Origin of the sequence: Pseudoalteromonas sp. SG45-5 (assembly GCF_014164085.1) — a bacterium.
GTDB classification, from domain to species: domain Bacteria; phylum Pseudomonadota; class Gammaproteobacteria; order Enterobacterales; family Alteromonadaceae; genus Pseudoalteromonas; species Pseudoalteromonas aliena.
In genome coordinates this window covers 57,672-100,956 of the sequence record NZ_JACJEM010000008.1, presented here as the reverse complement: position 1 = coordinate 100,956, position 43,285 = coordinate 57,672, and the positions used below count along the sequence as shown (strand labels likewise).

Annotated in this window: 42 protein-coding genes and 1 pseudogene (1 of these 43 running past the window's edge); 15 read left to right on the top strand and 28 right to left on the bottom strand. The window is 39.9% G+C overall.

The features are described 5' to 3' along the window. Nucleotides 1-229 precede the first annotated feature (229 nt). The 5 genes from H5119_RS04030 to H5119_RS04010 form a co-directional block, all read right to left on the bottom strand. Nucleotides 230-616 carry a hypothetical protein gene (locus H5119_RS04030; RefSeq protein WP_182701302.1) on the bottom strand — a complete coding sequence of 129 codons (387 nt, stop codon included), beginning with the start codon at nt 614-616 and terminating at the stop codon, nt 230-232. A 277-nt stretch (nt 617-893) separates the two neighbouring features. Continuing rightward, nucleotides 894-1,754 carry an alpha/beta hydrolase gene (locus tag H5119_RS04025; protein ID WP_182701301.1) on the bottom strand — a complete coding sequence of 287 codons (861 nt, stop codon included), beginning with the start codon at nt 1,752-1,754 and terminating at the stop codon, nt 894-896. Between the two features lie 81 nt (nt 1,755-1,835). Then, complete coding sequence (locus H5119_RS04020; RefSeq protein WP_182701300.1) at nt 1,836-2,126, bottom strand: type II toxin-antitoxin system RelE/ParE family toxin; 291 nt, start codon at nt 2,124-2,126, stop codon at nt 1,836-1,838. Further along, entirely contained in the window at nt 2,116-2,367 is a 252-nt protein-coding gene (locus tag H5119_RS04015; protein ID WP_182701299.1) for a type II toxin-antitoxin system Phd/YefM family antitoxin, read from the bottom strand. The genes H5119_RS04020 and H5119_RS04015 overlap by 11 nt, the downstream gene beginning before the upstream one ends. A 105-nt stretch (nt 2,368-2,472) precedes the next feature. Continuing rightward, complete coding sequence (locus H5119_RS04010; RefSeq protein WP_182701298.1) at nt 2,473-3,549, bottom strand: RDD family protein; 1,077 nt, start codon at nt 3,547-3,549, stop codon at nt 2,473-2,475. A 382-nt stretch (nt 3,550-3,931) separates the two neighbouring features. Between H5119_RS04010 and H5119_RS04005 the strand changes: the two genes are divergently transcribed. Then, nucleotides 3,932-4,456 (top strand): CIA30 family protein, encoded by a 525-nt coding sequence (locus tag H5119_RS04005; protein WP_182701297.1) that lies wholly within the window; start codon nt 3,932-3,934, stop codon nt 4,454-4,456. Nucleotides 4,457-4,476: 20 nt separating this feature from the next. Here the strand turns inward: H5119_RS04005 and H5119_RS04000 are convergent, their stop codons facing one another. The 4 genes from H5119_RS04000 to H5119_RS03985 all read right to left on the bottom strand — a co-directional run bounded on the left by H5119_RS04000 (nt 4,477) and on the right by H5119_RS03985 (nt 8,591). Then, a complete protein-coding gene (locus H5119_RS04000) occupies nt 4,477-5,001 on the bottom strand; it encodes a hypothetical protein (RefSeq protein WP_182701296.1) in 525 nt (174 codons plus the stop codon). 143 nt (nt 5,002-5,144) lie between these two features. Continuing rightward, nucleotides 5,145-5,621 carry an FKBP-type peptidyl-prolyl cis-trans isomerase gene (locus H5119_RS03995; RefSeq protein ID WP_182701304.1) on the bottom strand — a complete coding sequence of 159 codons (477 nt, stop codon included), beginning with the start codon at nt 5,619-5,621 and terminating at the stop codon, nt 5,145-5,147. 2 nt (nt 5,622-5,623) lie between these two features. Further along, entirely contained in the window at nt 5,624-8,056 is a 2,433-nt protein-coding gene (locus H5119_RS03990) for a Lon protease family protein (RefSeq protein WP_237070457.1), read from the bottom strand. A 76-nt stretch (nt 8,057-8,132) separates the two neighbouring features. Next, on the bottom strand, nt 8,133-8,591 hold the full coding sequence (locus H5119_RS03985) for a zinc ribbon-containing protein (protein ID WP_138584836.1): 459 nt from the start codon (nt 8,589-8,591) through the stop codon (nt 8,133-8,135). Nucleotides 8,592-8,787: 196 nt separating this feature from the next. Between H5119_RS03985 and leuS the strand changes: the two genes are divergently transcribed. The 14 genes from leuS (at nt 8,788) to H5119_RS03915 (ending at nt 22,110) form a co-directional block, all read left to right on the top strand. Beyond that, entirely contained in the window at nt 8,788-11,376 is a 2,589-nt protein-coding gene (leuS, locus tag H5119_RS03980) for a leucine--tRNA ligase (RefSeq protein WP_182701295.1), read from the top strand. Nucleotide 11,377: 1 nt separating this feature from the next. Next, nucleotides 11,378-11,869, top strand: coding sequence for an LPS assembly lipoprotein LptE (gene lptE / locus H5119_RS03975; protein WP_182701294.1), 492 nt, complete (start codon nt 11,378-11,380; stop codon nt 11,867-11,869). Further along, nucleotides 11,869-12,906: a DNA polymerase III subunit delta gene (gene holA, locus H5119_RS03970; protein ID WP_077538432.1), complete on the top strand. Its 1,038-nt coding sequence runs from the start codon at nt 11,869-11,871 to the stop codon at nt 12,904-12,906. Before lptE ends, holA begins: the two co-directional genes overlap by 1 nt. A 14-nt stretch (nt 12,907-12,920) precedes the next feature. Beyond that, entirely contained in the window at nt 12,921-13,556 is a 636-nt protein-coding gene (gene nadD, locus H5119_RS03965) for a nicotinate-nucleotide adenylyltransferase (protein ID WP_182701293.1), read from the top strand. A gap of 55 nt (nt 13,557-13,611) precedes the next feature. Beyond that, nucleotides 13,612-13,929, top strand: a complete 318-nt coding sequence (gene rsfS, locus H5119_RS03960) for a ribosome silencing factor (protein ID WP_024610964.1) — start codon at nt 13,612-13,614, stop codon at nt 13,927-13,929. 37 nt (nt 13,930-13,966) lie between these two features. Further along, complete coding sequence (rlmH, locus tag H5119_RS03955; protein WP_002958522.1) at nt 13,967-14,437, top strand: 23S rRNA (pseudouridine(1915)-N(3))-methyltransferase RlmH; 471 nt, start codon at nt 13,967-13,969, stop codon at nt 14,435-14,437. A 9-nt stretch (nt 14,438-14,446) separates the two neighbouring features. Continuing rightward, complete coding sequence (mrdA, locus tag H5119_RS03950; protein WP_182701292.1) at nt 14,447-16,315, top strand: penicillin-binding protein 2; 1,869 nt, start codon at nt 14,447-14,449, stop codon at nt 16,313-16,315. Further along, nucleotides 16,312-17,418 carry a rod shape-determining protein RodA gene (gene rodA, locus H5119_RS03945; protein WP_077538438.1) on the top strand — a complete coding sequence of 369 codons (1,107 nt, stop codon included), beginning with the start codon at nt 16,312-16,314 and terminating at the stop codon, nt 17,416-17,418. Before mrdA ends, rodA begins: the two co-directional genes overlap by 4 nt. Beyond that, nucleotides 17,418-18,182, top strand: a complete 765-nt coding sequence (locus H5119_RS03940) for a septal ring lytic transglycosylase RlpA family protein (protein WP_182701291.1) — start codon at nt 17,418-17,420, stop codon at nt 18,180-18,182. The genes rodA and H5119_RS03940 overlap by 1 nt, the downstream gene beginning before the upstream one ends. A 53-nt stretch (nt 18,183-18,235) precedes the next feature. After that, on the top strand, nt 18,236-19,396 hold the full coding sequence (locus H5119_RS03935; RefSeq protein ID WP_077539074.1) for a serine hydrolase: 1,161 nt from the start codon (nt 18,236-18,238) through the stop codon (nt 19,394-19,396). 389 nt (nt 19,397-19,785) lie between these two features. Then, entirely contained in the window at nt 19,786-20,064 is a 279-nt protein-coding gene (ybeD, locus tag H5119_RS03930) for a DUF493 family protein YbeD (RefSeq protein WP_002958517.1), read from the top strand. Between the two features lie 19 nt (nt 20,065-20,083). Then, nucleotides 20,084-20,737: a lipoyl(octanoyl) transferase LipB gene (gene lipB / locus H5119_RS03925; RefSeq protein ID WP_077538442.1), complete on the top strand. Its 654-nt coding sequence runs from the start codon at nt 20,084-20,086 to the stop codon at nt 20,735-20,737. Further along, the gene (gene lipA / locus H5119_RS03920) at nt 20,734-21,699 is read left to right on the top strand and encodes a lipoyl synthase (RefSeq protein ID WP_077538444.1); all 966 of its coding nucleotides are present in this window, start codon (nt 20,734-20,736) and stop codon (nt 21,697-21,699) included. The genes lipB and lipA overlap by 4 nt, the downstream gene beginning before the upstream one ends. A gap of 171 nt (nt 21,700-21,870) precedes the next feature. Then, entirely contained in the window at nt 21,871-22,110 is a 240-nt protein-coding gene (locus H5119_RS03915; RefSeq protein WP_077538446.1) for an RNA recognition motif containing protein, read from the top strand. 496 nt (nt 22,111-22,606) lie between these two features. On the opposite strand, the gene H5119_RS03910 is transcribed toward H5119_RS03915, so the two are convergent. The 19 genes and pseudogenes from H5119_RS03910 to nusA all read right to left on the bottom strand — a co-directional run. Then, entirely contained in the window at nt 22,607-22,822 is a 216-nt protein-coding gene (locus tag H5119_RS03910) for a TIGR02450 family Trp-rich protein (protein ID WP_077538448.1), read from the bottom strand. 75 nt (nt 22,823-22,897) lie between these two features. Then, nucleotides 22,898-23,327: pseudogene (locus H5119_RS03905) on the bottom strand (cupredoxin domain-containing protein). A gap of 21 nt (nt 23,328-23,348) precedes the next feature. After that, nucleotides 23,349-25,595 carry a heavy metal translocating P-type ATPase gene (locus H5119_RS03900; RefSeq protein ID WP_182701290.1) on the bottom strand — a complete coding sequence of 749 codons (2,247 nt, stop codon included), beginning with the start codon at nt 25,593-25,595 and terminating at the stop codon, nt 23,349-23,351. Next, entirely contained in the window at nt 25,585-26,028 is a 444-nt protein-coding gene (locus tag H5119_RS03895) for a MerR family transcriptional regulator (RefSeq protein WP_182701289.1), read from the bottom strand. The genes H5119_RS03900 and H5119_RS03895 overlap by 11 nt, the downstream gene beginning before the upstream one ends. A 141-nt stretch (nt 26,029-26,169) precedes the next feature. Continuing rightward, a complete protein-coding gene (locus H5119_RS03890; protein ID WP_182701288.1) occupies nt 26,170-26,667 on the bottom strand; it encodes a DUF2059 domain-containing protein in 498 nt (165 codons plus the stop codon). Nucleotides 26,668-26,795: 128 nt separating this feature from the next. Continuing rightward, nucleotides 26,796-27,128: a Na+/H+ antiporter subunit G gene (locus H5119_RS03885; protein ID WP_077538456.1), complete on the bottom strand. Its 333-nt coding sequence runs from the start codon at nt 27,126-27,128 to the stop codon at nt 26,796-26,798. A gap of 9 nt (nt 27,129-27,137) precedes the next feature. Continuing rightward, the gene (locus H5119_RS03880) at nt 27,138-27,407 is read right to left on the bottom strand and encodes a K+/H+ antiporter subunit F (protein WP_077538458.1); all 270 of its coding nucleotides are present in this window, start codon (nt 27,405-27,407) and stop codon (nt 27,138-27,140) included. Continuing rightward, complete coding sequence (locus H5119_RS03875) at nt 27,401-27,937, bottom strand: Na+/H+ antiporter subunit E (protein WP_077538460.1); 537 nt, start codon at nt 27,935-27,937, stop codon at nt 27,401-27,403. Before H5119_RS03875 ends, H5119_RS03880 begins: the two co-directional genes overlap by 7 nt. Further along, the gene (locus H5119_RS03870; protein WP_182701287.1) at nt 27,937-29,454 is read right to left on the bottom strand and encodes a monovalent cation/H+ antiporter subunit D; all 1,518 of its coding nucleotides are present in this window, start codon (nt 29,452-29,454) and stop codon (nt 27,937-27,939) included. Before H5119_RS03870 ends, H5119_RS03875 begins: the two co-directional genes overlap by 1 nt. Next, the gene (locus H5119_RS03865) at nt 29,451-29,804 is read right to left on the bottom strand and encodes a Na+/H+ antiporter subunit C (RefSeq protein ID WP_182701286.1); all 354 of its coding nucleotides are present in this window, start codon (nt 29,802-29,804) and stop codon (nt 29,451-29,453) included. The genes H5119_RS03870 and H5119_RS03865 overlap by 4 nt, the downstream gene beginning before the upstream one ends. After that, complete coding sequence (locus H5119_RS03860) at nt 29,804-32,596, bottom strand: monovalent cation/H+ antiporter subunit A (RefSeq protein WP_077538466.1); 2,793 nt, start codon at nt 32,594-32,596, stop codon at nt 29,804-29,806. Before H5119_RS03860 ends, H5119_RS03865 begins: the two co-directional genes overlap by 1 nt. Before the next feature lie 216 nt (nt 32,597-32,812). Further along, nucleotides 32,813-33,991 (bottom strand): hypothetical protein, encoded by a 1,179-nt coding sequence (locus H5119_RS03855; RefSeq protein ID WP_182701285.1) that lies wholly within the window; start codon nt 33,989-33,991, stop codon nt 32,813-32,815. Further along, nucleotides 33,975-34,853 (bottom strand): lipoprotein NlpI, encoded by an 879-nt coding sequence (nlpI, locus tag H5119_RS03850; protein WP_182701284.1) that lies wholly within the window; start codon nt 34,851-34,853, stop codon nt 33,975-33,977. Before nlpI ends, H5119_RS03855 begins: the two co-directional genes overlap by 17 nt. Nucleotides 34,854-34,994: 141 nt before the next feature. After that, nucleotides 34,995-37,121 (bottom strand): polyribonucleotide nucleotidyltransferase, encoded by a 2,127-nt coding sequence (gene pnp / locus H5119_RS03845; protein WP_182701283.1) that lies wholly within the window; start codon nt 37,119-37,121, stop codon nt 34,995-34,997. Nucleotides 37,122-37,486: 365 nt separating this feature from the next. Next, on the bottom strand, nt 37,487-37,756 hold the full coding sequence (gene rpsO / locus H5119_RS03840) for a 30S ribosomal protein S15 (RefSeq protein WP_024610129.1): 270 nt from the start codon (nt 37,754-37,756) through the stop codon (nt 37,487-37,489). Between the two features lie 152 nt (nt 37,757-37,908). Further along, nucleotides 37,909-38,868 carry a tRNA pseudouridine(55) synthase TruB gene (gene truB, locus H5119_RS03835; RefSeq protein WP_077538474.1) on the bottom strand — a complete coding sequence of 320 codons (960 nt, stop codon included), beginning with the start codon at nt 38,866-38,868 and terminating at the stop codon, nt 37,909-37,911. After that, nucleotides 38,852-39,337: a 30S ribosome-binding factor RbfA gene (rbfA, locus tag H5119_RS03830; protein ID WP_182701282.1), complete on the bottom strand. Its 486-nt coding sequence runs from the start codon at nt 39,335-39,337 to the stop codon at nt 38,852-38,854. The genes truB and rbfA overlap by 17 nt, the downstream gene beginning before the upstream one ends. Before the next feature lie 109 nt (nt 39,338-39,446). Further along, the gene (gene infB / locus H5119_RS03825) at nt 39,447-42,107 is read right to left on the bottom strand and encodes a translation initiation factor IF-2 (protein WP_182701281.1); all 2,661 of its coding nucleotides are present in this window, start codon (nt 42,105-42,107) and stop codon (nt 39,447-39,449) included. Between the two features lie 25 nt (nt 42,108-42,132). Further along, nucleotides 42,133-43,285: the 3' portion of a transcription termination factor NusA gene (gene nusA / locus H5119_RS03820; RefSeq protein WP_077538480.1), read on the bottom strand. 347 nt of this gene lie beyond the right edge of the window; only the last 1,153 of its 1,500 coding nucleotides appear in the window; the start codon falls outside the window, past its right edge; the stop codon is at nt 42,133-42,135.

The following is a 43,285-nucleotide window of genomic DNA, read 5'->3' as shown; positions in this document are numbered from 1 at the left end:
TGGGCTAAGTAAAAACCGAGCAACAAAGAGTAAATAGCCCCTAGGAAGAACCCTTTGGGCAGCGCCTGTTTGGCATTAATGCTACGTTATCGCCCATTTATGGGGAATAACCACACTACATAGGCGCTGCCTTGCCTAAATACCAAACAGACTGCTGCAAATTTAACCTTGAAAGATCAACAGACCCTAAACCTATTTTGAATATATTTCTTATAGTATATGTTACCAGCTAGCCTTTTTCTAAAAGTTCTAGTTCACGCCTTCTATAAGTAGAGTATTTCAGCTTCTTTGAAATAAAGAATAATACGTCCTGCAATGCCTCTATTAAATTTTTTACTTCGTCATAACTATTTAAGTAATTAATACTTAAGTGGGCTCCAGCTTCCATTGCTAGCATGTGTTGAGACTTAGATTCAGACCAAATATTACTTAACTCTTCTATCAGTCTCTGGTTCTCAATAGCAATATCTTCTAATTCGAACTCTTCTAAATGATTAGAAAGCACACCCGTTTTGCTATCTTTAAAGCCAGAAGTAATAGAATGATAATTTGATGAGATCATCACGAAATTGCTTCCTAAAAACCCCTTAACTTTAGGTAATGAGTTTGTAATCATACCTACTCTTTCATTTAAACCTCTTTGCCGTAAGTATTCATGTCTAGCGTAAATAAGGGCTATTAAATATAACACCTCCCAAAAAACTTCCGAAGTTTGCGAACTTTTGCCCTAATCCGTGCTCACCAAAGAAAATAGTAATAGTACCTACAATAAGAAAAAGAATAGCAACTATATAAATGTAAAATTCCCAATACGGAGATTTCAAATCATCCATATATTTATCTAGTTTCTTAAACATTGTGAACTCCCTTTGCTTTTTAGTTACGTACCAAGTCTAATTAGCTGCTTCGTACAGAAGATTCCTAAGTCCATAATACCAACTAAGTGCGGCGACTGTGCCATGAGTTTCATCTTCAAAGTAACGTTGATTTATAATTAGATTATCGCTTGAGTGTGCTTTTAACTTTTCAACAAATGCTAAACCCCATCGGTAATTTGTTTTACCAATTTCGCCAAACGCTTCGCCGTTATTTGCAAAGGTAAAATACACATTGCCTTTAAGCAGCTTATTTATTAGTTGCTTCTCATCAAAATAACGGTTTAGGAAGTTATTATCCCACAGGTAGGTTGCATCAATAATTAAGTAATCTGTAAATAGCGCATGGTTGGAAAGCAATACATAGCTGGCAAACAAGCCACCAAAAGACTCGCCAATTAATACGCGTTTAGTTGATGTGCGGTAATTTTTATTAATCAGTGGAATGAGTTCTTTTTCAAAAAAGGCGCTGTAGTTTGCAGCGTTGCCAATATTTTCAAACTTTTCTAGAAGTTTACCGTTAAATGTCCAATCAACATTGGTTGGGGTAAAGTCACGTTCTCTTATCGCATTTTTACTATTAGGAATGGCGACTATAATTGCTTGTTGTATTTGCTGCTCTAGCCGTTCCGTACTAAGTGCCTCTACTAGCCCGGCGACAGCTTTTAGATATGTTTGGTCACCATCGAGCAAGTAAATAACTGGGTATACTTTATTAGAATTTTCATTATAGCTTGGCGGTAAATAAACACTAAAGCTGCGTTGCTCATCTAAAATAATAGACTTAAACTGGTGAGTTTTAGCTAAAATAATAGGCTCTGAGGCATTTACATTTACTGTAAAAAATAAATATAAAAATATTATTGATAAGACTTTCATACATATCCTTGTATTAATAACAAACGAAGAAGAAACGTCTGGCTTTCTTTGAACAAGCAAAACACCGCTTTTATTACTAAGCTATTCCTTAGTTCGTGACGCTAACTTTTTATATATTGCATCTTTATCGCGTTTACCAATTTCCAGTACATAAACCACAACTTCGTCATCAATAACTTCGTAAGCTAGGCGATATCCTGCCGTACGCAATTTTATTTTATAAACATTATCAAAGCCGCGTAATTTAGAGGCCCGTACATGCGGGTTATCTAAACGCTCAATAAGTTTCTTTTTAAACTGGCTTTTAAGTGGAGGTGCAAGCTTCCCCCACTCCTTTAATGCCGCAGGTAAAAACTTTAACTTATAAGTCATCTATACTAACTTCAATCGCTTGAGATAAATCGCCTCTGCGGCTCTCAACAACTTTAGTTAGTTCATAATCATCCAGTTGTTCCATTAGTAGCTCATACATTTGTGCAGGCACTAAGTAAGCTGCGGGCTTATTATGATTTAATATGGCTATTGCAGCACCATCTGCTTCATTCAAAAGCGCGGTTGGATTTTTTTTAAGTTCTGAAATACTTGCCGAACAATCAGCTAAAACTTGTCTCATAAAACACCTAAAAAGAACTAAATTAGGCTCTAATTTTAGACCTTTTTTTATTTTTAGCTATACTTTTTTATAATTTCGTCAGTTTTTGTTACTCTTTCACTGCATCTACAACGTTTGAGTATTCACTTCCTGATTTAAATCGCCTTTAATAACCACTGTCGCTGATATTTTATCTTGAATGGCTTGTCTGTTTGGATCCCAATATATCTGCAGGAACCCTAATAAGCCCGTGGCAAAACCTGCCCCGTAGCCGCCGTAACGACCAAAGCAATCAAGCAACCCTAATGGTTCACCATTTAAGGCAACAACGCGGATATTGCATGCTTTTTTACCCGGTGTTTGGCCGCGCCAAAGTAAGGAAAACAGCGTAAAGTAAACTGCAGCCCAGCCAAAACCCAGCCCTAAATCTTCAATAATGCCTTTGCCCCACTGCAAAATACTCGCTGCAGGTTTTGTTTCTTCGCTTTTGTTTTTTTCGTTTAAGGTTTTTTCTTTTTCAACTTTTTCAATTATGTTTCTCTCAGCTATAAGTTCGTCCGAAACGCTCTCTTGCTCTAAATCATTATTTTTAAAATCATCTGCTGCAATTGGCTCATCATCAGCTATAACCATTAAGTGCAATAATGCTCGTGTAACTTGAATACTTCCAGCGTCATCAATTTCAGCAAGCTCTGGTAATTGGCCAACTAAATTAGCTCGATCAGCACTTTGGCAAACATCATCGCAGTTTTTATCATCGGCTGTTTGCGCTAAATAGGTGCGTATTATTGATTTATCAGCGCTACTTAACTGATCTTTTTGTTCTATTTTTATCCCTTGAATAGCATTATCATCGTCGAAAAAATCAATCGCTATCGAAAGCACTGTGAGCGAGCTTACAAATAAAAAACCTGCTGCGAAAACTTTTAGGGTTCTGCGCCAAAACGATGACATTTTTGGAAGGTATTGCTGCGCAGTGCCTTTATAAAAAGCCATTGCAGCGACAAATGCGATTAAAGCCGCGCTGAGTTTAGCGGCTAAAAATATCAGTGCCACATCAATTATTATCGCGAATGCGCGTCGTGTAGGTGTTGCTAAAGGCAAACCTAGCAAGGTTTGATCAATCTTAAAGGCGTATGGCGTAATAACCTCTCTAGTTTCAGAGCTCGATAATTGTAATTGCTCTATTTCTTTGGCTTTCATTTATATTCTTTTATTATTAAAATAGGTCTCCATGTCAATTTACTCGTTTTTTATTTTTAGCTCAAGGTAAAGCTAATAAAATCAAAATGATAAAATTAATTAAAGTCTCTCACATAAATTAGTTTTGAAATAAGTGAACAAATAAAGTGCGAAACCGTATATCTAACCTGAACTCTGAATAATAAACCTACTTCAAGCAGCTATTTTAGTGCTAACTGCGTTGAATTTACGTGCAATAGGCTCGCTGATGCGTAAACATGCCTTGTTTTCACTGAAAACCTCTGGATAGAAAAACAAACTTAAATATAATTATGATTCAGTATGTTAGTAAATCTCTTAACCCGAGTTCAGGTTAACTATTTAAACCAACTAGGAAAACTCTATGACCACTAAACAACTTTCATCACTTTTTATATTTAACGCATTACTATTAAGCACTGAGGCTAATGCTGTTCAACGCTGGTATGTTGTTAATGATTCTGTAATGGGGGGGATATCTAATAGCCAAGTGGTTCAAACGCAAGGTAGTTTAGTGTTTACGGGCAATGTATCGCTCGATAATAATGGGGGCTTTGCATCAATACGTACGGAGCTAAATACACAAAGTCAAAATACTAAAGGTATAATGCTGCGTGTTAAAGGTGATGGGCAAACTTATCAGCTCAGACTCAGGACCACAGATTATCTTGATGGTGCAGCGTACACGCACTCATTTAAAACAGTAAAAAACGAGTGGCTAAATATTAATTTTATCCCGAGCGATTTTACGCTAAGCTTTCGCGGAAGAGTGCTAGATCAACAACCTACTATTGATTTTAACGATATAAGACAGCTCGGCTTTATGATTGCAGGTAAGCAAGAAGGTAAATTTAAGCTCGAAGTGAGTAAAATTCAGTTTAAAAGCTAACCCACCAGCGTGCAGTAGCGCTAAAGAGTATCGTCATCGCCTCGCCTTCTCATTTCGTTAATTATCAGCTCAACCATTTGTTGCTTTAGTGCAGCTTGCTGTGTTTTTAACTCACCTAGTTGCAGCTCTAACATATTTATTTGCTGCTGTTGTTGCTCGTTTTTATATTTTTTAGAACCCATATGCTCGGTATCTATAGTCAAACGGGCATCGTCTTTATCTTGTTCATATGCGCTACTATCTATGGTTAAGCTACGTTGTAGCTGGCTCTGTTTAAGCTTGTTAATTTGCTCCTGTAATGCAACAACCTGCTGCGTGAAGTACTTATATGCTTTTTCTAGATTTTTATACTGATCACTAAATGTTGCATTATCTTCACTGTACTTTTGCACCTTAGCGTCTAAAAATTCTGATAAAACATACTCCGGTTCTTCTTCAGGGACTTCTTCAAACGTGTCTTCAGCACGTTGCTGTTCTAATTGTATTAAAGGCTGGTTGCTGTAGTTGTATGCTTGATGTTGAATGGGTGCGGGTGAAATTTTCATTATTTTATCCCTAAAATAGCTTTGTCACTATTATAGGTATCGACCTCGTATTAAAATCCTTGAGTAAATTTTAACGTGAACTAAAAGCAAAAAGCCCCACTTTATTAAAGTAGGGCTTTAGCAATTAATTACTTCAAATCAAGTTACGACTCAATTGCCAGTAACTCTACTTCAAAAATAAGTACTGAGGCAGGAGGAATACTCCCCACACGTTTTTCGCCGTATGCTAATTGGTGCGGTACATAAAAAGTATATTTATCGCCTGGGCTCATTAGCTGTAAGCCTTCTGTCCACCCTTTAATCACTTGGTGCAACCCAAAACTAATCGGTGTTTTACGCTCTACTGAACTGTCAAACACAGTGCCATCGATTAATGTGCCATGATAATGCACGTTAACCATGCTTGTTGACGTTGGTTTATTTACGCCTTCACCTTTGTGCACTACTTTGTATTGCAAGCCAGAAGCGGTTTCAACTACCCCTTCTACTTTTGCGTTAGCCGCTAAATAGTCAGCGCCTATTTGTGCATTTATGCCTGCTTGTTGTTTTGCTTTTTTACTATTTTGAAATATTAAAAAACAAAAAATAGCGATTACCACCGCCAAAATTATATTGATCATCATTAACCTTTTTCGTTGCCTAGCTTTTCATTATCTAGCTCTTCGTCTTTTTCATCATCGCCGTTTACTATGTCGGCAATCTCTTTTAGGCGAGCAAGCGCAATACCGTTTACTGAGTTTTCTGGATACTGGTCATCAATAATATCGCCTGCTTCTATATCCATCAGTAAGTTAAGCGCTTGATCAACAGTTTCTACCGCGTAAATATTAAATTTACCACTTTCTACTGCGTTGAGTATTTCATCGTCTAGCACTAAGTTAACTTGGTTTGATTTAGGAATGATAACGCCTTGCGAACCAGTTAAGCCACGCATTTTGCACAGTTTAAAAAAGCCTTCTATTTTTTCGTTTACGCCGCCAATGGCTTGTACATCACCGTGTTGGTTAATAGAACCTGTAAGCGCGATAGACTGGCTAATAGGCAAACTAGTGATGGATGATATAAGTGCACAAAGCTCAGCTAAAGATGCACTATCGCCATCTATGTAACCATAGCTTTGCTCAATAGCAATGTTTGCACTAAGCGTTAAGCTAAAGTGCTGGGCGTATTTATTGCCTAAATAACCAGTAAGCAACATCACCCCTTTTGAGTGAATTGCTTTGCCAAGCTCGGCTTCACGTTCTACATCAATGACCCCATCAGCGCCGGCATAAACGGTTGCCGTAATACGCGCCGGTGTACCAAATGAAGTGTCACCAATGTGCAGTACCGTTAAGCCATTTACTTTACCAATAGCTTGGCCGTCGGTTGCAATAAGCGTGTGACCTTCTTTTATATCACTTAGCATATTTTCGCTAATTTGACCGGTACGGTATTGCTTGCCTTCAATAGCTTCATCAATATGGTGCGCATCAACTAATGTTTGATTATCTTGCTTGGCGTAGTAACTCGCCTCTGCAACAAGCTCTAAAACATCAGCAAAACGAGCAGATAATTTATTGTGATGCTCTGCTTGTCGATAGCTAAATTTAAGTAACCTCACCATCGCCGCTTGCGTAGTGGTGCATTTTAAAGTTTGCTCACAATACTCTGTAACTTTGGTAATAAACTGGTACTGTAATTTATCGCTGCTTGGCAGGTAGTAGTCAAAGTCGGCTAATACTCTAAATAGTTCAGCAAATTCTTCGTCGTATTCACCTATGGTGTAGTACAACTCGCGAGAGCCTAATAAAATAATTTTCACATCAAGCGGAATGAGCTGCGGGCGAAGTGTAAAACTCGTCCCGACTGTACTATCTTGATACGGTAAATCATTTTTTATCTGATGCGTTTTTAAACACAATTTCAAACCATCCCACACTTGCGGGTTTGCCATTATTTTTTCAGCATCCATTATTAAGTAACCGCCATTAGCACGATGCAATGCACCTGGCTGAATTGACCGGTAACTCGTAATTAACGTGCCTTGTGATGTCGCGTATTCAATTTTACCAAATATGTTACCAAAGGTTGGGTTTGGCTCATACACCACTGGCGCTGCATCGTCTTCTTTAAACTCAACTAAAATATTGGGTGCAAAAAAGTCGGTCAGCATGCCTTTGCGGTCAAAGTCTTCTTTGCTTTCTTCACTTTCATCTTCGTCATCTAGCCATTCAAGTACAGCATCGATAATTTCAACGCGTATATCTTTTAAATAACGCAGTACGCCAATGTGTGTGGCGTACTTATGTTCTAAATCTTTTAGAAGTGGTTTAGTGGCTTGCTCTGCAGTCGACTTTTTAAGATTACGAAGTTTTTCTTTTGATTCACGCTTCCAACGCGGCAATTCTATTAACGCTTCTATTAGTGCGTCTTCTAGCTTTTCTATTTTTTCAAAAAACTCTTCGCGTAATGTTTCTTCAAGTTCGCCAAATTCACTGTCGCTTAATTGTTTACCGTCAACAAGTGGTGCAAACCCTACTGAGCTTTTTTCTTCGACTAGTGCAACGCTTTGCTCAAGTGCCGCTATTTCTACAGCCGTGATGGCGCTGTCGTAAGCGTCATTAAATTCGCGATCGATTGATTTTTTCTTGCGTTGATACGCTGGGTTATCGAATGCAGCGGGAAACGTATCGAGCACTTCATCTAAAAATGAGTCGATGTCGTCACTGAGTAGTTTGCTTTGCCCTGCTTGCATAAACAATGCAATGGGCTCTCGGTGATCGGCGTAATTATTTACGTATAACCATTCGTTAGGTGTCGCTCTATCTTTTGCATGTTGTTTGAGTTTATCTTTTACGAGTGTATAACGCCCATGAGCCGCCTCGCCCATTACATAAACGTTATAACCAGGTAGGTCCATCCCCAAGGAAAAATCTAGCGCACTTTGGGCACGTTGTTGGCCTATAAAAGTAAGTGGCTCTGGATATGGATTACTCATACATGTGTTTACATGATGAGTCGAAATACTCGGTGCGAGTGCAGATACAGGTAATGGCAGCAATTTTTTCGTCATTCTAACTTCTTTGTTTACCAGCATATTCACTGGCTTTAAATGCATTAAGTGGCTTAGCGCCACTCAATACTACTATTTAGGGTTGCAAAGCCTTGCGGCTAAACTCTATTGAATCACATTCTATGCAAGGCGTTATTTGCGTCGCGTGATAAATGTCGTGGCTATGGTTACAATTCTTACATACTAATGTGCCTATGGCTATCCATTCGCCTACGTGATACACACCATTATGCTTAAAATCTTGACTTAACGATTGCCATTCAAGCTGTGTTTTATCTTCTATGTGCGATAGTTCAAGCCAAATAGACTCTTTAAGTTCTTGCCATGCAAGTGAATTATAATGAGCCTCGTGCTCTACAAGATGTTCAATGTCGTTCTTTAAATAGCTTTTATAAAGCTCATATCTTTCTTGGCTTAAATCTTTTAGTGCCTGCTCAGATCCAACAAACCCAGAAATCACGTCTTTTACACCATGCTCTTTCACCTCTTTTAGCCAATGGGTAAAACTGCCAAGCCATGTTTTGTAATCAGTCATTTTTTACTCCTTCAAAATTGCTGTTAAATCAGTCTGTAACTTATGTTTTTAGCTAACTACAGTATAAAAAGGCAGGTTAACCTGCACTGAAAGTTACAATTTAATAAAAGCATGTTTTTGACGCTGTGAATAGTGTTTTATTTGGGGTATCCTAACGGCAATTTTTTATTAGTTTGCAAGAAGTCTGGAACCATAGATGCAAGAGCAATATAACCCGCAAGATATAGAGTCAAAAGTACAAAGCTACTGGGAAGAAAACCAGGTATTTAAAGTCACTGAAGATGAGAGCAAAGAAAAGTATTACTGCCTTTCTATGTTCCCTTATCCGAGTGGTCGACTGCATATGGGTCATGTGCGTAACTACACCATTGGTGATGTTGTTTCTCGTTTCCAGCGCCTGCAAGGCAAAAACGTAATGCAACCTATGGGTTGGGATGCGTTTGGTTTACCTGCAGAAAACGCTGCTATTAAAAACAAAACAGCACCAGCAAAGTGGACTTACGAGAACATTGACTACATGCGTAACCAACTTAAGCAATTAGGTTTTGGTTATGACTGGGATCGTGAAATTGCAACCTGCCACCCAGAATACTACAAATGGGAGCAGTGGTTTTTCACTAAGCTTTACGAAAAAGGCCTAGTGTACAAAAAAATGTCGACAGTTAACTGGGATCCAGTGGATCAGACAGTATTGGCAAACGAGCAAGTTATTGACGGTCGCGGTTGGCGTTCAGGCGCTGTGGTTGAGCAAAAAGAAATTCCACAGTGGTTTATTAAAATTACCGACTACGCACAAGAGCTACTTGACGATTTAGATAAGCTTGAAGATTGGCCAGAGCAAGTTAAAACAATGCAGCGCAACTGGATTGGCCGCTCTGAAGGGTGTGATATTGAATTTAAGCGCACCGATAACGACGAAACATTTAGCGTATACACAACTCGTCCAGATACCTTTATGGGTGTTACCTATGTTGCTGTTGCCGGTGGCCACCCGATTGCACAAGAAGCCGCTAAAAATAGCGATGCTATTGCAATGTTTGTTGAAGAATGCAAAAACACCAAAGTTGCCGAAGCAGATATGGCAACAATGGAGAAAAAAGGCATAGCAACAGGCTTTTACGCCACTCACCCATTAACGGGCGAGCAAGTACCAATTTGGGTCGCTAACTTTGTATTAATGCATTATGGCTCAGGCGCTGTAATGGCAGTACCTGCACACGATCAACGCGATTTTGAATTTGCAACCGCTTACGGTCTTGATATAAAACAAGTCATTGCACCGGTTGAAGGTTCAGACCTTGAAGTAAACCTTAAAGAATCAGCATTTACCGATAAAGGTGTACTTGTAAATTCAGGTGAATTTAACGGCCTTGATTTTGACGCTGGTTTTAAAGCGATTGCCGATAAATTAGAAGCACTCGGTGTGGGTGAGCGTAAAGTAAACTTCCGCCTGCGTGACTGGGGTGTTAGCCGCCAGCGTTACTGGGGCTCACCAATCCCAATGCTTAGCGACGAAGAAGGCAAAGAGCTTGCTGCAACAGAAGATATGCTCCCCGTTCGCTTACCAGAAGACGTGGTAATGAACGGTGTAACATCACCACTTAAAGCAGACCCAGAGTGGGCTAAAACAACAGTCAATGGCGCACCTGCGTTTCACGAAACTGATACGTTTGACACCTTTATGGAATCGTCTTGGTACTACGCACGCTACTGTAGCCCACGCTACAACGAAGGCATGCTTGACCCTGCTGCTGCTAACTACTGGTTGCCAGTAAACCAATACATTGGTGGTATTGAGCACGCTATTTTACATTTATTGTACTCGCGCTTTTTTCATAAATTATTACGTGACTTTGGTTTAGTAAACTCAGACGAGCCGTTTGACCGCTTACTTTGTCAAGGTATGGTACTTGCTGAAACATTTTATCGTAAAGATGAAAAAGGCGGTGATATTTGGATTTCGCCAAGTGATGTAAATACCGAAACCGACGACAAAGGCCGCGTAACTAAAGCATGGCATAAAGAAGATGGCGAACCGGTATTCTCATCTGGCATGAGCAAAATGTCTAAATCTAAAAATAACGGTATAGACCCACAACATGTAATTGCCCAGTACGGTGCAGATACAGTGCGTTTATTCATGATGTTTACAGCACCACCAGAGCAAACGCTTGAATGGTCAGACTCGGGTGTTGAAGGCGCGCATCGTTTCTTAAAACGTGTATGGAAATACGCGGTAGACGTTAAAACTGTGGGTTACCAAGCACTTGATAAATCAGCGCTCACTAATCCGCAAAAAGTACTTCGTCGCGATTTACATAAAGCGATTGCTAAAGTGACTGACGATGTTGAACGCCGTCAAACCTTTAACACCGCTATTGCAGCTATTATGGAGCTTTCTAATAAATTATTGAAAGCACCGCTTACAGATGCACAAGATGTGGCGATTGCAAACGAAGCGCTTGAAGCGCTTGTTATTATGCTTGCACCTATAACGCCGCATTTATCGCATGAGCTTTGGAAAGAGCTTGGCAAAGAAGGCGAAATTTTAGATGCAGCATGGCCAAAAGTTGATGAGTCGGCACTTGTTGAAGACGAAAAGTTAATTATTGTCCAAGTAAACGGTAAGCTTCGCGCTAAGTTAACAGTTGCAGCAGATGCTACACAAGAGCAAGTAGAAGCCCTTGCGTTTGCTGAATCTAACGTCACTAAATTTACTGATGGCGCAACTATTCGTAAAATCATTTATGTGCCGGGTAAACTACTTAACGTGGTAGCTAACTAACATGGCGACATTTAACGCCATTAAAAATGGACTAGCCTTAGTGCTAGTCTGTTTTTTGTTATCGAGCTGTGGCTTTCATTTTAAGAAAGCCTCGAGCCTGCCTGATAACTTAAAACAGCTAACACTAGTAGGCGATGATGAAAAATCGGCCTTGTTCGAAAGCCTTAAAAACGAGCTAAAAGCCAGTAATGTAGAGCTAATACCGTCAGCTAAAGGCAAAGCTCAATTGTATTTACGTCAAGAAACAGTTGAACGTCAAACACTTTCGTTATTTAAAAATGGTCAAGTTGCTGAATACGAACTTGCTTATGGCGTATCGTATATTGTTAAGCGCCCAGGCGAAAACGCAATAGAAAAGCGCTTCGAGCTTTATCGTAATTATCAAGACGATCCAGATCATGCGTTAGCTAAAGCAAAAGAGCTTGAGCTACTCATTAGCGAAATTCGTGAGCAAGCTAGTCGTCGTATTGTTAGAGAGCTGTCGCAACTCTAATGCGCTGCTACGCAAATCAACTACCGAGCGAACTAAATAAAGGGCTAAAGCCCTTTTATTTAGTATTTGGGGAGGAGCCTTTTCAAGAAGCGCAGTGTGTACAGCAAATTCGCGACACGGCTAAAGCGCAAGGCTTTGATGAAGTAATTAAATTTACTTTAATGCAAGGATTTGATTGGCAAGAGATTATAGCTCAGTACCAAAGCATGTCACTGTTTAGCGCACGTACTATTATTGAGCTTGATTTAAACCAACAAAAACCTGGTATTGTTGGCAGTAACACATTTAAAAAAGTTATTGAACTGGTCAACCCTGATACCATTCTTATTATTAAAGGCGCTAAGGCTAGTCAAGAAGTACAACGCGGTGCGTGGTTTAAAGCTCTCGATAAGCTTGGTGTATTTGTCCCTTGCTACCCACTAACTGGCTCACATGTAAAACGATGGCTTGACGAGCAGTGCCAACGCTTATCGCTTAACATGCAAAACGATGCCAAACTTAGCTTAATAAATGCCACCGAAGGTAATTTATTAGCGTGTTTTCAAGAACTCGAAAAACTTTCGTTATTACACGGCAATGCGCTTATTAATCAGCAGTTAGTCATGCAAGGGCTATTAAATCAGGCCAAGTTCGATATTTTTGATTTAAGCGACGCCCTATTAAATGGCCACGCTAAACAAGCTATTAAAGTATTAAACAAACTGGCCAGTGATAACACCGAAGTGGTGAGCATTTTGTGGGCTATAACCAAAGAACTTACTACACTTATAAATGTGCAACTTGGTTTATTAAATGGCGAGCCTATTGCTAATTTATTTAAACAAAATGCAATTTGGAAAAATCAGCAAGGCCCAGTTCAAAACGCAATAAATCGTTTAAACATGCATACACTTGAACACATAAACAGTGATGTTGCTTTGTTTGATGCCAGTTATAAGCAAGGTAATTTAATTGCACCTTACCAAGCGCTTGCTCATATTTGTATTAAATTTTGCCAGCCGCTCGACATCCCAATGCCTTGCCACACGGTTAATTAAAGGGTGTATGTGAAATGATTGCAATTTTTGGTGGCACATTCGACCCTGTCCATTTAGGGCATTTAAATATGGCGCAGCAATGCGTTAAAACATTTAATTTAAATACACTCTATTTTATGCCTTGTGCATTACCTGCCCATAAAGCAGCACCGGGTATTAGTACACAGCACCGTATAAATATGCTAAACGCGGCGATTGAACCTTATCCGTATTTTGATCTCGATTTAAGAGAGCTTAACAGAGTCGGTCCATCCTATTCGTTACTTAGCTTGCAAGAATTGCGTAAAGAACACCCAGCTACGCCTATTTTATTTTTGATTGGTATGGACTCGTTTAACAACCTCGACAAATGGTTTGAGTGGCAAACAATAACGCAGCTATGCCATATCGTCGTTTATCAGCGCCCTGCTCAAGATTGCAGTGTCAATGGTGAACTTAAAAGTTACTTGCAACATGCAAAGGTAGACGAAGTAACGGCACTTGAACAAACTCTCGCTGGGAAACTTTATTTTTTATCCGGTGAAACCCATAATGCAGCCTCGAGTATTATTCGAGAACAGCTTAAAAAAAGTAATAAAAAGAATGAACTATTACCCGCTGCAGTGAGTCATTACATACAAATGCATCAGCTCTATCAAATTGATGCTTAAAAACGCCTACCGTGTTAAAATGCGCGCCATTAAATTTTTAAATTGAGACAAAACCTTGGATTCAAAACAATTACTCGCTTTTGCTATGGATAAAATTGACGATATGAAAGCGCGTGACATTATTCATATTGACGTAACAAAGACATCTGACATCACTGACTATATGGTTATTTGTTCAGGCACATCGAAGCGCCACGTACAATCAATTGCCGATCATTTAGCAAAAGAAGCACGTCACGCAGATTCAGAACCTCTAGGTTATGAAGGCGAAAGTGATGGCGAATGGGCACTGGTTGATTTAGGTGACGTGGTTGTTCACGTAATGCAAAGTGAAGCACGTATCTATTACGATCTAGAAAAACTGTGGGGCTAGACCCTTACTCATTTTAGACAATGCTTGGAAGTAATACGTGAAAATACAAATGATTGCTGTTGGTACAAAAATGCCAGCATGGGTAGAAACGGGATTTGCAGAATATCAGCGCCGTTTCCCTAAAGATATGGCCCTTGAGTTAATTGAAATTCCAGCCGGAAAACGTGGCAAGAATGCGGATATAAAACGTATTTTACACATTGAAGGTGAAAAAACATTAGCGGCTATTCCAAAAGGCAATCGTATTGTTACGTTAGAAGTCACAGGGAAAGCGCTAGATACTCACCAGCTTGCTAAAAACATGGAAAAATGGCAACTCGACGGCCGCGATGTAAGTTTACTTATTGGCGGACCTGAAGGACTTGCTCCAGAGTGCATTGCAGCTTCAGAGCAAAAATGGTCGTTATCTAATTTAACATTACCGCACCCGTTAGTGCGCATTATTGTTGCAGAGAGCCTTTACAGAGGCTGGAGCTTAAATAACAACCATCCTTATCATCGCGAGTAACCTCTTGCCATGCTAAAACAAAGACCCACTATTCGTGACCACTCCGCAGAAGCAAACTTATTTGCTAGGCGTGCATTCGTGGGTTTTGTTTTTGTATTAGGGTTAATGGCTGTACTGCTTTCTAATTTATATACAATTCAAGTAAAAGATCACGATGGCTATCAAACCCGCTCTAACGATAATCGTATTAAAGTTATACCTATCCCCCCCAACCGTGGTTTAATTTACGATCGTAATGGTGTTCTCCTTGCTGAAAACAAGCCTGTTTATAACCTTGAAGTGATACCTGAAGAGGTGGATGACTTAGCCAAAGCACTTGTGCAAATAAGTAAATTAATCGCGCTTACTGAGCAAGAAAAAGAAGACTTTTTAGACGATATAAAACATACGCGCCGTTTTAAATCACAGGTTCTTAAAGCCCATTTAGATGAAACTGAAGTCGCTAAATTTTCGGTTAATCAACATAAATTCCCAGGGTTTAGTATTGAAGCACGACTGGCCCGTTATTATTCATTTGGCGATACCCTCACCCATGCTTTAGGCTATGTAGCTAAACTCAATAAAAAAGAGCTCAATCAATTAGAGCAAGAAGGCCGCGATACAAATTACCGTGCCACTCACGATATTGGTAAACTCGGAATAGAGAAATACTACGAAGAAACACTCCATGGTAACGTTGGCTCGCAACGCGTAGAAGTTAACAATCGTGGACGAATTATCCGCACGCTAAGTATAACCCCCCCACAACCAGGTAGCGACTTAGTGCTTACCCTTGATGTTGGCTTACAACAAATAGCGCAACACGCGCTCAAAGATATGCGTGGTGCTGTGGTGGTGATGGACGCTAAAGATGGCGGCGTGCTCGCACTTTATTCAAACCCAAGTTACGACCCTAATTTATTTGTGCATGGCATTAGCAGCAAAAATTACAAAGCGTTACTTAATCAAGACCGTCCATTAATAAACCGTACTACACAAGGTCGTTATGCTCCCGCCTCTACGGTAAAACCTTTAATGGCAGTATTAGCGCTTGAAGAAAATATAGTGAATGAAACAACATCGATGTGGGATCCTGGTTTTTTTCAAATTCCTAATGTGGATCATAAATGGCGTGACTGGAAACGCTGGGGTCATGGGCACGTTGATGTATATAAAGCAATTGAAGAGTCTTGCGATACTTACTTTTACGATGCAGCCTATCGGTTAGGGATCACTAAAATAAGTGACTTTATGACCCGTTTTGGCTACGGTGATTTATCAGGTATTGATATTCATGAAGAAACGACCGCTATATTACCTTCAAAAGAATGGAAAGAAGGCCGCTTTAAAGAATCGTGGTGGCGCGGCGATACTATTTCGGTTGGTATTGGTCAAGGTTATTGGACGGCGACCCCAATTCAAATTGCGAACGCGACTAATATATTAGTTAATCGCGGCATTAATCACCCGCCTCATTTAGTACAAGTGGTCAGAAAAGACGGTGATGTAACGCAAATTAATAATGAAGAAAAACCGCCTATTATTTTGAAAAATCCACACCATTGGCAGGTGTCTTTAGATGCAATGCACAATACAGTTAAAAAAGTATCCGGCACAGCACATAAAGCTTTTAAAGGGACTCGCTACGACTCTGCAGGAAAAACAGGGACTGCGCAAATAGTTAGCATTGCACAGGGTGAGCGTTACGACGCAAAATCACTAAAAGAACGACAACGAGATAACACCATTTACATTGGTTTTGCACCGTTTGACGATCCTAAAATAGTCGTTTCTGTGGTATTGGAGAATAACCATGGCGGGATCCAAATCGCTCGACAACTTATGGATTATTACTTTGCAGCTAACCCCATTAATATTGCTAGGAATACCACACCATGACTAGGTTGCATGATGAACGCTCTATTTGGATGCGTATGCACCTTGATTTGCCGCTATTTATTGCACTGATTGTGATGATGATAGGAAGCATAATGGTTGTTTACAGCGCTAGTGGTCAAGAGTCGTCAATGATGATTAGGCACATGACGCGTATGGGCGGTGCTGTTGTTGCGATGATTGTTTTAGCCCAGTTATCGCCAGCTGCGCTAAAACGCTTAGTGATCCCACTTTATTTTGTTGGTTTATTAATGTTGGTCGCAGTACTTTTATTTGGTGTAAGCTCAAAAGGTGCGCAACGTTGGCTCGATTTAGGGGTTACTCGATTTCAGCCTGCGGAGCTAATGAAACTAGCAGTGCCTATGATGGTTGCGTGGTATATAGGCCGTAATCACCTTCCCCCTCGTCCAATGCATTTAATTATTGGTTTTATGATTGTTATGCTTCCTACGCTGCTAATTAAAGAGCAACCTGATTTAGGCACTGCCATCCTCATTGCAAGTTCTGGTATATTTGTATTGTTTTTATCGGGTTTGAGTTGGCGATTAATTGGCTTTTTAAGTTCAATGGTAACACTTGCCGCGTGGCCTTTTTGGCATTATGGGATGCATGATTATCAAAAGCAGCGCGTGCTGACATTTTTAGATCCTGAAAGCGATCCCCTAGGGTCGGGTTATCATATTATTCAGTCAAAAATAGCGATAGGCTCTGGTGGCGTTGAAGGTAAAGGCTGGTTACAAGGTACACAATCTCAACTAGAGTTTTTGCCTGAGCGCCATACCGACTTTATATTTTCGGTGCTAAGTGAAGAGTTTGGGCTGTTCGGAGTATGTATTTTACTTAGCCTCTATTTATTTATTATTGGCCGTGGTTTATATATTGCCGTTAACGCACAAGATGCATTTGGAAAATTACTAGCCGGCGCGCTTACTCTCACTTTTTTTGTTTATGTGTTTGTAAATATTGGCATGGTATCAGGCCTTTTACCGGTTGTTGGCGTTCCTTTACCATTAATTAGCTACGGTGGCACATCAATGGTCACGCTAATGGCTGGTTTTGGCATAATAATGTCCATTGCCACAGACAAAAGGATGCTTTTAAAATAATGCGACTTTATATACAGCTGTTACTAAGTACACTGTTAATTATATTTTTAAGCGCCTGTAGTAATTCAGGTAGCCGCTACCATATGCGCCATGATACAGCCCCACTTAGAGCGCCAACGGTGCTTGAAATGCAAGATGCTGTAATTACCGACGTTACTAAAAGTGCAAGCACGAGTCGCCCATATACAGTACTTGGTAAGCGCTATACGCCAATGCTTGATGAATCAGGCTACTCTGAAGAAGGCATTGCTTCGTGGTACGGCCGTAAATTTCATGGATATCATACTTCAAACGGTGAAGTTTATGATATGTTTGCTATGACGGCTGCACATAAAACACTGCCGTTACCTAGTTTTTTGCGTGTGACTAACATGAGTAACGGCAAATCCGTCATTGTGCGTGTTAATGACCGTGGCCCCTTTCATGATGACAGGATAATCGACCTCTCGTACGCTGCCGCTTATAAGCTTGGTTACTATACTCATGGTACAGCAAAGGTTAAGCTCGAAGCAGTTACGCTAGGCAGCTCAGCTAAAACGAATGAAACTTATATTCAGGTTGCTGCGGGAAGTACACTGGAAAATATTGAAGCACTGGCAAGTACCTTGCGCCTTCAATACAAGTTGCCAACTAATATTGTAAAAAAAGACGCTATTTATAGACTGCATTTAGGTCCAATTAAAGACGCTCAACATGCACACCAAGTCTTAGAAAAATTAAAACAAGATCAATTTCAAAACGCGTTCTTGCTTTACACTCAGTAAGGCCTTTAGAATGGCGTAACGCGAATTTTTAACTTTAACCATTAATGAGTATGATGAAATCTATTAAATATAAAATCCTCAAAGGTGTATGCGGCTTAGTTTGTTCTGCCGCCGTATTTTCAGCCAGCGCCCAAATTATTCCGGCACCACCTCAAGTTAATGCAAAAGGCTATTTTTTAGTGGACTTTACAACGGGTAAAGTAATAGCTGAAGGTGAAGCTGATACACAACTCGCTCCTGCTAGTTTAACTAAAATGATGACCAGTTATGTAATTGGTACTGAAATTAAAGCCGGTAATATCGCCCCTACAGACATGGTTACTGTGAGCGAAAAAGCGTGGGCTAAAAACTTTCCTGAATCGTCTAAAATGTTTATTGAAGTAGGCAAACAGATTAGTGTAGATGAGCTTAACCACGGAATAATTATTCAATCAGGTAACGATGCGTGTGTTGCAATGGCTGAGCATATTGCAGGTAGCGAAAGCGCATTTTCTGACTTAATGAATGCACATGCGGCTAAATTAGGCATGAGCAACAGCCATTTCATCAACAGCCACGGCCTAGATACTAATGAGCACTATACAACACCACGTGATATGGCAACGTTAAGCGCGGCACTTATTCGTGATGTGCCAGACGAATACGCTCTTTATAAACAAAAGTCATATACCTACAATGGCATTAAGCAATATAACCGTAACTCGCTGTTATGGGATGAAAGTTTAGATGTAGACGGCATTAAAACAGGCCACACATCTGAAGCGGGCTATAGTTTAGTAACATCGGCTACTAAAAACGGTATGCGTTTGATTGCCGTTGTTATGGGTACTTCAAGCGAACGTGCGCGCAAAATAGAAAATAAAAAATTACTTAATTACGGTTTTCGCTTTTTTGAAACAATTACACCGTACAAGGCAGGCGACAGCTTTGCAGAGCAACGTATTTGGATGGGTAATAAAGAAAACGTATCGTTAGGTATTTTAGAAGATACACCAATCACTATTCCACGTGGTCAGCATAAAAACCTTAAAGCCAATTTTGAGCTAGACAATACACTTGAAGCGCCTTTAGCGAAAGGTACTAAAGTAGGGACTTTATTCTTGCAATTAGAAGGGGAAGATATCGCTCAATACCCACTAGTAACGCTTGAAGAAGTGGAAGAAGGCAGCTTCTTTAGTAAAATTTATGACTACCTACGTTTACAAATAATGTAAGTGTAAAAATAAACTCACAGCGATTGTGAAGTTAAACGAAACGCCTCCATTATGAGGCGTTTTTTTTTGCTTGAAAAATGCTAGAATGCGCCCCATATAAAGCAATCATGTTGAGTTTTTATTTTGGGTATCTCAAAATAATATCAATCTGTCTAAATATGAGGTTTATTTAACGATAAAAAATCGCACTATAACAAGGCAAAAGTTTTTATATCTAATTGTTCTAAATGAAAACTTTAACGTCGTTATGGGATGATTTAGTTTGTTAAATTGTTCAAATACTTATGTCGATTGATTATTACATTAACTCGGATTGTCATCACCCTGTCAGTTTAGCGCCTAGCATTATGCTCAGAGCCAATACTTTATTTGTTTGAGGAGTCACCGTCGTGGTTCAACCTGTTAAAGATACAAAATTTGATGAGTACTTAGAGTACCCTTGCCCATTTACATTCAGAATTATGGGTTTAGCTAACGTAAACCTAACTGATCAAATTTTAGCTAAGTTACAACCTATTGCACCTGGCGACTACGCACCTAAAGTAAAACCAAGCAGCAAAGGCAATTACGAATCAGTAAGCCTTGTAGCAACGGTTACAAGTGGCAAACACATTGAAGAAATTTATAACGTGATCAGCAATATTGATGACGTACGCCACATGCTTTAAGCCATAGTTGAGATTTATTGTGAACGAAAACACCTTAATCGTACGCCAACTGGGTCGTCAGCGTTATATGCCTATTTGGCAAAAAATGCAGGACTTTACCGACACCCGAGATGAAAATACACCAGATGAAATTTGGCTTGTAGAGCACGAGAGTGTATTCACTCAAGGTCAAGCCGGTAAAGACGAGCACTTACTTGCCCCAGGCGACATTGAGGTTATTAAAGTGGATCGTGGCGGACAAGTAACGTACCACGGCCCCGGCCAGCAAATGATGTATGTGTTATTTAATCTTCGTCGTTTAAAAATTGGCGTACGTGAACTGGTTACGTGGCTTGAAGAGTGCATTATTGAATCACTCGCCGAGTACGATATTAAAGCGTACGCTAAAGCTGACGCACCGGGTGTTTACGTTAACGACAGTAAAATCGCATCACTTGGACTTAGAGTTCGTCGTGGCTGCTCGTTTCATGGTTTAGCATTAAATGTTAACATGGACCTAAGTCCATTTTTACGTATTAATCCATGTGGTTATGCGGGCATGAATATGGTGCAAACTAAAGAATTAGATGGTCCTCAAAACCTAGAAAGTGCGGGTGAAGGATTGGTAAAACACATGATCAATAAGCTTAATGCAACACAGGTTAAGCATACTGAAGGGTTTGAAAACGAATGAATAAACCAGTCAAAATGGAACCAGGTGTAAAACTACGCGACGCAGCAAAAATGGCGTTGATCCCAGTTAAAGTTTTACCTACAGAAAAAACCGAAATGTTGCGTAAGCCAGAATGGTTAAAAATTCGCTTACCTAAATCAACCGAGCGTATTGACGGTATAAAACAAGCACTACGTAAGCATGGCTTGCACTCAGTATGTGAAGAGGCTTCGTGCCCTAACCTCTCTGAATGTTTTAACCACGGTACAGCCACCTTTATGATCTTAGGCGCAATATGTACTCGTCGTTGCCCATTTTGTGATGTTGCCCACGGTCGTCCATTAAAACCTGATGCCGCTGAGCCTGAAAAACTAGCACTTACAATTAAAGATATGAAGCTAAACTACGTCGTGATCACCTCAGTTGACCGTGATGATTTACGCGATGGTGGTGCACAACATTTTGCCGATTGTATTCGCGAAATCCGCAAGCACAACCCAACAATTACTATTGAAATTTTAGTGCCTGACTTTCGTGGCCGTATGGACCGCGCACTAGAGATTTTAATCGAAACACCACCAGATGTGTTTAACCACAATCTTGAGACTGCGCCACGTTTATACAAACTGGCTCGCCCAGGTGCCGATTATAAATGGTCGTTGGAATTACTTCGTCGCTTTAAAGAAGCTCACCCAGAAGTTAAAACTAAATCAGGCTTAATGGTTGGTTTAGGTGAAGAAATTAGCGAGATTGAAGAAGTACTTCGCGATTTACGTGCGCACAACGTTGACATGCTAACTGTAGGTCAATATCTGCAACCTTCTAAGCATCACTTACCAGTTAAACGCTACGTGCCACCAGTAGAGTTTGATGGCTTAAAAGCATATGCAGACGAAATTGGCTTTACTCACGCGGCTTCGGGTCCGTTTGTACGCTCAAGCTACCATGCAGATCAACAAGCTGCGGGTAAAGAAGTAAAATAAATAAACCTAAGTATTAAATTACTTTTAGAGTCATTAAATGCCGTTAGTTAATAAATTAAACTAACGGCATTTTTGTATGTGGTAAGTTTTTTTAACTGTTTATCAAATAAAATTAGGTTAAACCCACCTAAGTTGAGATAATTAATACTGATATAATTATTTAGGTTCATTATGAAACTATTAGTTCGTAACTTGTCTCGCGCTACAACAGAGCATGAGCTTCGTATTTTGTTTGCAGAGCACGGTAAAGTGACTACTTGTAACTTAGTACTTGATAAAGAAACAGGCCAATCTAAAGGCTTTGCCTTTGTAGAAATGCCAAACGATATTGAAGTTAAGGCTGCGATTAATGCACTTAACCAAACCAGTGTTGATAAAAGCAAAATCCGCGTAAAATTAGCAGATGCTTAATACCAATCTGCTTATATATGAGGTCTATTTAACGTTAAGAAAATTACGCTAGAACTAGGCAAAAATTTTTGTATCTAGTGTTCTAAATAAAAAATTTTTAACGACGTTATAGTGCAATTTGATTCGTTAAATTGATCAAATATTTATGCAGTTTGGTATAAATAATTACTTATTCGTTACTTAACCTTAAAAACCAGCATATGCTGGTTTTTTGCTAACCGCGATAATAATTCTTACGTTTTTATACTTAACCTGAACTCTGGTTAAGAGATTTATTAACGTATTGAATCATAGTGATATTTAAATTTATTTTTCTCTAGCCGGAGATTTTCAGTAAAAACAAGGCGAATTTAAGCGTCAATAGCTGGCCTATTGCAAGTAAATTCAATGCAGTTAGCGCTGAAAATAGCTGCTTGAGATAGATTTATTATCCAGAGTTCAGGTTACTTAAATTTAGTTCTGTATTTATCGGCGAGATTTACTAAAACGATTTAAATTACTTCCAGCCTTGGCACCACTTTTGAGTATCTTTTAGATCTCGCCAGCTAATTGGATATTGGTTTTTAGAAAATACTGACTCAGTAATACACTCTATTACGTTGGCATCTTCATCGTACTCTACAGCGACTATAATAAAGTGCTTTTCTTTATTGATGGCAGGAGTTGCCGTCCATTTACTATTTAGTAATTTTTTAGGGTTTAAATTATTCACAATATACAAAAGCTCCAATTTTCTTAATAAGTACTAATACGACCCAGCCACTTGTTTAGCTCAACAACTATTTTTCTACTGTACTATTAACTTGCCTTTGTACATTTGCATTTGGCAATGAAAGTCATACTCACCGGCTTCAAGCGCAGGTAGTTTAACCGTATTGCCATTACCCATTGCCAGTGTTTTACTTATATCAAACTGTGGAAATACTACTGTCTCGGCGCATGGCGCGCTGTCTTTTCTATCAAAGGTAAGTACAACCTCTTTGTTAGCTGCCAATTGAATATGGCCTGGCTTATAAACACCGTTATCAACGACTATCGTTACTTTGTTGCCATCACTTTGTGTTTGCTCTAGGGCGTGTTGACCTTTGTGGATTGAAATTTGTTCAATCTAGGGGCGATTTAATCGCGGCGCGAGGTTTGTAACCTAGTGGACTAAGTAAAAACCAATAAATAATTGCGGCTATTAACAGTGCACCAGCTATATTAATCATCAACATAATTGTACTCCTTAGCTTAAATTACGATTTATTTGGTTTGAAAAAACGTAAGCGATTAGCGTTACTTACCACGGTAAGCGATGAAAGTGCCATAGCTGCGCCGGCAACAACAGGGTTAAGTAGTATGCCAAAAAATGGATACAACACGCCAGCTGCAATCGGAATACCTGCTACGTTATAAATAAAGGCACCAAATAGGTTTTGTTTAATATTTAAAATAGTTGCATTACTCACTGCAATTGCATCAGCAAGGCCATGCAGCGATCCGCGCATTAAAGTAATGTCTGCACTTTCTATTGCAACATCGGTCCCTGTACCAATTGCAAACCCTACATCTGCTTGCGCAAGTGCGGGGGCGTCGTTAATACCGTCACCGGTCATACCGACTATTTCACCATGTGCTTGGCGTTTTGTAACTTCGTTTACTTTGTCATCGGGCATTACTTCTGCAATAAAGTCATCAATACCGACTTGCTTAGCAACTGCTTGTGCAGTGGCTTTGTTGTCACCTGTTAGCATAACAAGGTGGATACCTTTATTTTGTAGGCGTTTAATAGCTTCAACTGAATCCTCTTTAATAGGATCAGCTACTACAATAATAGCTTGAAGCTTATTATTACTTGCAAAATACATGGGCGTTTTAGCATCACTGGCAAAGGTTTGAGCTTGCTCGGTTGCATCATCAACGGCTACATTGTATTTATCCATTAGCGCTTTATTACCAAACAACAATGCTTGCCCGTCAACACTACCGGTTACACCTTTACCTGTAATTGCATCAAAGTCGGCTACTTTACTTAAAGTTAAGCCCTGCTTTTTAGCGTGTGCCGTAATTGCTTGGGCCAGTGGATGCTCTGAGCTACTTTCAAGGCTTGCGGCCAGTTGCATTACTGTATTTTCATCACGGTTGTTAAATGTAACTACATCGGTAACTTGTGGAGTGCCTTGAGTAATAGTACCTGTTTTATCTAAAATCATGGTGGTGATTTTAGATGTTGTTTGCAGCGACTCGCCATTTCGAATTAATATTCCTGACTCAGCGGCTTTACCAATACCTACCATAACCGACATAGGAGTTGCGAGTCCTAGCGCACAAGGACAAGCAATAATAAGTACCGTAGTTACCGCAACAACGGCATAAGCAATTGATGGCTCAGGCCCAAAGTTTAACCATGCAAGCCCCGCAAGTACCGCAATAATCATGACTGTTGGTACAAATATTCCTGATATGACATCAGCCAAACGCCCTATTGATGGCTTAGAGTTTTGTGCACGCTTTACCATATTGATAATATTGGCAAGTGTGGTTTCGCTACCAATGTGCGTGGCTTTAAATAATAAAGTACCACTTTTATTAATACTTCCGGCAACGACTTTGTCGCCCGATTTTTTGCGGGCACCCATTGGCTCACCAGTAAGCATTGACTCATCAACCGTACTGCTGCCTTCTATAACATCGCCATCCACAGGGATTTTTTCACCCGGGCGTACGCGTACTTCATCATTTTTTACAACATCACTAATGTCGATGTCTTGCTCTTGCCCATCGCGAATTACGCGTGCAGTTTTTGGTTGTAGGCCAATTAAGCGTTTAATTGCTTGTGAGGTGCGCCCACGTGCTTTTACTTCAAAAGCGAGCCCTAAACTAATTAAACCGATGATCATCGATGATGCTTCAAAATATACGTGTCTTGCAACTTGTGGTAATAAGTTTGGTGCTATTACTACAAACATTGAATACAACCACGCAGTACCTGTACCAAGCGCTATTAATGTATCCATATTGGCAGCATGGTTTTTAAATGCCTGCCATGCGCCGTTGTAAAATTGCTTACCTGATATAGCCATAACCACAAGTGTAATTATACCAACGAAAAACCATGCTATTCGTTGTGTGTCGGTGGTCACACTCATGTCAAAAATAAGCCCGTATATCATTAACGGCGCACCTACTCCTAACGCTAATATCATATTACGCATTAGCTTCTTGTAATGTGCCTCGTCCGATTTTGCTTTTTCATCAAGTGCATCTTGATCAGACTCATTACTCATTGGCTTAGCTGAATAACCAATGTTTTCGACTGCTTTAATTAGCGTGCTTTCGCAGGCTTCACCTTCTACACGTACAGTACGCTGTGCAAAGTTCATTTCTACATTTTGTGCACCTTGAACGCTATTGAGGGCTTTTTCAATTTTAGCCACACAACTGCCGCAATTAGCGCCTTCAATAATAAAGTTTTGCGCGGTGTCTTTTGTATTAGTCGTCATTACGTTGCTCCTTATTTACGGAATCGTTTATTGGATCAACAAACGATTCTATTAAACTACACACGTCACTGGCATTTGCACCATCGACTGATGTCTCCCATTGCGTTATAGCTGCATGCATTCTGTTTCGTAGTTTTAGTGTTTCTTGAAACAGTACTTCGGTTTCTTCTAAGCGCTTAGCTATGAGTTTACGTGTTAATGGGCATGGACAATTCCCCTGCTCTGACTCATCTACAATTTGCTGAATATCTCTGAGTGAAAAACCAAGTTGGCGGGCGCTAATAATAAACTTTAAACGTTGCTGGTCTTGCTTTGTATATTCTTGATAACCATTTTCTGCACTGCGAACAGGATTCAATAACCCTTCACGTGTGTAATGACGTACAGTGTCTGCAGTCACGTTCATTAATTTGGCGAGTTGTTTAACATACATAATCTAGCTCCGTCGTTGTCCAATAGCGTCATAATAAACCTAGGTGTAACACACAGGTCAATAGCTATTTTTAAACTAGATAAATAATGGCATAAACATAATCTGGGAGCTGAAATAAAAAGCGCCTAGGGCGCTTAAAAGTTAGTTTGATTGGTTACGACTTTGTTGAAGTTCTTCGCCTAGTTGCTGTGCTAAAGCTTGAATTTTAGGCATAGCACCTTGCACTAAATTTTGTGACATTTGCATAGACTCTTGCATTACCACTGGCATTTTAGCAAGAATAGCTTGCCCAGTTTTAGTTTTGTAAAATGCGAGCATGTCGCTAATTTCTTCTTCATTAAAATGCTTATCGTAAACATTAACCATTGTTGGCTGCATTTTAGCCCAGCTCATTTCTGTTTTTAATACATCGGTCATATCGCCATAGTATTTATCAAAAATAGCTTGCTCAGACGGTTTAACACCCATCTGATCAGACATACCTTTCATCATGCCTTCTACTTGAGCATACATAGAGTCAACCATAGAATCCATGTTCATTACATTAATCAGTTCATCTATTTTTTGCTGTTTTGGTGTTTGTGCTGCATATAAGCTGCTTGAAAAAATAAATAATGAAAGAAGTAGTACCTTACCCATAATAATATCCTTTTGTGCTTTTAAGGCCTTAATACTCACATGATTTAATACTGTTGTAAATGGGAGAAAATAGCAAAAACCCGAATAAATTAACGTTATTCGGGTTTAAAAACAAGCAGTGATAGGAGTTAGCTATCTTCAATATTATCGAGGCCTTTGGTGCCCTCTTTAGCCTTAAGTTTATGATGTATTGCAGACTTAATTAACATATAGCCGCTAATTGGCGCTGTGATTAATAAAAAAATCGTAATGAGTATTTCTTTAACACTAAGGCCAGTTTTTGTATTAGCAAAAAATACCATAGCGGCAATTAAGATACTCGCCATCCCTAACGTTGTTGCTTTTGTTGGGCCATGTAAACGCATAAAAAAGTCTGGCAATTTAATTAACCCGATAGAGCCAATTAAAATAAAAGCTCCGCCAAACAATAATAAAATTGATACAACCCATTCACTAATCATCTTTTCACCTTATTCGATTATATCGCCACGTAGTAAATACTTACATACTGCTACCGTACTAATAAAGCCAAGCATAGCTATTAGCAAGGCTGCTTCAAAGTAAAGTCCGGTTCCCATGCTGATGCTATACAAAATAATTAAAGCAATAACGTTAATATACATAGTATCGAGCGCTAAAACACGATCGGGTACTGATGGGCCTATAATAAGTCGCCATAAATTAAGTAGTAACGACAATCCAATCATTGAAAAAACAATGAGTAATACGATATCTAACATTTAAATATCTCCTTTAATGGAGCTTCGTAGCGCTGTTTTATTTGCTTTATAAGTGCTTCTTCGTCTTTTAAATCAAGTACATGTATCAGTAAAAAGCGCTGTGTTGTCTCATCACCTTCAGCTAGCGCTTCATTAATAGGGTAAACCTCAGCGCTCACCGTACCTGGCGTTAACGACACACAGCTTGCCAATATAGTAATTGGCATGTCATGGGTTAAATCTATAGGTACTTTTATAAAAGCTGGACGTAACTTTCTAGATGGCCCTAGTATAAGTAAGGACACCTGTAAGTTTGCAACAATAATATCGTAAAGCACAATAAGTAATTGTTTAAACGCTAAGCCTGGTTTTAAAATAAGTGGTTGCGGATCTCGAAATGAGAAACTGAGTAAAGGTATAGATATTGCAAAAAACGTTGCTAATACCAAGTGCCCAGCCGACACGCTATTATTTAACAGCAGCCACACTATAAATAAAAACAAACTACGAAATGGCGTTGGTAGCCAGCGAAAACGAGCTTGCAATCTCATCACATGCCTCCTTTAAGTACTGCATTAATACCGCAATTTATGTCATGTAACTGAGTCGCAGCAGCCATCATGTATTCGCTAATTGGTCCGCCAAAAATAACCATTAATGGAGAGCATGCTAATAAACCTATAATTACGATTACTTGCAGCGAACGAGCATTCTTATATTCAGCACTTTCACTGCGTTTATCTTTACACTCCCAAAATAAGCTAGTGCCTGCTCGAGAAAGTGCTATTAATAGTGCAAAGCTAGTTACTAGATATACAGGCCAAAACAAAAGGGCTTGTTCACTGTTTAATGTTGCTTTAAGTATCCAAATTTTACCCACAAATCCCGATAAAGGTGGCATACCAACGACGGTTAACGCAGCAATAATAAAGCATACACCTAATAAAAAAGGCTGTTTAACTGAACGCCCTGCTACAAGCCTATCGGCTACTTTACCTCGTTGTGTGGCAATTAAATCAGCAAGTAAAAATAGCGCTGCACATACAAGTGTTGAATGCACTAAATAATACAGAAGCGCAGCGGTGGCATTTACATTTTGCAGTGCAACGAGTGCAACGAGTGTTCCTACCGACACCAATACTAGGTTAGCAGTTAATTTTCGTAAGTCTTGCGATGCTATAACACCAATTGCACCCACTATAATAGTTGCAATTGCTAAACCCCAAAGCCAAGGTTGCGCAACATGCTCAAGTGCACCAGCTTGTTCGCCAAATACAACCGTGTATACACGTAACATAGCGTAAACACCTACTTTGGTCATAATAGCAAATAGAGCAGCAACTACGGGCTTAGCACTTGCGTATGTATTTGGAAGCCATAAATGCAGCGGTAACAGCGCCCCCTTTAAGGCAAATACAACCAGTAGTAATAAACCACCGGCTTTTGCTAGGTATACATCATCACCAGTAAGAAGCGAAACTTTATGAGCCATATCTGCAATATTGAGTGTACCTAATACGCCATACAAAATTCCTAAACCAATTAAAAATACGCTTGAACCAACTAAGTTTAATATTACATACTGCAGCGCAGCACGTGTATTTTGTTTATCTCCCGCATGCATAAGTAATGCATATGAAGCAATAAGCAGTACTTCAAAAAATACAAATAAATTAAACAAATCACCCGTTAAAAATGCACCATTCACACCTAAGACTAGAAAGTGGACAAGCGGATGAAAAAAGCTACCTTTTTCGTCATCGCCAGCACTGCCATATAAAATAGCGCCCAGCCCTAAAAAGGAAGTTAGCGCGACCAACAAAGTAGATAGCATATCGGCTACTAACACAATGCCAAATGGTGCAGACCAATTGCCAATCGCGTAAACATTAATACCCGTGTTATGAACATGCATTAATAGCAGCGCACTCACAACAAAAGTAATAATAGCCATTACAATTGAGACAATACGACGGATTTTAACGCTTTTACCACATGGTGGAAGCAGTAAAATAACCGCCGTTAGCATGGGGAGTAAAATAGGCAAAGAAGCTAAATGTTGAATCATTTTTGCTCCTTACTGTCAGTAGATGCATTAGGCACATAACCATCAACATGGTCGCTACCTAAATCGGCGCGTCCACGTATTGCCAAAATAACCACAAATGCAGTCATTGCAAAACCAATTACAATAGCAGTAAGCACTAATGCTTGTGGTAACGGATCGGCATATTCTGCGCCTGTACCAAGTACTACCGCTTTATTAATAGCAAGACGCCCTGCTGAAAACAAAAACAAGTTCACAGCATATGAAATCATAGTAAGCCCAAGTACAACAGGGAACGTACGAGCTCTTAGCAGTAAAAATATACCGCAACTGACTAATACTCCAACGCAAGATGCGTACAATAATTCCATTAAATATTTACCTCTTTTTTCTGGGTATCTGCTGTCATATTACCTAAGCTTGCTAAAATCATTAGCGTAGCGCCAACAACAGTGAGGTATACACCTAAATCAAACACAATTGCACTGGCAAGCTCTGTTTTACCGATAAATGGAATATCAAAGTAATCAAACCACGTTGTTAAAAATGGCTTATCGAAGAACCAGCTACCTACACCGGTAAATAGTGCAATACCAATACCTGAAGCTATAATTTTACGGTAATTAACATCAAAGCGTTCATTTATCCATGAAGTACCATGCGCCATGTATTGCAAAATAAACGCGATAGACGTTACTAACCCAGCAATAAATCCACCACCTGGTAAGTTATGACCGCGTAAGAAAATATACGCTGAGACTAATAACGCAAGTGGTAGTAAGCTTTGTGAAATACTTGCCAGTAATATTGGATGACGCTCTCGTGCCCATGGGCGACCTTCGCCGTCACTGGCTGGCATAAATAATGGAATTCTAGAGAGTACTTTAAATATACCTAAAGCAGCGATACCCAATACCGTAATTTCACCAAGTGTATCAAAGCCCCTAAAATCGACCAAAATAACGTTAACCACGTTGGTACCCCCACCACCTATTTTTGCATTAGCGATAAAGAAGTCGGAGATTGAATCTAATGGACGAGTAAGTAGCGCATAACAAATGCTCGCAATAACGACCCCCAGTGTAGAGGCTATTGCTAGGTCTCGTAGAATTCGTAATGAACTCGATTCTTTGGGCGTATACTGCGGTAAGAAAAACAACGCCAGCATAAGCAAAATAATAGTCACAACCTCAACTGTTAGTTGGGTAAGCGCTAAATCAGGTGCCGAAAAACGTGTAAATAAAACCGACACCATTAGCCCCACAATGGATAGCATTAACAACGATACCATTCGAGAACGGTGCCAAAGAACTGTAGCGAGGGCACCAATAATCAACAAGCCTGCACCAATCGCATTGTGCACATCAACAGGAGTACGCGGCATACTACCGGCCAATTGCTGCATTTCAAATAATGGCCAACCTGCACACAATAATACGACAACTAACATAATTACAAGGTAGCGCTGCAATGAGCCATTTTCTGTGCTATTTATTTTTGACTGACACCAAGCAATGACGGTTAAGATCACCCGCTCATATGTTTTCTTAGCATTAAGTGGGGGTAACGATGCTTGAAATTGGTATAGGTATTTACGATTAATGTAAATAAACAAACCACCAACAATAGCCATTGCACTCATCAACAGTGGTAAATTAAATCCATGCCAAATAGCCAATTCATAAACAGGCATTTCTTTGCCAAGTACAGCTAAAGACGCAGCCGATAAAATACCGTCAATAGTGAAGTGTGGAAACATGCCTACCAATAAACAAATCACGACTAATATTTCTATTGGTACACGCATATAACGCGGTGGTTCGTGTGGTGTACGAGGTAAATCAATCGGTTCACCATTAAAAAATACATCATGAATAAAGCGTGCTGAATACGCAACTGCTAATGCACCTGCAACCGTTGCCAGCACTGGGATCAACCATGACATAGAGCCGAGTACTTGCTGGTGCAAGGTTTCTGCAAAGAACATTTCTTTAGATAAAAAGCCATTTAACAGCGGTACACCGGCCATTGCAGCTGCAGCAACCATGGCGAGAGTTGCTGTGTAAGGTAAGTATCGCCACATCCCATTGAGCTTACGCATATCACGCGTGCCTGTTTCATGGTCAATAATACCCGTTGCCATAAAGAGTGAGGCTTTAAATGTTGCGTGGTTTATTATGTGAAAAATGGCTGCAACGGTCGCAAGCTCAGTATCAAGACCTAACAACAGCGTTATTAAACCTAAATGACTTATTGTTGAATACGCCAACAACCCTTTTAAGTCATGTTTAAAGAGCGCAATATAAGCACCAAATAATAACGTAGCTAAACCCGTTAATCCCACTAGGATAAACCACGTCTCGGTACCCGCTAGAGCAGGGTAAAAACGCGCCAATAAAAATATACCGGCTTTTACCATAGTCGCAGAATGTAAATACGCACTTACTGGCGTAGGTGCAGCCATTGCATGTGGTAGCCAAAAATGAAACGGAAATTGTGCCGATTTGGTAAACGCACCTAATAGCACTAATACCAATGCTAGCTCGTATAACTCATGCGATTGAATGATTGCCTTGCTTGCTAAAATAACATCAAGGTCGTAACTGCCAACAATATCACCGAGTAACATTAACCCAGCAAGTAACGCTAAACCGCCCGCACCTGTTACAGCCAGTGCCATGCGCGCGCCTTTGCGAGCTTCCGATTTATGCCACCAAAAACTAATCAACAAGAATGAACTAATACTGGTTAATTCCCAAAATAACCAAAGTTGAATAACATTATTTGACATCACAATGCCAAGCATTGCGGTCATAAACAACATTAAATAACTGTATAGTTTGGCCATGGAGTCATTAGCGCTGAGGTAGTAACGAGTGTATAAAATAACAAGCAAGCCTATGCCTAAAATCATAAACATAAACAATAAACTGAGGCCGTCTAATCGCAGCGATAAATCAAGCCCAATTGAAGGGATCCAAGCCAAAGAATAACGAATAGTTTCGCCCGCTAAAACTGCAGGTGCATGGTATAGAGTAATCCCCAAAGCAGTTAAAGGCGCAAGAGCCGTTAAGCTAGCGCTTTGATTGCGAGAGAGCTTACCTGTGCATGCAGAAATAACACTGCCAATTAAGGATAACAAGGGTATCCAGAGCAAAGTCATAATATAGGGCCTTTTATAATCATAAATTTATCAGGACGTCACCCATTTAGAACTAAGTGATGCTTTTACTGCCTGTTTTTTAACGACATTAATAGATATAGTTATACTGAAAAACACTTATTTTGTCTATAAAAAGCGGGTCTATATGGATGTTTTTCAAGTAAGAATCAACAATTTTTAAAGCATAAAAAAACCGTAAACTAATATTAAAAATTGTTAATTCAATATAGCCTTGTTTGCTGGTGTAAGCGTATCAAAGTAACGAGAGATATGACCATTGGTCATATCTAGATGTTTTAACCAAAGTGTCCTGTATTGCGCTGAGAGTCCTAATTGTTGATACTGCATAATAGACCATTTTTTACTTGGTTTATAAGCTACACCATAGTATTGACAACTTTGGCTTTTATGCCAACCTCTTGGAGGCATTTCACCATGAGAAATAAATAAGTTAGGCGCAACCAATCCACTTTTTTTACACAACCATGCTTGTTTCGATAGTGGTAAAACATATTCGTCTTCAAATCCACTAAAATGCATTAGCTCATGCAAAAACACCGTATAATTTGCTTGAGAGCTCAAATGCATTATTTCATTTCTAACATTAGCGCTACCGTATTTTGGCATCATTATTATAAAATCGAAGTTATCAGGAAGGTGCTTTTTTAGTAATGATGAAGGCCAGTTGCACTGCGCCATTTTAGTGGCTTCATTATTACAATCAATAGCCCCTGCAACATACATAGGCTTAGAAAAACAAAAGACATTCTTAGCGGGCTCTGGTTGCTTATCAAAAATGTTTACCAATTCAGCTAGTTTATAAAGACCGCTGCGATGATCGCTCATCATTAAAACGTTAAATCTACATTGAGGATCTGGTTCAACATTCGGATTGACTGATAAAAAACCAAGCCTTTGTAAAAATAGCGTAGGTATAACGCGATAAGACTTACCTACTTCTAAGTTTAAATGACCTAAAACATCACTGCGTGGAAGGCGATTCTTATTAACTAATAATTTCAGATCACCCCAACGCGATTGCCCAAGTAACTGCTCAGCTAATTCTATGTTCTGTTGAGAAGTTAAACTGCCTAAACTAGGCAGCCAAAATAGCTTAGCGGTTTCGCTTTGCCCCCTGCCTAATAAAGTTAATGAATATTCGTATTGTGCTAAAGGAATTTTGTTCCGCGCTAGCAAAGCTAATGTGCTCTGCGGGAGTTGTTTTAAATGCGTCGAAAAATAACGGGGAAATAACCAAAAGCTTGCAATGGGATTGGCTTTTGCATTTAAAACCTGCCAAAAGCCAATTTCATTAGATCTATTACTCGATGCTGTTATGAGTAAACTACAGAGTAATATGCCAACTAACTTTAAAATATTAACCGGCGTTTTCATCTGTCATTAGTTCAAGCTCTAAACGCGCATATTTGTATTCAATAAATTCATGCACGTTAGTTGCAAGAGCTAATTTAAAGTAATCAGCTGCTAGATAATTATTACCCGCTGCTTGATGTAATTTAGCTAAGTAAAAATAAGCCTCGCATAAACGCTGCGCGTATTCTTGCTCTGATTTAACACCATCGCTTATACCCGATAAGAACGTATTTTCACTCATATCTCCGACAAAAAGAGCAATTAACTGATATGCCCATTGTGACTCATCCAGCGCTTTTGCATTCGCTTTAAGCTCTACAAGTGCTTGCTCTTTATTATCTTGAGCCTGCGCTAAATAAAGCCATAACACACGATAAGGATCATTTGGAGAGCGCGCCAAAAATTCAATAAAGTCACTTTTAGCTATACTTGCACGATCGCCATAATAAAGCGCTATCCCACGATTTAAATAAGCATACTCATGCCCTTCATCAAGCTCTAATGCTGAGTCGAAAAATTCATAAGCTTTTTCATATTGTTGCATTAACGTATGTTGAATACCTAAAAAGTTATACACCTCAGCAAGATCGGGCTTAAGCTTTACTGCGCGGTTAAAATCAATACGTGAAAGCGTAGTCATACCTAAGCTGTCAAATAATACGCCACGGTCGTAATACAGCTTTGCCTGTTGCTCAGGGCTTAAGTCTGCTCGATTAAGTAGTTCAGAATAACGTGCAATAGCTATTTCGCTTCTAAAATCAGAAACTAAAGGTGCAGTAAAGGGCACATTAACAATCGGGGTTGGTTCTGATTCTGTAGTCGTTTGGCAAGCGCTTAAAGACAAAATAGCAAAAGATGCCAAAGCTAAATGTTTGAGTATCATTAAAATCCTTAATACCTAGATATATCGCGATAAATATAAGACAGACCTTATCTTATAAGGTTTCATTAAAGCATAAAAAAAGGGGCTAAACAGCCCCTTTTTTACTATCTAGCTAATATAACTAGATTGATAAGTTAGCAATTACGCGTCAGTTGTCGCGTCAGCTGCAGGTGCTGCTGATTCCATTGCTTCTTTAATACTTAGACGTACACGGCCTTGGCGATCTACTTCTAGTACTTTAACTTTAACTTCTTGACCCTCAGAAAGGTGATCAGCCACGTTATTAACGCGCTCAGTACTAATTTGAGAAATATGTACTAAACCATCTTTACCTGGAAGAATATTTACAAACGCACCGAAATCTACGATACGTACAACTTTACCTTCGTAGATAGTACCTACTTCTAGCTCAGCTGTTAATTGCTCAATACGGCTAATTGCATTGGCTGCACTTTCGCCATCTGTAGCGGCAATTTTAATTGTACCGTCATCACCGATTTCAATCGTTGTGCCCGTTTCTTCAGTAAGCTGACGAATAGTTGCGCCACCTTTACCGATAACTTCAGCGATTTTCTTCTGTGGGATCTTCATTGTGTAGATACGAGGAGCAAACATTGATAGCTCTTCAGAAGGAGCAGAAATCGCTTCATCCATCACTTCTAAGATATGTAAACGTGCAGCTTTTGCTTGTTTAAGCGCAATTTGCATGATTTCTTGAGTGATACCTTCGATTTTGATATCCATTTGAAGTGCAGTAATACCCGCAGCAGTACCCGCAACTTTAAAGTCCATGTCACCTAAGTGATCTTCATCACCTAAGATGTCAGAAAGAACAACGAATTTTTCGTCTTCTTTAACTAGACCCATTGCGATACCCGCAACAGACGCTTTAATTGGAACGCCAGCATTCATAAGTGCAAGTGAAGTACCACACACAGAAGCCATTGAAGATGAACCGTTTGATTCAGTGATTTCAGATACTACACGGATTGAATATGGGAATTCAGTCAATGTTGGCATTACAGCAGCAATACCACGCTTAGCAAGGTTACCATGGCCGATTTCACGACGCTTAGGAGAACCAACAAAACCAGTTTCACCTACACAGAATGGAGGGAAGTTATAGTTAAGCATAAAGTGGTTTTTATGAGTACCCGTTAAATCGTCGATTAACTGTGAATCACGTTCTGTACCAAGTGTCGCTGTTACTAACGCTTGAGTTTCACCACGTGTAAAGATAGCAGAACCGTGAGTACGCGGTAATACGCCAGTCATTACGTCTAGTGCACGAATCATATCTGGTTCACGACCATCGATACGTTTTTCGCCAGCAGCGATACGGCCACGAACGATTTTCTTCTCAAGTGAACCGAAGATTTTGCCAATTTCTTGCTTGTCTAAAGACTCGCCTTCAGCAAGTTCAGCTGTTAATACTGCAACAACTTCATCTTTAGCTTCACCAAGAGCTTCTTTACGCGCTACTTTATCAGTGATTAAGTAAGCTGCGCCTACTTTTTCAGCAGCAATAGTTGCTACTTTATCTTCTAGTGCAACGTTTTTAGCTGGTGCAGTCCAATCCCAAGTAGGCTTACCTGCTTGCGCTTTAAATTCTTCGATTGCGGTGATGATCGATTGAGATTGCTCATGGCCATATACAACAGCGCCAAGCATTACGTCTTCTGCAAGTACGTTAGCTTCTGATTCAACCATAAGTACCGCTTTATCAGTACCCGCTACTACTAAATCAAGTTGGCTTTCTTCAAGCTCTTTAAGTGTAGGGTTAAGTACGTATTCGCCGTTGATGTAACCAACACGAGATGCACCAATTGGGCCACTGAACGGGATACCAGAGATAGCAAGTGCAGCTGAAGTACCAATCATCGCAACCATATCAGGTTGAATTTCAGGGTTTACAGATACAACTGTCGCGATAACTTGTACTTCGTTTACAAAACCGCTTGGGAAAAGTGGGCGAATTGGACGGTCAATTAGACGTGCAATAAGTGTTTCGCCATCGTTAGGACGACCTTCGCGCTTTAAGAAACCACCTGGGATACGACCAGCAGCGTACATACGCTCTTGGTAGTTAACTGTTAGTGGGAAAAAGTCTTGACCTGGTTGTGCTTCACGCTTGCCAACAACAGTAACTAAAACTGAAGTATCGCCAATGCTAGCAAGTACAGCGCCGTCTGCTTGACGAGCGATTGCACCAGTTTCTAGCGTAACTGTATGTTGACCAAGTTGAAATTTTTTAATAATTGCTTGCACTTAAAATGTTCCTTAAATGTGTTCTTAAGTAAGTTGCCATCAAAGTACCAATTACAGTACTTAATTGTATTTATTTTAAAATCAATTAAGTACTACAATTGGCGATGACGTAAATAATCAAGCTAAACCTTTTTAGCTTGGGCCGTAGTATATACCAAAGCACCGTTAAAATGCGAGCTTAGCAATCAGATAAACACGACTCTAAACTCGTATTTAAAATCATTTTTGTTACTTTGAATAGTGGGGTTTTTATTTTGAAATTCAAGAAGTTTATACCAATTGGTATAAATTATATTGTAGGTCTTTAGAAGAATTTTAGGCACAAAAAAAGGAGCTAAAAAGCTCCTTTTTCTGTAATCAAGTTCTTAGCGACGTAGGCCAAGCTCTTGGATTAATGCAGTATAACGCGTGATATTTTTACCTTTAAGGTAATCAAGCAGTTTACGGCGAGTACTTACTTTACGAAGCAGACCACGACGTGAGTGGAAGTCATGCTTGTGGTCAGCAAAGTGACCTTGAAGCTTGTTGATATCAAAAGTAAGTAAAGCTACTTGTACTTCAGGTGAACCAGTGTCGCCTTCAGCACGTGCAAATTTAGCAATGATATCGATTTTTTCTTGATTACTTAGTGACATAATAACTCCAAAAATTAAATTTAAAAGGTGTCTTAGCCGATCACTAATTCAGCCAAAACGATTAAGCGGGCGTATTCTACCAAGTATGGAGATAACTACAAGTTAATTATCCCACCGTATGGCTAATAGCCAGCTTTAAATAACAACATTAGCTATTCAGGTTTTACGTAATCATCTTGCTGACTGGCAAGTCCACGCTTCACTTTTAAGTGACCGTTAGCATTCGCTTCGCCTGTACCGATGAAAACACCATCAGCCAATACCTTAATTGAACCATCAGGTAACGTTATTGGTAATTCGACTGCTTGCCCGTGACTAAACACCGAGCCCTGCTCTTTCGTTATTTCAACCACAGGTAAATCAACTAAAGCAGTATCAATTGGTAGCAGCAATGGATCGATATAAGTAGAAGGTGCAATTTCTTCACTTTTTGCTTTTGCTAATAACGCTTCAACGTCATCGAGCGAAACCATTTTATCTGCTGGGTACTGACCAACCGCAGTTCTGTGAAGCATTATGACATGTGCGCCACACCCTAGGTTTTCACCTAAGTCATCTACAATAGTACGGATATAAGTCCCTTTTGATACATGGGCCGTCATTTGTAATACGTTGTTTTCTTCATCAAACTCGTCAAATGATAAACTAAACACATTTATCTTTCTGCATTTACGAGGTACTTCAATACCTTCACGTGCATACTTATATAACGGTCTGCCTTGATATTTAAGTGCCGAATACATAGATGGATACTGATCAGACTCGCCAACAAACGCAGCAATTTCTTTTGTTAGCTGTTCACGCGTTACATTAACGTCTTTGGTACTGACAATTTCACCATCAGAGTCTGATGTTGTTGTACGTTCACCTAACTTAGCGCGAACAACATAGGTTTTGTCAGTATCAAGTAAGAACTGCGTAAATTTAGTCGCCTCACCAAAACAAATCGGCAGCATGCCTGTTGCAAGCGGATCAAGTGCACCTGTATGGCCCGCTTTTTGTGCAAAATAAGCACCCTTTGCCTGTTGCAGTGCTTTATTTGATGAAATGCCTTGCGGTTTGTTTAACAACAAAATACCGTCTACTGCACGGCCTTTACTGCGCTTTGCCATCTGTATCAGTGCCTTTTTCGCTATCTGTTTCGTCTTCGTGTTCAATATTCTCTTCGCTATCTGACGCATCAGCAGCATCAACACTTTCTACGTCTTCATCAACATGCTTTGCGTTATCTTCGCGGATAATAGAGTCCACCAAGTTAGAGATACGCATGCCTTCCATAAGTGAGTTATCAACTAAAAATTTTAACTCAGGCATTATACGTGCACGAATACGCTTACCCAGTAACGAGCGAATATAACCTGTTGCTTCATTAAGTACTTTTGCGCTTTGCTTTGCAGCATCTTCATCTTGTGTATTAAACACAGTAATAAAAATTTTGGCATAAGATAAATCGCGCGATACTTCTACCGCTGACACTGTCACCATACCTAGGCGTGGATCTTTAATTTCGCGTTGTAAAATTACAGCAATTTCTTTTTGGATTTGCTGTGCAACACGATCAGTGCGAGAAAATTCTCTCATTGCATTTGTCCTAAAATCATAACTTATTGAAATTTAATAATAAGCTAATTAAATAATGGATACACAAATGGGGGCTAAGCCCCCATTTATTAGTTTAGCGAGCTAACAATTAAAGAGTACGTTGTACTTCAACTGTTTCAAATACTTCGATTTGGTCACCAACACGTACGTCATTGTAGTTCTTAACACCGATACCACATTCCATGCCGTTACGAACTTCAGCTACATCGTCTTTAAAGCGACGAAGTGACTCAAGCTCACCTTCATAGATAACCACGTTTTCACGTAGTACACGGATAGGCGCGCTACGTTTAATAACACCTTCAGTAACCATACAACCAGCGATTGCGCCAATTTTTGGAGACTTGAATACGTCACGAACTTGAGCAAGACCAATGATTTCTTGTTTAAACTCTGGTGCTAGCATACCTGACATGGCTTGCTTAACTTCTTCGATTAAGGCATAAATTACGCTGTAATAACGAAGATCTAAGTTTTCAGTATCAATCACTTTACGAGCAGAAGCATCAGCACGAACGTTAAAGCCAACTACAATTGCGTTAGACGCTGCAGCAAGCGTTGCATCAGTCTCAGTAATACCACCAACACCTGAACCTACAATCTTCACTTTTACTTCATCAGTAGAAAGCTTAGTTAGTGAATCAGAGATTGCCTCGATAGAACCTTGAACGTCTGCTTTAAGTACCACGTTAACTTCAGACACATCACCTTCAGTCATGTTAGTAAACATGTTTTCAAGCTTCGCTTTTTGCTGACGTGCTAGTTTAACATCGCGGAACTTACCTTGACGGTATAAAGCAACTTCACGCGCTTTACGCTCGTCTTTAACAACAGTCGCTTCGTCGCCCGCAGCTGGAATACCAGAAAGACCTAAAATCTCAACTGGAATAGATGGACCAGCTGATTTAATGTCTTTACCGTTTTCATCGCGCATTGCACGAACACGGCCATACTCAAGACCACATAATACAATGTCACCTTGATTAAGTGTACCAGATTGAACAAGTACTGATGCTACTGGACCACGACCTTTATCAAGACGAGATTCAATAACAACACCTGCAGCCATACCTTCAGTAGGTGCAGTTAATTCTAAAAGCTCAGATTGCATAAGCACAGCTTCAAGAAGGTCATCAATACCTAAACCAGTTTTAGCTGAGATATGAACATACTGTGTATCGCCGCCCCATTCTTCTGGGATAACGTCTAGTACAGCTAGTTCGTTTTTAACGCGGTCTGGATCTGCGCCTTCTTTATCCATTTTGTTTACAGCAATGATTAAAGGAACGCCAGCTGCACGTGCGTGCTGTACCGCTTCTTTAGTCTGTGGCATAACGCCATCATCTGCTGCAACCACTAGGATTACGATATCTGTCGCTTTAGCGCCACGAGCACGCATTGATGTAAATGCAGCATGTCCTGGTGTATCTAAGAACGTGATCATATTGCCGTTTACATCAACATGGTATGCACCAATATGCTGTGTAATACCACCGGCTTCGCCTGAAGCAACCTTTGCAGAGCGAATGTAATCAAGAGTCGATGTTTTACCATGGTCAACGTGACCCATAACAGTTACTACTGGCGCACGTGGCTCTGACTTACCATCTTCATGGCGGTCATTAAGTACTGTTTGCTCTAATTCGTTTTCTTTAACAATGATAACCTTGTGGCCCATTTCTTCTGCAACTAGTTGTGCAGCTTCTTGGTCAATCACTTGGTTAATGGTAACCATGTCACCCATTTTCATCATTGTTTTAACAACTTCAGCGCCTTTAACGGCCATGCGTGATGCAAGCTCAGCTACTGTAATTGTTTCGCTAATACGCACTTCATTTTTAACATCAACAGTTGGTTTTTGGAAACCATGTTGCAGCGATGCTGGTGCTTTTAACTTAGACTTGTTACGGCCTCTTGACGCTGCAAATTTATCTTTTGCTGGCGCTTTTTTCTTTTTCTTAGCACGGCGTGTACCTTGCTCATCACGAGCATCGGCAACATCTTCTGCTTCACGTGCATAAGTAGAAGTTGTAAGATGGTGATCCGCTGTTTCTTCGCGTTTCTTACGTTCTTCTTCTTCTTTCTTCCAGCGTGCCGAGTTTTCTTCAGCTAGCTTTCTTGCTTCTTCTGCTTGACGTTTCGCTTCTTCTTCAGCTTTCTTCAATGCGGCCTCTTCTGCTTCTTTTTGCAGACGCTCAGCTTCTATGCGATCTTTCTCAGACTTAGCACTTTGCTCTGGGGTCATCTGCTTTTGTTTCGCTTTACGCTCTGCATCAGCTTTGCGTTTAGCTTCTTCTTTGGCTTTACGGTCAGCGTCTTCTTTTGCTTTGCGTTCTGCCTCTTGTTTCGCTTTTAATTCTGCGGCTTCTTGCTCAGCTTTTTGCTGCTCTTCAAGACGTATTTTTTCTTCAGCGGCTAAGCGTGCTTGCTCTTGTTCTTGTTCCATTGCGCTTTTCTTCACGTAAGTACGTGTTTTGCGAACTTCAACTTGAACAGCTTTAGCTTTACCCGTAGAGCCAGTCACACTTAATGTACTCTTGCTCTTGCGTTGTAAAGTCATACGCGCTGGACCATCTGAACCTGTACCGCCATGATGCTTGCTTAAATGATCAAGTAACGTTGCTTTTTCAGCTTCTGTTACATTATCAGTTGCTTGCTTAGTGATACCTGCTTGTGAAAACTGCTGTAGCAATTTATCAACAGTTGTACCTATATCGCCGGCTAGTTTTTCAACATTTACTTCTGCCATAGTGTGTAATACCTCCGTTAATAAATTACTCGTCTGCAAACCAACAAATGTTTCGTGCAGCCATAATTAGTTCACCCGCTTTTTCAGATGAAAGTTCTGTAATATCGACGAGTTCATCAATACCTTGCTCTGCCAAGTCTTCAAGTGTAACAACACCCTTACTTGCCATAACAAAAGCCAGATGACGCTCTAAGCCTTCAAGCGCAAGTAAGTCTTCAGCCGGCTCTGCGCCTTCTAAGCTTTCTTCCGTTTTAAGTGCTTTAGTTGTTAATGCATCTTTTGCACGTGAGCGCAGCAGATCAACTGTTTCTTCGTCTAAGCCATCAATTTCTAAAAATTCAGATGCTGGTACGTACGCTACTTCTTCAAGTGTCGAGAAACCTTCATTTATAAGTAATGATGCAAACTCATCATCAATTTCTAAATTTTCAGTGAATAAGTTAAGCAACTTATCTGATTCAGCTTCATTTTTAGTACGCATGTCTTCAACAGTCATAACGTTTAGTTCCCAACCTGTTAGTTGGCTTGCTAAACGAACATTTTGACCATTACGACCAATCGCTTGCGCTAGGTTATCTGCATCAACTGCAATATCCATTGAGTGAGTGTCTTCATCCATTACGATTGAAGCAACTTCTGCAGGTGACATTGCATTAATTACAAACTGTGCTGGGTTGTCGTCATAAAGAACAATATCAACACGCTCGCCACCAAGTTCTGACGATACCGCCTGAACACGTGCGCCACGCATACCAACACATGCGCCAATTGGGTCAATGCGTTTGTCATTAGATTTTACAGCTATTTTAGCGCGTGAACCTGGATCACGTGCTGCGGCACGTAATTCAATCATTTCTTCGCCAATTTCTGGCACCTCAATGCGGAATAATTCCATTAGCATTTCTGGCTTAGAACGCGTTACAAATAATTGTGCTCCGCGTGCTTCTGGCTTAACTTCGTATAAAAGACCACGGATTCGGTCACCCGGACGAAAGTTTTCACGAGGAAGCATATCATCACGAAAAATAACCGCTTCAGCATTATTGCCCAAGTCAAGTACGATAGAATCACGCGTTGCTTTTTTAACAACACCCGTGACTAACTCACCTACTTGGTCTTTGTATGCATCAACAACTAAAGCACGCTCAGCTTCACGTACTTTTTGTACGATCACTTGT

Excerpts from the sequence above, each read along its gene's own strand:
- H5119_RS04010 (WP_182701298.1), bottom strand. The coding sequence starts at position 3,549 with ATGAAAGCCAAAGAAATAGAGCAATTACAATTATCGAGCTCTGAAACT.
- rbfA (WP_182701282.1), bottom strand. The coding sequence starts at position 39,337 with ATGAGAGAATTTTCTCGCACTGATCGTGTTGCACAGCAAATCCAAAAA.
- H5119_RS03895 (WP_182701289.1), bottom strand. The coding sequence starts at position 26,028 with ATGTATGTTAAACAACTCGCCAAATTAATGAACGTGACTGCAGACACT.
- leuS (WP_182701295.1), top strand. The coding sequence starts at position 8,788 with ATGCAAGAGCAATATAACCCGCAAGATATAGAGTCAAAAGTACAAAGC.
- nlpI (WP_182701284.1), bottom strand. The coding sequence starts at position 34,853 with ATGATACTCAAACATTTAGCTTTGGCATCTTTTGCTATTTTGTCTTTA.
- H5119_RS03865 (WP_182701286.1), bottom strand. The coding sequence starts at position 29,804 with ATGGAATTATTGTACGCATCTTGCGTTGGAGTATTAGTCAGTTGCGGT.
- truB (WP_077538474.1), bottom strand. The coding sequence starts at position 38,868 with ATGGCAAAGCGCAGTAAAGGCCGTGCAGTAGACGGTATTTTGTTGTTA.
- H5119_RS04005 (WP_182701297.1), top strand. The coding sequence starts at position 3,932 with ATGACCACTAAACAACTTTCATCACTTTTTATATTTAACGCATTACTA.
- lipA (WP_077538444.1), top strand. The coding sequence starts at position 20,734 with ATGAATAAACCAGTCAAAATGGAACCAGGTGTAAAACTACGCGACGCA.
- H5119_RS03990 (WP_237070457.1), bottom strand. The coding sequence starts at position 8,056 with ATGACGAAAAAATTGCTGCCATTACCTGTATCTGCACTCGCACCGAGT.
- H5119_RS04020 (WP_182701300.1), bottom strand. The coding sequence starts at position 2,126 with ATGACTTATAAGTTAAAGTTTTTACCTGCGGCATTAAAGGAGTGGGGG.
- H5119_RS03855 (WP_182701285.1), bottom strand. The coding sequence starts at position 33,991 with ATGAAAACGCCGGTTAATATTTTAAAGTTAGTTGGCATATTACTCTGT.
- rpsO (WP_024610129.1), bottom strand. The coding sequence starts at position 37,756 with ATGTCACTAAGTAATCAAGAAAAAATCGATATCATTGCTAAATTTGCA.
- H5119_RS04030 (WP_182701302.1), bottom strand. The coding sequence starts at position 616 with ATGATTACAAACTCATTACCTAAAGTTAAGGGGTTTTTAGGAAGCAAT.
- holA (WP_077538432.1), top strand. The coding sequence starts at position 11,869 with ATGCGCTGCTACGCAAATCAACTACCGAGCGAACTAAATAAAGGGCTA.
- H5119_RS03880 (WP_077538458.1), bottom strand. The coding sequence starts at position 27,407 with ATGTTAGATATCGTATTACTCATTGTTTTTTCAATGATTGGATTGTCG.
- nadD (WP_182701293.1), top strand. The coding sequence starts at position 12,921 with ATGATTGCAATTTTTGGTGGCACATTCGACCCTGTCCATTTAGGGCAT.
- H5119_RS04000 (WP_182701296.1), bottom strand. The coding sequence starts at position 5,001 with ATGAAAATTTCACCCGCACCCATTCAACATCAAGCATACAACTACAGC.
- H5119_RS03885 (WP_077538456.1), bottom strand. The coding sequence starts at position 27,128 with ATGATTAGTGAATGGGTTGTATCAATTTTATTATTGTTTGGCGGAGCT.
- H5119_RS03915 (WP_077538446.1), top strand. The coding sequence starts at position 21,871 with ATGAAACTATTAGTTCGTAACTTGTCTCGCGCTACAACAGAGCATGAG.
- mrdA (WP_182701292.1), top strand. The coding sequence starts at position 14,447 with ATGCTAAAACAAAGACCCACTATTCGTGACCACTCCGCAGAAGCAAAC.
- H5119_RS03985 (WP_138584836.1), bottom strand. The coding sequence starts at position 8,591 with ATGACTGATTACAAAACATGGCTTGGCAGTTTTACCCATTGGCTAAAA.
- H5119_RS03890 (WP_182701288.1), bottom strand. The coding sequence starts at position 26,667 with ATGGGTAAGGTACTACTTCTTTCATTATTTATTTTTTCAAGCAGCTTA.
- H5119_RS03900 (WP_182701290.1), bottom strand. The coding sequence starts at position 25,595 with ATGACGACTAATACAAAAGACACCGCGCAAAACTTTATTATTGAAGGC.
- H5119_RS03995 (WP_182701304.1), bottom strand. The coding sequence starts at position 5,621 with ATGATCAATATAATTTTGGCGGTGGTAATCGCTATTTTTTGTTTTTTA.
- H5119_RS04025 (WP_182701301.1), bottom strand. The coding sequence starts at position 1,754 with ATGAAAGTCTTATCAATAATATTTTTATATTTATTTTTTACAGTAAAT.
- lptE (WP_182701294.1), top strand. The coding sequence starts at position 11,378 with ATGGCGACATTTAACGCCATTAAAAATGGACTAGCCTTAGTGCTAGTC.
- rodA (WP_077538438.1), top strand. The coding sequence starts at position 16,312 with ATGACTAGGTTGCATGATGAACGCTCTATTTGGATGCGTATGCACCTT.
- H5119_RS03935 (WP_077539074.1), top strand. The coding sequence starts at position 18,236 with ATGAAATCTATTAAATATAAAATCCTCAAAGGTGTATGCGGCTTAGTT.
- H5119_RS03870 (WP_182701287.1), bottom strand. The coding sequence starts at position 29,454 with ATGATTCAACATTTAGCTTCTTTGCCTATTTTACTCCCCATGCTAACG.
- H5119_RS03875 (WP_077538460.1), bottom strand. The coding sequence starts at position 27,937 with ATGAGATTGCAAGCTCGTTTTCGCTGGCTACCAACGCCATTTCGTAGT.
- infB (WP_182701281.1), bottom strand. The coding sequence starts at position 42,107 with ATGGCAGAAGTAAATGTTGAAAAACTAGCCGGCGATATAGGTACAACT.
- H5119_RS03940 (WP_182701291.1), top strand. The coding sequence starts at position 17,418 with ATGCGACTTTATATACAGCTGTTACTAAGTACACTGTTAATTATATTT.
- H5119_RS04015 (WP_182701299.1), bottom strand. The coding sequence starts at position 2,367 with ATGAGACAAGTTTTAGCTGATTGTTCGGCAAGTATTTCAGAACTTAAA.
- H5119_RS03860 (WP_077538466.1), bottom strand. The coding sequence starts at position 32,596 with ATGACTTTGCTCTGGATACCCTTGTTATCCTTAATTGGCAGTGTTATT.